Annotated in this window: 46 protein-coding genes and 1 tRNA gene (2 of these 47 running past the window's edge); 12 read left to right on the top strand and 35 right to left on the bottom strand. The window is 39.7% G+C overall.

What is annotated here, in order from left to right; genetic code table 11:
* Positions 1-5303, top strand: the 3' portion of a protein-coding gene (locus CAL6303_RS22390; protein ID WP_041740860.1) for an ATP-binding sensor histidine kinase. The gene continues 160 nt to the left of window position 1, outside the view; the window shows 5303 of its 5463 coding nt (coding positions 161-5463); its start codon lies off the left edge, out of view; the stop codon is at positions 5301-5303.
* 289 nt (positions 5304-5592) lie between these two features.
* Here the strand turns inward: CAL6303_RS22390 and CAL6303_RS22385 are convergent, their stop codons facing one another.
* The 3 genes from CAL6303_RS22385 to cysS form a co-directional block, all read right to left on the bottom strand.
* The gene (locus CAL6303_RS22385) at positions 5593-6939 is read right to left on the bottom strand and encodes a TldD/PmbA family protein (RefSeq protein WP_015200111.1); all 1347 of its coding nucleotides are present in this window, start codon (positions 6937-6939) and stop codon (positions 5593-5595) included.
* A 107-nt stretch (positions 6940-7046) separates the two neighbouring features.
* Entirely contained in the window at positions 7047-8489 is a 1443-nt protein-coding gene (locus CAL6303_RS22380; protein ID WP_015200110.1) for a TldD/PmbA family protein, read from the bottom strand.
* Between the two features lie 181 nt (positions 8490-8670).
* Positions 8671-10137: a cysteine--tRNA ligase gene (gene cysS / locus CAL6303_RS22375; protein WP_015200109.1), complete on the bottom strand. Its 1467-nt coding sequence runs from the start codon at positions 10135-10137 to the stop codon at positions 8671-8673.
* 150 nt (positions 10138-10287) lie between these two features.
* Here cysS and CAL6303_RS22370 point away from each other — a divergent pair, with 150 nt between their 5' ends.
* Entirely contained in the window at positions 10288-11346 is a 1059-nt protein-coding gene (locus CAL6303_RS22370) for a CobW family GTP-binding protein (RefSeq protein ID WP_041740859.1), read from the top strand.
* A gap of 65 nt (positions 11347-11411) precedes the next feature.
* Here CAL6303_RS22370 and CAL6303_RS22365 read toward each other — a convergent pair whose 3' ends face one another.
* The 8 genes from CAL6303_RS22365 to CAL6303_RS22330 form a co-directional block, all read right to left on the bottom strand.
* Positions 11412-11957: a GNAT family N-acetyltransferase gene (locus tag CAL6303_RS22365; RefSeq protein ID WP_015200107.1), complete on the bottom strand. Its 546-nt coding sequence runs from the start codon at positions 11955-11957 to the stop codon at positions 11412-11414.
* 274 nt (positions 11958-12231) lie between these two features.
* Positions 12232-12645: a hypothetical protein gene (locus CAL6303_RS22360; protein WP_015200106.1), complete on the bottom strand. Its 414-nt coding sequence runs from the start codon at positions 12643-12645 to the stop codon at positions 12232-12234.
* 104 nt (positions 12646-12749) lie between these two features.
* Positions 12750-13604, bottom strand: a complete 855-nt coding sequence (locus CAL6303_RS22355) for a metal ABC transporter permease (protein WP_015200105.1) — start codon at positions 13602-13604, stop codon at positions 12750-12752.
* Positions 13591-14352 (bottom strand): metal ABC transporter ATP-binding protein, encoded by a 762-nt coding sequence (locus tag CAL6303_RS22350; RefSeq protein WP_015200104.1) that lies wholly within the window; start codon positions 14350-14352, stop codon positions 13591-13593. The genes CAL6303_RS22355 and CAL6303_RS22350 overlap by 14 nt, the downstream gene beginning before the upstream one ends.
* Positions 14353-14426: 74 nt before the next feature.
* Positions 14427-15485, bottom strand: a complete 1059-nt coding sequence (locus CAL6303_RS22345) for a metal ABC transporter substrate-binding protein (protein ID WP_015200103.1) — start codon at positions 15483-15485, stop codon at positions 14427-14429.
* A gap of 126 nt (positions 15486-15611) precedes the next feature.
* Positions 15612-15983, bottom strand: coding sequence for a Spx/MgsR family RNA polymerase-binding regulatory protein (locus CAL6303_RS22340; RefSeq protein WP_015200102.1), 372 nt, complete (start codon positions 15981-15983; stop codon positions 15612-15614).
* A 197-nt stretch (positions 15984-16180) separates the two neighbouring features.
* A complete protein-coding gene (locus CAL6303_RS22335) occupies positions 16181-17494 on the bottom strand; it encodes a TldD/PmbA family protein (protein WP_041740856.1) in 1314 nt (437 codons plus the stop codon).
* A 110-nt stretch (positions 17495-17604) separates the two neighbouring features.
* Positions 17605-18468 (bottom strand): Tab2/Atab2 family RNA-binding protein, encoded by an 864-nt coding sequence (locus tag CAL6303_RS22330; RefSeq protein WP_015200099.1) that lies wholly within the window; start codon positions 18466-18468, stop codon positions 17605-17607.
* A gap of 325 nt (positions 18469-18793) precedes the next feature.
* Between CAL6303_RS22330 and CAL6303_RS22325 the strand changes: the two genes are divergently transcribed.
* Positions 18794-19762 (top strand): hypothetical protein, encoded by a 969-nt coding sequence (locus CAL6303_RS22325; protein WP_015200098.1) that lies wholly within the window; start codon positions 18794-18796, stop codon positions 19760-19762.
* An 84-nt stretch (positions 19763-19846) separates the two neighbouring features.
* On the opposite strand, the gene fabD is transcribed toward CAL6303_RS22325, so the two are convergent.
* The 3 genes from fabD to plsX form a co-directional block, all read right to left on the bottom strand.
* On the bottom strand, positions 19847-20737 hold the full coding sequence (gene fabD, locus CAL6303_RS22320) for an ACP S-malonyltransferase (RefSeq protein WP_015200097.1): 891 nt from the start codon (positions 20735-20737) through the stop codon (positions 19847-19849).
* 201 nt (positions 20738-20938) lie between these two features.
* Positions 20939-21931 carry a beta-ketoacyl-ACP synthase 3 gene (locus CAL6303_RS22315; RefSeq protein WP_015200096.1) on the bottom strand — a complete coding sequence of 331 codons (993 nt, stop codon included), beginning with the start codon at positions 21929-21931 and terminating at the stop codon, positions 20939-20941.
* 96 nt (positions 21932-22027) lie between these two features.
* The gene (gene plsX / locus CAL6303_RS22310; RefSeq protein WP_015200095.1) at positions 22028-23053 is read right to left on the bottom strand and encodes a phosphate acyltransferase PlsX; all 1026 of its coding nucleotides are present in this window, start codon (positions 23051-23053) and stop codon (positions 22028-22030) included.
* Between the two features lie 134 nt (positions 23054-23187).
* On the opposite strand from plsX, the gene CAL6303_RS22305 reads away from it, so the two are divergent.
* Together CAL6303_RS22305 and CAL6303_RS22300 are read left to right on the top strand one after the other, a co-directional pair.
* Complete coding sequence (locus CAL6303_RS22305; RefSeq protein ID WP_015200094.1) at positions 23188-23463, top strand: hypothetical protein; 276 nt, start codon at positions 23188-23190, stop codon at positions 23461-23463.
* Between the two features lie 10 nt (positions 23464-23473).
* Positions 23474-29287, top strand: a complete 5814-nt coding sequence (locus tag CAL6303_RS22300) for an ATP-binding sensor histidine kinase (protein WP_015200093.1) — start codon at positions 23474-23476, stop codon at positions 29285-29287.
* A gap of 57 nt (positions 29288-29344) precedes the next feature.
* Here the strand turns inward: CAL6303_RS22300 and CAL6303_RS22295 are convergent, their stop codons facing one another.
* From CAL6303_RS22295 to CAL6303_RS22260, 8 genes are all read right to left on the bottom strand, one after another.
* Positions 29345-29638 (bottom strand): hypothetical protein, encoded by a 294-nt coding sequence (locus tag CAL6303_RS22295; RefSeq protein WP_015200092.1) that lies wholly within the window; start codon positions 29636-29638, stop codon positions 29345-29347.
* Positions 29639-30012: 374 nt separating this feature from the next.
* Positions 30013-31098 carry a WD40 repeat domain-containing protein gene (locus CAL6303_RS22290; protein ID WP_015200091.1) on the bottom strand — a complete coding sequence of 362 codons (1086 nt, stop codon included), beginning with the start codon at positions 31096-31098 and terminating at the stop codon, positions 30013-30015.
* An 87-nt stretch (positions 31099-31185) separates the two neighbouring features.
* Entirely contained in the window at positions 31186-32166 is a 981-nt protein-coding gene (locus tag CAL6303_RS22285) for a CobW family GTP-binding protein (protein ID WP_015200090.1), read from the bottom strand.
* Positions 32167-32271: 105 nt separating this feature from the next.
* Positions 32272-33156 carry an alpha/beta hydrolase gene (locus tag CAL6303_RS22280; RefSeq protein ID WP_015200089.1) on the bottom strand — a complete coding sequence of 295 codons (885 nt, stop codon included), beginning with the start codon at positions 33154-33156 and terminating at the stop codon, positions 32272-32274.
* Between the two features lie 111 nt (positions 33157-33267).
* A complete protein-coding gene (locus tag CAL6303_RS22275) occupies positions 33268-33672 on the bottom strand; it encodes a hypothetical protein (RefSeq protein WP_015200088.1) in 405 nt (134 codons plus the stop codon).
* Between the two features lie 142 nt (positions 33673-33814).
* Complete coding sequence (locus tag CAL6303_RS22270) at positions 33815-34258, bottom strand: SufE family protein (RefSeq protein WP_015200087.1); 444 nt, start codon at positions 34256-34258, stop codon at positions 33815-33817.
* A 119-nt stretch (positions 34259-34377) separates the two neighbouring features.
* Positions 34378-36171, bottom strand: a complete 1794-nt coding sequence (locus tag CAL6303_RS22265) for an ATP-binding protein (protein ID WP_015200086.1) — start codon at positions 36169-36171, stop codon at positions 34378-34380.
* Positions 36172-36370: 199 nt separating this feature from the next.
* Complete coding sequence (locus CAL6303_RS22260; RefSeq protein ID WP_015200085.1) at positions 36371-36607, bottom strand: hypothetical protein; 237 nt, start codon at positions 36605-36607, stop codon at positions 36371-36373.
* Positions 36608-37060: 453 nt separating this feature from the next.
* On the opposite strand from CAL6303_RS22260, the gene lepA reads away from it, so the two are divergent.
* From lepA to CAL6303_RS22235, 5 genes are all read left to right on the top strand, one after another.
* On the top strand, positions 37061-38869 hold the full coding sequence (gene lepA / locus CAL6303_RS22255; RefSeq protein WP_015200084.1) for a translation elongation factor 4: 1809 nt from the start codon (positions 37061-37063) through the stop codon (positions 38867-38869).
* Positions 38870-39142: 273 nt separating this feature from the next.
* A complete protein-coding gene (psbA, locus tag CAL6303_RS22250) occupies positions 39143-40225 on the top strand; it encodes a photosystem II q(b) protein (RefSeq protein ID WP_015196354.1) in 1083 nt (360 codons plus the stop codon).
* Positions 40226-40810: 585 nt separating this feature from the next.
* Positions 40811-41890, top strand: coding sequence for a photosystem II q(b) protein (psbA, locus tag CAL6303_RS22245; RefSeq protein ID WP_015200083.1), 1080 nt, complete (start codon positions 40811-40813; stop codon positions 41888-41890).
* 192 nt (positions 41891-42082) lie between these two features.
* On the top strand, positions 42083-43645 hold the full coding sequence (locus CAL6303_RS22240) for a tetratricopeptide repeat protein (protein ID WP_015200082.1): 1563 nt from the start codon (positions 42083-42085) through the stop codon (positions 43643-43645).
* Positions 43646-43888: 243 nt separating this feature from the next.
* On the top strand, positions 43889-44281 hold the full coding sequence (locus CAL6303_RS22235; RefSeq protein ID WP_015200081.1) for a lecithin retinol acyltransferase family protein: 393 nt from the start codon (positions 43889-43891) through the stop codon (positions 44279-44281).
* Positions 44282-44320: 39 nt separating this feature from the next.
* Here CAL6303_RS22235 and CAL6303_RS22230 read toward each other — a convergent pair whose 3' ends face one another.
* The 8 genes from CAL6303_RS22230 to glmM all read right to left on the bottom strand — a co-directional run bounded on the left by CAL6303_RS22230 (position 44321) and on the right by glmM (position 53814).
* Positions 44321-46525 carry a transketolase gene (locus tag CAL6303_RS22230; protein WP_015200080.1) on the bottom strand — a complete coding sequence of 735 codons (2205 nt, stop codon included), beginning with the start codon at positions 46523-46525 and terminating at the stop codon, positions 44321-44323.
* A gap of 727 nt (positions 46526-47252) precedes the next feature.
* Entirely contained in the window at positions 47253-48269 is a 1017-nt protein-coding gene (dusB, locus tag CAL6303_RS22225; RefSeq protein WP_015200079.1) for a tRNA dihydrouridine synthase DusB, read from the bottom strand.
* A gap of 94 nt (positions 48270-48363) precedes the next feature.
* Complete coding sequence (locus CAL6303_RS22220; RefSeq protein ID WP_015200078.1) at positions 48364-49350, bottom strand: ADP-ribosylglycohydrolase family protein; 987 nt, start codon at positions 49348-49350, stop codon at positions 48364-48366.
* A gap of 258 nt (positions 49351-49608) precedes the next feature.
* Positions 49609-50094: a Dps family protein gene (locus tag CAL6303_RS22215; RefSeq protein ID WP_015200077.1), complete on the bottom strand. Its 486-nt coding sequence runs from the start codon at positions 50092-50094 to the stop codon at positions 49609-49611.
* A 75-nt stretch (positions 50095-50169) separates the two neighbouring features.
* A complete protein-coding gene (locus tag CAL6303_RS22210; RefSeq protein ID WP_015200076.1) occupies positions 50170-50604 on the bottom strand; it encodes a TMEM165/GDT1 family protein in 435 nt (144 codons plus the stop codon).
* An 86-nt stretch (positions 50605-50690) separates the two neighbouring features.
* Positions 50691-51128 (bottom strand): 8-oxo-dGTP diphosphatase MutT, encoded by a 438-nt coding sequence (gene mutT / locus CAL6303_RS22205; protein ID WP_015200075.1) that lies wholly within the window; start codon positions 51126-51128, stop codon positions 50691-50693.
* Between the two features lie 104 nt (positions 51129-51232).
* Positions 51233-51580 carry a DUF760 domain-containing protein gene (locus tag CAL6303_RS22200; RefSeq protein ID WP_015200074.1) on the bottom strand — a complete coding sequence of 116 codons (348 nt, stop codon included), beginning with the start codon at positions 51578-51580 and terminating at the stop codon, positions 51233-51235.
* 782 nt (positions 51581-52362) lie between these two features.
* Positions 52363-53814 carry a phosphoglucosamine mutase gene (gene glmM, locus CAL6303_RS22195; protein ID WP_015200073.1) on the bottom strand — a complete coding sequence of 484 codons (1452 nt, stop codon included), beginning with the start codon at positions 53812-53814 and terminating at the stop codon, positions 52363-52365.
* 597 nt (positions 53815-54411) lie between these two features.
* On the opposite strand from glmM, the gene CAL6303_RS22190 reads away from it, so the two are divergent.
* A complete protein-coding gene (locus CAL6303_RS22190) occupies positions 54412-55128 on the top strand; it encodes a heme oxygenase (biliverdin-producing) (RefSeq protein ID WP_015200072.1) in 717 nt (238 codons plus the stop codon).
* A gap of 134 nt (positions 55129-55262) precedes the next feature.
* On the opposite strand, the gene CAL6303_RS22185 is transcribed toward CAL6303_RS22190, so the two are convergent.
* The 4 genes from CAL6303_RS22185 to moaC form a co-directional block, all read right to left on the bottom strand.
* Positions 55263-55481 (bottom strand): hypothetical protein, encoded by a 219-nt coding sequence (locus CAL6303_RS22185; RefSeq protein WP_015200071.1) that lies wholly within the window; start codon positions 55479-55481, stop codon positions 55263-55265.
* 622 nt (positions 55482-56103) lie between these two features.
* Positions 56104-56415 carry a DUF3181 family protein gene (locus CAL6303_RS22180; RefSeq protein WP_015200070.1) on the bottom strand — a complete coding sequence of 104 codons (312 nt, stop codon included), beginning with the start codon at positions 56413-56415 and terminating at the stop codon, positions 56104-56106.
* 110 nt (positions 56416-56525) lie between these two features.
* Positions 56526-56780: a 2TM domain-containing protein gene (locus tag CAL6303_RS22175; RefSeq protein WP_015200069.1), complete on the bottom strand. Its 255-nt coding sequence runs from the start codon at positions 56778-56780 to the stop codon at positions 56526-56528.
* Between the two features lie 44 nt (positions 56781-56824).
* Positions 56825-57331 carry a cyclic pyranopterin monophosphate synthase MoaC gene (gene moaC, locus CAL6303_RS22170; RefSeq protein ID WP_015200068.1) on the bottom strand — a complete coding sequence of 169 codons (507 nt, stop codon included), beginning with the start codon at positions 57329-57331 and terminating at the stop codon, positions 56825-56827.
* Positions 57332-57368: 37 nt separating this feature from the next.
* On the opposite strand from moaC, the gene CAL6303_RS22165 reads away from it, so the two are divergent.
* A tRNA-Arg gene (locus tag CAL6303_RS22165) sits at positions 57369-57442 on the top strand.
* A gap of 92 nt (positions 57443-57534) precedes the next feature.
* Here CAL6303_RS22165 and CAL6303_RS22160 read toward each other — a convergent pair.
* A protein-coding gene (locus CAL6303_RS22160; protein ID WP_015200067.1) for an MFS transporter crosses the window boundary here: on the bottom strand, positions 57535-57671 show its 3' portion. The gene runs 1093 nt beyond the window's last position; the window shows 137 of its 1230 coding nt (coding positions 1094-1230); its start codon lies off the right edge, out of view — the gene reads right to left on this strand; it ends in the stop codon at positions 57535-57537.

Raw genomic sequence — 57671 nt, 5'->3', positions numbered from 1 at the left:
ATCAATTTATCATTTCCAAAAATTTAGATATTGATGGAGTTGTGCGTCCCTTATCGTTGGAGACCTACAATACCTTTTATGCTTTAGTCATGGAAGACTTTGGCGGAATCTCATTAGATGAGTATTTTCATGAATCTAAGCCTAAAGAACTCCATGAGTTTTTTGATGTTGCCATTCAAGTAGTTGTCGCATTAGATGCTTTACATCGCTGCCGCATTATTCATAAAGATATTAAACCCGCAAACATCTTAATTAACCCCGATACCAAGCAGGTTAAATTAATTGACTTCAGTATCGCTTCAGTACTTCCACGAGAGACGCAACAGTTAAAAAATCCCAACACTTTAGAAGGGACGCTTGCGTATATTTCCCCAGAACAAACGGGAAGAATGAATCGCGGAATTGATTACCGCACAGATTTTTACTCCTTGGGTGTGACTTTTTATCGGCTGTTGACACAGCAGTTGCCCTTCATCACTAAAGATCCAATGGAGTTGCTGCACTGCCATATTGCCCAAAAAGCAGAAAATGTAACTAGTATTAATCCTGATATTCCTAAGCAACTTGCAGCTATTGTCAGTAAATTGATGGCAAAAAATGCTGAAGAACGCTATCAAAGTGCATTAGGCTTAAAATATGATTTAGAGCGATGTCAAAAATATTGGCATCAACAGCGGGATATACCGGCTTTTTTATTAGGGCAGCGGGATTTATGCGATCGCTTTATTATCCCAGAGAAGCTTTACGGTCGGGAAGATGAAATCAAACAACTACTAACAGCTTTTGAACGTGTTAGCCATGGTGACACCGAAGTCATGTTATTGGCTGGGTTGTCGGGAATTGGTAAAACCGCAGTTGTTAATGAAGTTCATAAACCAATTGTCCGTCAACGCGGGTACTTTATTAGGGGTAAATATGACCAATTCCAGCGTCATATCCCATTTTCGGCATTTGTACAGTCATTTCGTGATTTGATGGGTCAGCTATTAAGCGAAAGTGACACTCTTCTTCAATATTGGCGAAGTACAATCATAGAGGTATTAGGTGAAAATGCTGAAGTTATCATTGATGTCATACCTGAATTGGAAGGTATTATTGGTAAACAACCTGCCGTCGTAGAGTTGGAAGGAACCGCATCCCAAAACCGCTTTAATTTACTATTTAAAAACTTTATTAAGATCTTTGCCACATCAGAACACCCCCTAGTTATTTTCTTAGATGATTTACAGTGGGCTGATTCTGCATCATTAAAGTTGATGCAAATGTTGGCATCAGAAACCGATAGCGGACATATATTAATTATTGGTGCTTATCGTGACAATGAAGTTTCCGCTACTCACCCGCTACTCTTAACACTTAAACAAATTCGTTTGTCTGGTACGGTCGTTAACGAAGTAGCGATCGCACCCTTAGAGATCGAACATATTAATAACTTAGTTGCAGATACCCTCAATTGCTCCGAAATAGTTGCATTGCCACTGGCACAATTAATTTATCAAAAAACTAAGGGAAATCCATTTTTCTGTACGCAATTCATGAAAGTTTTGTATGAAGAAGGATTATTGATTTTTGACTTAGATTCTCGTTCTTGGGAATGTAATATTTCTGCAGTTCGAGAACGGGCATTAACTAATGATGTAGTTGAATTAATCACCCAAATTTTACAAAAATTACCTGCATCAACACAAAAAGTATTGCAGTTTGCAGCTTGTATCGGTAACGAATTCGATTTAAATAGTTTATCAATAGTTTTAGAGAAAAATTATACAGATACAGCTACAGACTTGTGGAAGGCATTACAGGAAGAATTGATCCTGCCAAAAAATGAAACATATAAATTCTTCCACTCAGATTCTAAAAATATTTCTAGTCAATCTGAGCCGATCAAAATTGATGAAACCCAAATCAAAATCAGATACAAGTTTTTGCATGACCGAGTACAACAAGCTGCCTATGCTTTAATCCCTGAAACGCAAAAACAGGAAACACATTTAAAAATTGGTAGATTGCTATTAGAAAAATCATCGGAAACAGAACGAGAAGAAAATATTTTTGATATTGTTAATCATTTAAATACAGGTATTAAACTCATTGAAATTTTAGCGGAGCGTCAAGTTATTTGTGAACTTAATTTATTTGCCGCTAAAAAAGCAAAAGCTGCAACTGCCTATATGGCTGCACAACAGTATTTAGATATGGGCATAAATTTACTCAGATCAAATTGCTGGGAAGAACAGTATGAGTTTACATATTCATTGTACAGAGAAAAAATAGAAATTGAATATTTAAATGGCAACTTTGATAACAGCGAAGAACTTACTTATCAAATTTTAAAGAAAGTAAGATCCAATGCGGAAAAATGCGATATTTTAAATACTTTAATCATTCAATATACCCTCAATTATAAATTCATTGAAAGTATTAAAATTGGCAGAGATGCATTGAAGCTTTTAGATATAAACTTACCAGAAGATAACTTCTATGAAGAATTGCAAGCAGAATATACAGAAGTTAATCAATTAACTTCACAGCGAAAAGTTTCCAGTTTGATTAATTTACCCGTGATGGAATCACAGGAAAAAATTATTGCTGCCAGATTACTGATGAATCTAGATTCTGTTGCTTATATTGGGATGCCGCAACTTTTCCCAATTGTTGCTCTGAAACTAGTAAAATTATCACTACAGTATGGAAATACTCCTGAATCTGCCCGTGGTTACTCTGATTATGGAGTTTTACTAGGTTCAATTTTCCAAAACTATCAAGCCGGTTATGAATTTGGCACACTGGCAATTAATTTAAGTAACTTTTTTAATACTCCAGCGTTGAAATGTCGAACCTATTTCGTATTTGCTAGTTTCATCAATCATTGGTATAAACACGTCCGCTTTTCTAACCCGATTAATGATGATGCTTACCGCTACGGCTTAGAATCTGGAGAATTTCAAAATTCTGGCTACTCACTTTGGGGTAAAACATTAAACCTCTTTTGTCAGGGTGCCAATTTAAATGATATGTTACAGGATTTTTCGGGATTCGTTGATTTTTCAGAAAAAACTCATAATGTTTCCACAACTGATGCTATAGAATCTATCGAATTGGTAGTCAGAAATTTAGCTGGTTTGACAGGTAGTTATGGTGAATTTTCTACGAGTTACAATAGCGAATTAGAGTATATAAATAGGTGTGAATCACGCAAAAGTTTTCTGGGACTTTGTTCCTATAAAGTAATGAAATGTCAGGTGTTATACATATATGGTGATTGGGAAGCTGCATACGAATATGCTATTGCAGCTAAAGAGATCATCCAATATGTACTAGGATTTTACTGCACCGCAGTCCACAATTTTTATTACTCTCTGACTTTAGTTAATAAGTATGAAAATACCAGTGATGTTAAATTAAAATCTGAGTATTTTGAACAGTTGCAGACAAATCAATTGCAAATGAAGAAATGGGCAGATAGTTGCCCAGAGAATTTCTTACACAAGTATTTGCTAATTGAGGCAGAGATATTTAGGGTTGATGGAAATCATACACAGGCAATGGAAGCATATGATAATGCAATTAATTTAGCCAGAGAAAATCAATATGTAAATGAAGAAGCTTTAGCTGGTGAATTAGCAGCTAAGTTTTATCTGGGATGGCAAAAATCAAAGATTGCTCAAGTTTATTTAACTGATGCTTATTATGCTTATGCACGTTGGGGTGCTAAAGCAAAAGTCAAACATTTGGAACAAAGCTATCCAAAGTTGCTGATATTTGTGAATCAGACCCATGAAGTCACAACAACTGAAACTTTAGTATTAAGTGCAACGCAAACAGGTTCTTCTAGTAGCAGTTTGATGACTTCAGTGTTTGATTTAGCAACTGTGCTTAAAGCATCACAAGCTGTTTCTAGTGAGATTGATCTCAAACGTCTGCTAATGGTACTGATGGAAGTTGCCCTAGAAAATGCTGGTGCTAGTAAGGCAGCATTAGTATTAATCAAGAATGGACAAATGTTTGTTGAAGCTGTATCCCAGAGTATAAAAAGTAACAATACAGTTCACTCTGATTCTTTACCATTAGAAGAAAGCATGGAGGTACCTATTTCGGTACTAAACTATGTCAAGAATTCTAGCAAGTATTTACTGATTGATAATACTACTAAGCATGTGAATTGGCTAAGTGATAATTATATCCAACAGTACCAACCCCAGAGTTTGTTGTGTTTACCGATACGTCGTCAAAGCCAACTAGTGGGATTTTTGTATCTAGAAAACAGAAATACTGCGGGCGTGTTCACAAGCGATCGCATAGAATTATTACAGCTGATTTGTTCACAAGCGGCAATTTCCATCGAAAATGCTCAACTGTATGAACGTTCTCAAGATTACGCAAAGGAATTAGAATCTTCTCTTGCTAATTTGCAAATAACTAAGGAACAGTTAGAAATCTCATTAGAAGATGTTAAGCAAATCCAAATCCAGCTTGTGCAAAGCGAAAAAATGTCTGCTTTAGGTGGTTTAGTAGCTGGTATTGCCCACGAAATTAATAACCCAATTGGTTGTATTAGCGGCAATATTGAACCTGCGGAACAATATATTGAAGATTTGTTTGAAATCATCAATTTATATCAAAGTGAACATCCTGAACCAAGTCAAAAACTGCGCCGTAAAATTGACAAAGCTGATTTAGAATACATTAATGAAGATTTACCGAAATTGCTTGCTTCGATGAAGCAGAGTATCGATAGAATTTATAATATTAGCGTCAGTTTACGAACTTTTTCGAGGTCTGATACTCATAAACCGATTGTTTGTGATATTCATGAGTGTATTGATAGTACTCTACTCATATTAAGGCATCGTCTGAAAGCTTCAGAACTTAGACCCGAAATTGAAGTGATCAAAAATTACGGAGATATAAATCCTTTTGCCTGCTACCCAGGACAAATGAATCAAGTCTTCATGAATTTATTAGCTAATGCTATTGATGCATTGGATGAATCCAGTACCGGGATTAGTTTCGAGCAAATTAAAGCGAATCCTAACGAAATTACTATTACTACTAGCCTTGATAATGATAAAACATCGGTTTTAATTAGTCTTCGAGATAATGGTGCAGGAATACCTGAAGATGTCAAAAACAAAATCTTCGATCACTTATTTACAACTAAAACCATCGGTAAAGGTACAGGTTTAGGTTTAGCAATTGCCCGTCAGATTGTTATCGATAAACATGGAGGTAGCATTCACGTTAATTCTTCAGTTAATCAAGGTGCTGAGTTCGTGATTAGACTGCCATTTATTCGTAATTAGGGATCTGCTGTATAGCCCTTTCGGGCATCCAAGAAACGTGTAGCGCAGCGTTAGCTGAAAAACTGCACAAAGGGAATCTATATGCCACACAGCTTGAATAATACTGGTTTTGGAGGTCAAATCCAAAATTCACCCCACGATTTTCTAGCAAACTACATGGATTTTGAGCCTTTAAATCTCATAACCTTGCAATTGGGGAGAGTCTTACCTCTGGACTAGACAGTACAAGGTATCTGGTTTCAGTAGTGTCAGTGAAGCAAGAATTCTCGTGCATTTATGCCAAGGGCTATCAAAATGTGTATGTAAAATCATCCACCAACATTCCCGGAACCATATTACCACCAAGTTGCCTAGCTTCATAGGTTCCCACTTCGGGAATAAATTCCTGAAATTTGGTAAAATCGACTAATTGATCTCCCCAAAAGTTGTATAAGGTTTCATCAAACCGGAGATTTTCGATTGGTGCGACTATTTGCCCATTTTCTACCCAAAAACATGCATATCGAGTCATTCCGGTGATTCTACCACTTGGTAAATCACTCCAATTTAGATAATGCAAATTAGATACATATAATCCGGTTTCCAGTGTTGTGAGAATTTGCTCAAATTCAAGATTGCCACTGGTAATTTCTAAAGCACGCAATGACTCCCTACTATTTGCACCATTGGCTGTTTTTTGGTACTCTTTGGCTGTGCGTGAATTGATTAGTGTGTTAACTAGAATGCCTTGATCAATTACTGGAAAGTGGGGTACAGCAATTTCCCCTAACTCATTAAATCTAGGAACAAAACCCCGTTGAAAGTTTTCTAATATATTTAGCTTAGAAGAAAGTTGTTTTTCCTGACGTTGTAGCGCTGCTAAAGAACTGTTTCCTTGTTGAATATCAGCTTCACTAACACCTCCCCATGACAGCATTAATGATAAGTCAGAGACTGCTGCCGGAGCAAAGTAAGTTCTATATTGCCCTTTCGATAATTGTTTGGGAGTTTTTTCCAGTAGTTGTAATTGATTTTTGGCATCTCGGATTTTAGACACATAAGCTTCTTGATTCCATTCACTTCCCGCAAAACAGCCTTTTACAGCTTGAGCATCAGGATTAAAAATCGAATAATCTAGGGTAAATGTGTTAGTTGCAAACCAATGTTTTTGTCCGCATGAATCAGCATAAGCTTGAATTACCAAACCCCCGGCATAAATTCCTGTAAAATCAATTTTGGCTGCTGCTTCTAAAATGGCTGCGACGATTAATTCTGAATCTGGTAATTTCCCCTCATTGACTTCATAACTACTGCTATTTCCTGATGGTAAAACTAGGTATGGATCAATTGGTAAAGTTGGTAGTTCATTGCGAAGTTCCTGTAGTGCTAAATATAATTCTTGCCAGTCTCTTTCCCAATGTCCCGTAAATGGTATTTGACGGTAACTACTGCGCTGATTCTGCATTAATGTCAGTTGAATTGAACCATCTGCGACATAACCACTTTGTCGAACTCTTGCGTGATTGAAGCGAGTAAACAAGCTACGTTCACTATTAAGTTTGAGTGTGAATTCTTCAGATGGTGCTTTTTTCATTAAGAGGGTTTCAACAAGTTTATTAAAGCTGGTTTCTAAGGTGTCTAATTCTTCAGTTTTCATGTTGAGTATTTTAAATAAATAAATTAATTAATTAAAGCGCTAGATCCCCGACTTTTCTAAGAAGTCGGGGATCTGGTTTTTTAGAACCATAACAATTATTCCCTGAACTAAGTTCCACCTCCAAAAACTTCTACATCTGCAAATACACAAACTGGTGAACCATGTCCCACCCAAATCGCTTGGTTCGGTTCGCCCTTACCACAAAAAGGTGTGCCATACATCTCCCAAGTAGAGGAGTTGCCTAATTTAACTAAACTTCCCCAAAATTCTGGGGTGGTAGCGCGGTAATTTGGATTACGCAGGGTTTTAGTTAGCTTGCCATTTTCGATTAATTTGGCATATTCACAACCGAATTGGAACTTGTAACGACGATCGTCAATTGACCAAGAACGGTTAGATTCCATATAGATACCGTCTTCAATATCACCGATGATATCTGTAAATGTATCTTCACCTGGTTCCAAGTTTAAGTTAGCCATGCGGTCAATTGCTGGACGGTTCCATGAGCAAGCACGGGCGCAAGCCACACCGGGAATAGCGGCGCGGGCTTGACTTTCTAAGCTACCTAAACCACGCTTTAATACTCCCCCCTTAATTAAATATTCTCTGGTGGCTGTGGCTCCTGTATCATCGAAGTTGTAACTGGCGATTTCACCGGAGACGGTGGGGTCAAAGGTGATATTCATTAATGAAGACCCGTAAACTAGGTTGCCAAAATCACCTGCTTTGATGAAACTACCGCCTGCATAGTTGCGCTCATCACCGAGAATCCGATCTACTTCCAAGGGATGTCCCACACTTTCATGTATTTGTAGCATCATTTGATCTGGTGCTAATACTAGATTAGTACGGGTATTGGGACATTCATCTGCTGCCAGTAATTCTACTGCTTGCTCACCGATGGTTTGCGCCCGTTGCCACAAGTTAGCATCGTTAAATAGTTCCATCCCTCCTTGATAGGTATGTGCTTGCCAACCATTGCTACTACGTTGTTGTACTACATTACCATCTTGGGCGGTAGCGCCGTAGTAGGTGCTGATAAAGAGGAATTTTTGGTAAACTTGGGAACCATTGCTGCTAACAAACCAAACTTCTCTGTCGGTAGTGACGAGTTCAGCAGATGTTTGAACGATTTTGTCGTTAACTTTGAGGGTTTTGCAAATACGAATGAGAATATCGTTGATTTCTGCTGGTGTGAGGGTATCTAATGATTTAACGTGGGGGGAGATGTATTCACCAATAACTTGGGGACGGGAGGTGGTGACATCAAACTTAAATACAGACCATTCGCTAGATGCGATCGCATGATGGTATGCTGCCTCAACTGCCGTTTGCAAGTCATCGGGTGTGACGGAATTGGTAGCAGCGTAGGCAATACATCCGTTTACCATTACCTCCACCATTGCCCCTAAGGTAAAGGATTTACCATTGATTTGGGGAATAGCATCCCGCACAAACCGGGTTGATAAAGTTTCTTTAACGGCTCTGATGCCAACCCAATCAGCGGCTATATTGATTTGTGATAAAGCTTTATTTAAATCAGCGAACATAAAATATTTAGTTCAACTTTCAGATATTATTTCAGCAAATGCTCTTGAATACTAACAGAATTTGAGGACTTTCTGTGGGGTGGATATTCAAAAACCTTTAACTGTAGTTTTAATCTGGATGAAATACTGGAATCTATAGATAGAGGTTCTTTTGACTTACACCAGAACCTCTAGATTCCCCTTACCGATGCCAGCGGGTACCTTCTTTGCTATCGATGAGTGTAACGCCTTGGGCTTGGAGTTGATTGCGAATGCGATCGCTTTCGGCAAAATCTTTACTTTTTCTGGCTGCGTTACGTTGTTCAATTAAGGTTTCGATGTCAGCATCACTGAAACCTGCTGAAGAGTTATCCTCAACAGCTTCTAGCTTCGCTTCTAATCCCAAAACCTGAGCTAAAGTTACTAATGTATACCAAGCTTGCTGTAATTCTGCGGTATTAGTTTTGGTTTTACCTTCGTGAACTAGGATATTCCCTTCTCGACGTAGTTCTTTTGCCAGTTCAAATAATACCGCTAAACTACCGGAGAAATTAAAGTCATCATCTCCAAAAGATTCAAAGCGTTCAATTAGATTTTTATCAAGTTGGTTGCCATCTTCAGTAAAACCGAGTTTTTCTCCAAATTGTTCGCCAAAAACCAAACCTTCTTGGAGAGTTTTCCAACTATTCACCGAGGATGCGATCGCGTCTTCGGTAAAATCTAATGGTTTGCGATAGTGTGCTTGCAATACAAATAAGCGTACTGCCATTGGGTGAACTGGTTCGGGGTATTTTTCCCATTTTCCATCCAACAATTCCCGAATTGTGATGAAGTTCCCCAGAGATTTGGACATTTTCTGTCCATCCACCATCACCATCCCGTTATGTGTCCAGTATCGCGCCAAAGGTTTATTAATTGCACCTTCAGATTGGGCAATTTCGTTTTCGTGGTGGGGAAATACTAAGTCTCCTCCACCACCATGGATGTCAATTGTCTCACCCAAGCGGCTACGAATCATCGCCGAGCATTCAATGTGCCATCCTGGACGACCTTGACCCCAGGGCGAATCCCATGCTGGTTCCCCTGGTTTTGCCCCTTTCCACAGCGCAAAGTCGAGGGGGTATTGTTTTTTGGTATTTTCGCTAGTTTCTGCCTCTACACGCCCGCTAGCCCCCGCTTGCATATCGGATAAATTTCGACCTGAGAGTTTACCGTAAGTCGGGAATTTTTCCACGCGGTAGTAAACATCACCACCAGCGCTGTAAGCTAAATCTTTATCTACTAGAATCTGAATTAAATCTTGGATATCCTGGATATGCTCAGTTGCACGGGGATAATCATCAGCATCCGTAACATTCAAGCGACGAATATCGGTAAAATATTCATCAATGAAGCGGTTAGAAACGACTTCCATAGTCGAGCCTTGTTCTTTGGCACGGTTGAGAATTTTATCGTCAATATCCGTAAAATTCTGGATATATTCTACCCGATAGCCACGCCAAGCCAAATACCGCCGTACCGTATCCCAATTAATATATGAGCGTGCATGACCCAAATGGCAGTAGTCATATACTGTCACACCGCAGCAATACATTTTTACTTTTCCAGGCTCGACGGTTTCAAATGCTTCCAAGTGACGAGTGAGTGTATTGTAAACGGTTAGGGTCATGTCAGAAAAATTTAGCCTCTAATTTTAACTTTCAACTGGATCTAATTTACCAAAGATAATTGGTATTTGTGTCTAAACTAATTTTCCTGACTCTAGATGGTCTACGCTAAATTATCAGAAAGGCTATTTATCCAATTAGGCGATCGCATGATGCAGTCAGCAGTAAGTCCCAACCAATCCCCGGTAATGAATTCCACTAAACAAGGAATACCAGTAACAATTATTACTGGCTTTCTAGGTAGCGGCAAAACTACTTTACTCAACCATATCCTCAGCAATCAGCAAGGTTTGAAAACGGCAGTTTTAGTTAACGAATTTGGTGAAATTGGTATTGATAATGAGTTAATTGTCAGCACTGATGAGAATATGGTGGAGTTAAGTAACGGTTGTATTTGCTGTACTATTAACACCGATTTGGTTGATGCTGTTTATAAGATTTTAGAACGTAGAGATAATATTGACTATTTGGTGGTAGAAACAACAGGACTTGCCGATCCTTTGCCTGTAGCTTTAACGTTTCTTGGTACCGAATTACGGGATTTAACCCGTTTAGATTCTATTGTCACCGTTGTTGATGCAGCTAATTATAGCTTAGACCTTTTTAATTCTGAAGCTGCACATAGTCAAATTGCCTACGGTGATGTCATTCTGTTGAATAAAACTGATTTAGTTACTGAAAGCGAATTAAACAACTTAGAAACCAAAATTAATCAGGTTAAAGAAGGTGCAAGAATTATTCGGACGAAAAATTCCCAAGTTCCTTTAGCTTTGATTCTGAGTGTGGGTTTATTTGCATCAGAGAAGTATTTTGATTTAGATGAACATCATGAACATGATCATCATCATGAACATGATCATCATGAACATGATCACGAAAATTGTGAACATGATCACGAACACCATCATCATTCTGCTCATTTAGAAAATGATGGTTTTACCTCCATTTCATTTCAAAGTGATAAACCATTTGGTATCCGTCAGTTTCAATATTTTCTAGATAATCAACTACCGACTAATATATTCCGTGCTAAGGGAATCATGTGGTTTGAAGAAAGTCCCAAACGCCATATTTTTCACCTTTGTGGCAAACGTTTTACGATGGACGATGATGAGTGGAAAGGGGAGAAGAAAAACCAACTTGTGTTAATTGGTCAAAACCTTGATCAAGAAGCTTTGCTTGAGCAAATTAAAGCTTGTGTTGTAGAATAGAAAAGTTAAATATTAATTACATCACCGACTTGTTGAATAAGTCGGTGATCTGAACATCAAGAATATCATTCTACTAAGATGATTGGGCGAGCATTTACCGTGCAATTATCAACCTTGAAAAATAGTATAGGCTTATCATCCACACTCTTCTCTTCTACTTCCCTCATCCCAATTCTTTCCGCTACATTCTTAGACTCAAGATTAGGTTTATCGCAACTCGCTATCAAATATTTATATCCAAGTTCATCAAAAGAATATTTCACTATTTTAGCTGCGGCTTCAGTAGCATAACCTTTTTTAGTTGCTTCAGGTAACAAAGCATAAACCAACTGGGGTTGTTCTTCATCAAAGAAATACCACAAAGCAACTAACCCAATAATTTCCTGATCATCTTTGGTATTAATCAACCAAATACCAAATTTCTTTTCTTCAAATAGCTTTTGACTCTCCACTATCATTTCTTCAACCTGTGGCAATGACCAAATATTGTCATCGCACAAATATTTTTTAACATAGGGATTAATAAAAATAGAGTGTAGTGTACTCAAGTCACTTTCTAAGGTGGGTTTTAATACCAATCTGTCAGTTTTTAATACTAAATTTTTTAACATGTTTATAGGTTCCAAGTTTCAATCTTTTTAACACCGACTTAGTTACATCAAACCAGTAACGTCAAAAATCTATTCAATCAAGGATGGGAGTGTGATCAATATTTGAGGTAAACTACCGAAAGTACGCTTAACGCGATCGCTTCCACTCACTAAGGCACTAAATAGGTAAGTGTGGGAATTTACAACTACTATATCAACCTACTGAATCTAAAAAATGAGTAGTGGCAAATATCATTATTTTCCACTACTCGCTTGAAATCAACATGTATCAAATTTAGCGTTTTGCATCCAACATCTTAGCGATTTGAATGTGCATCAACGCAATATCTGGATCTCGCTGAATCGCGTGGAAATACCTCTGTTCTGGGGTTGTACCATCATTATTTGGCTGAAGTAATGTTTTTGCTTGTTCCAAAATTACATTAGCTTGCTCAAACTCCACTGGTTTTTTAGAATACAAAACCTCATCCATCTGAACGATAAACTGGGAAATTCTATGTAACCAGTTAAACCACTCATGTCCAATCACTAATTGTAAAAATTGGGCATTTGTTTGAATCTGTCCATATAATTGTTCGTACTGCGTGCGTTCAGAATCTAGTAGTGCTTTGTGTAAACGCAGAAGTACAGGTCGCAGTTCCCGCAGACGCTGAAGTGTCAAATCGAGAGATTGATTAGTTGAAGACATCAGGTGACAGCTGTAAACACTTTTCTTATCTTGTCACATTCGGATTTATAAAAAAGGTGAGGAATCACGTACCTAAGCGTTAACAGAATATCTGGAAAATTGATTTAAGAAGTAGCTTTTTGTTTTTTTAGTTTCGCCATTATACCATGCTTGGGTGCAAATATCATAGCTGCTAAAAATAGTAAGGTTTGAAACACCACAATACAACCACCAGTTGCACCATCAATATAGTAACTAATATAAGTTCCCATAACACTGGAAAAGACCCCAGAAGCCATAGCAATAGGGATCATGTGGTCGAATTTGTCAGTTAATAAATATGCAGTTGCACCAGGAGTGATTAACATCGCTACAACAAGAATTATTCCCACTGTTTGTAGTCCAGCAACCGCAGTCAAGGAAAGTAAAGATAGTAGAATGTAGTAAAGCAGCCCTGTATTTAAACCAATTGACTTTGCGTGGGTAGCGTCAAAACAAAATAGCAGCAAATCTTTGCGAAGAATGGCTATAGTTACTAAAGTCACGACACTAATTAAAACTGTTTGGATAATGTCCTGATTAGAAATGCCCAAAACATTTCCAAAAAGAATATGAGTTAAATCTACAGTACTTTTTGTCTTAGAAACTAAGACTAATCCAAATGCAAAAAAACCTGTAAATACCAGTCCAATTACAGTATCTTCCTTAATCCTGGTTTGAGCTTTGATATAACCTATCGCAATTACCGAACCAACTCCAAAAACAAAAGCACCTATAGCAAAGGGAATATTTAATATATAGGCAATTACAACTCCAGGCATAACTGCATGTGACACCGCATCACCCATTAATGCCCAGCCTTTAAGAGTTAGATAACATGATAATAGTGAACAAACAACTCCCACTAAAGCACTTATAGCGATTGCCTTCACCATAAAGCTATTTTGTAGTGGGACGGTAAACCATTCAATTATTTGCATTTTTTTTAAAGGGTAAATCACCTAAAGAATCACCAAAAGTCCGCGACAGATTTTCTTCTGTAAATACTTCTGAAGTATCTCCATAAGCTAAAATTGTTCGATTAATGAGAACTACTTGATTACAAAAAGTTGTAATTGAAGCTAAATCATGTGTAGAAATCAAAATAGTATGACCTAATTCTCGTAATTTCATCAACAAATCAATCATTGTCTTTTCTGTTTTGACATCTACTCCTGTAAATGGTTCATCTAATAGTAAAACCTGTGCTTCCTGTGCTAGGGCACGGGCAAAAAAAGCGCGTTTCTTCTGTCCACCAGAAAGTTCGCCAATTTGCCGATGCCGCATGTCCCACATTTTGACTCTTTCTAAACTCTCTTGTACTATTTTTTGATCTTTTTTAGAGGGAATTCTCAGGATATTCATATATCCATAGCGTCCCATCATCACCACATCATAGACATTTACCGGAAAATTCCAATCTACATCTTCAGATTGTGGAACGTAAGCAACTAAGCTTTTCTTTTGTGCGATTTTGATGGGTAAGCTATTAATTAAAACTCTTCCTGTTGTGGGCTTGACAAAGCCCATCACAGCTTTAAATAATGTTGATTTTCCGCTCCCGTTAATACCAACTAAACCGCAAATTGAACCCGCTTTAAGCTGCATAGATGCACTATGTAAGGCAATTTTGCCGTTATAGGCGACAGTGACATTTTCGATATCAATGCTGATTGATTCATTGATCATTGACATTAGTCCTTTAAAGATAGCAATTTGGAATATTAGCTACGAGAATAAGTAGCTGAAAGTTAAGATAAATTCTAATTTTTTTGTAAACCTTGAATCAATATATTCAGATTATATTCAATTAATTTTAGATAAGTTGGTGCTGCACCATTATCTGTTGATAGAGAATCTACATAGAAAACTCCCCCAAATTTTGCCCCCGTGGCATTAGCAACTTCTCTTTGTGCTTTGTCGTTAACTGTACTTTCACAAAATACGGCAGGTATTTTATTTATTTTCACAGTTTGGATTACCTTTTCCATCTGTCTAGGAGTAGCTTGTTGCTCAGAATTAACTGCCCATAGATAGACTTCTTTTAAACCATAATCACGGGTGACATAAGAAAATGCTCCTTCGCAACTAACCATATAACGTTTTTCCACTGGAATTATTGACACAGATGTTTTTAGTCGCTGGTCAATTGCTTGAATTTTTTGGCTATAATTAGCCGCATTTGTGTTATATGTATTGGCATTTATAGGATCTAAATTTACTAGAGCTTTGCGAATATTCTCTACATATATCAAAGCATTTTTTGGCGACATCCACGCATGGGGATTGGGTTTGCCTTTGTAGGCATCCTCACCGATTTCTACAGGCTCTATACCTGTACTTAAAGTTACACGGGGAACCTTGGGAATATTGTTATAGAATCTTTCTGCCCAACGTTCTAAATTTAGCCCATTGTCAAGAATCAGATCGGCTTTTTTACCTCTGACTAAATCGCTAGGTGTGGGTTCGTATCCGTGGATTTCGGCTCCTGGCTTAACTATTGATTCTACAATTGCTTTGTCACCAGCGACATTTTTTGTCATGTCAGCGAGGACTGTGAAGGTAGTTAAAATTACTTTTTTATCTTTTTTTGCGGTATCTGTGACTTTCGTTGTTTCTGGTTCGGTTTTGGGTGTGGAATTGCACCCGGCTAGCCCAGATACCAGCAGTATAATTCCGATGATTAATGAGGACTTTGCGGTTACAAGCGTGGAAGTACGGAAATATTTGAAAATGTTCTTTAAAATATTGTCAGAATTAGCGGATGCTGAGGATACATATTTTTGTACCCGCACCTCTGAGGTATTGATATTCGTTTTCATTTAATACTTGTCATTATTTTATCATTTTTCTCCAACTCTAACATAGAATATCGAGATAATGAGATAAAAATGATAATAGATAATTTGATTTCAGTTATTAAAGAAAGCCGGATAATTAAGCTAAATTTAGTTTAAATTGGGAGAAATTGCTAGTTTCTGGCGGATAACATCATCTGGATCTCGAAAACCTACCATCACCGCAGTTTCATCTTTCACAAATAATGGACGCTTCAGTAGCATTGCGTCTTCAGCAAAAGCTTTAATCCATTGTTCATCCTGCCACTGCTTTTTTTCTTCACCTAATGTCCGATAGGATTGTCCAGAAGTGTTTCGCATGGGTTGAAAACCTAAAGTTTTGACCCATTCTCGAATTGTACTTTCGTTTGGTGGATGTTCTTTGGTATTGATAAATTTATATTTGACATGATTCTTGTCTAGCCATTGCATAGCTTTTTTGCAAGTGCCACAGGTAGGAATTCCATAAACTTGAATGGACATAAGTAGTGAAAAGCGCTATGGGATATACTTTAGATGATAGATGAATAAACTTTTTCAACACAGGCACAAATAATGAAAGACCCCAACAATAAAGGTATCAATATCGATCCAGCCACTGTCTTATTGATTATTTCAATTCTGATTTTGGCACCTTTGTTGTTAACTGGTTTTTTTTCCCAATAAAAAAGTTAACTGGTTTAAGATTTTTTACTAGTAATTGAAAGTCCTTCAACAATTAAAGAAGGAGTATAACAAGAACCGTTCCAATCGGCATCGCTGCCAATTGCCACAAGTTGTTTTAGGGCATTGTAGACATTGCCTGAGACCATTGTATCTTTAATTCGTCCTGTGACTTTGCCTTTTTGAACGCGATAACCTAAGTCAACATTAATGGAAAAATCACCAGAAAGCCCACTACCATCACCTAACATTTGGTCAATAATTAAGCCATCATCAAGTTGGTGAATCAATTCTGGTAAAGATGTGTGGCTAGGAACAATCAGAAAATTAAATAATCCGGGTATGGGATAACTAGTTAGACAGGGACGAAAACCATTCCCTGTACTATTTATACCAAGTCTTCTTCCGGTTGTGCGATCGCAATAAAAATTCTGTAAGATTCCATCCTCAATTAATATCAGGGGTTGAGTGGGGGTACCTTCATCATCAAAGGGGCAACTGTAGGGTCCTGCTAGGGGGTCTTGGTATAAAGTGAGTTGACTAGAGGTAACTAATTTTCCCCTCTTTTCTGCCCAAGGAGAGGCTCGTTCTAGTATATGTTTGCCATTGAGGGCTGCTTGAATTGTTCCCCACAGCATATCTGCGGCTTTGGAAGTGAACAAAATTGGTACACCACTGCTGGGAGGTGTGACATTTTCCTTTGCCCAATCCAACCTTTGGATAATTTGCTGTGCTACTTGTTCGGGGTATAAATCACCACGTTTTGTTTGTCCATCAGAAACGCATAAAAAATCTTCATCTCTTACCCACTCAGCGGAAAGATAGCAATTGAGAGTTGTATCTGTGTAGGAACAATTTAAACCATGAGTGTTAACTAAGCGCGTAGTTTCTACATCACATTCCCAATCACCGTGACAAATCACATCTGGATGGGCTTCGTGAATTAATGCGATCGCTTCTTTGCCCCAACCCACTAATGTTTCAACAGAGACATTCTCTCCCAAATCAGGATAAGCAGGCTGTGAATTACGCACCAGTTCTATGGGTTCCGGTTGGTTTAGTTGGCTTAAAGCTAAGGCTCTTTCCACCAAAACTTGGGGTTCAACCTCCCCATAAGCCACCGTTAATCCAGGACTTCCTCCACACCAAAGACGCAAAGCTGTACCTTCAGCTTGGCTTGTTTCTAACTTCTTGAGACGGTTAGCTTCAAAAAATATTGGTTTAGAAAGTGAGTGCGACTGATATACTTCAGCCGCATCTGCTCCCGATTTTAGCGCTAGTTCCAACAGCTGTTCGGCTAGCGTATCCTGTTGTGAGTTTTGAGACTCCATGATGATTTTTAGCAGTGGAACTAGGAAATTGGGCATTCAGTTCCAGATATTGTCACAAGACATGAGACATGGAACTGAAAAATTGATATACCCATTACCCCCTTACAAATTTACGGCAAAGTGACCTCTTGCAATAGCCAAAATCCTGCAAAAGATTCCGATTGGGGATTTGCCTGGACTCCGATAAAATGCACACCATTTGCTGATTGTTTGGCAACTTCAAAATTTTTCGCCTCATTTATCACTTGTGAGTTACGAATATTCGCCACAATCCAGCTTTCGGTAGCACCTGTTTCTAACAACAATCTTCCACCTTCACTCTGATCAAATTTCAAGTAACCCAACTCCAAACCTGACATCCAAGCTGCTAAAGGTAGTGAGCGGGAAGAAAAAATTAATACTCCAGAAATGGGTGTATCATCGGAAATTTGCGCTAATTCCAGCGGAAAACCTTCACCAAAACCAATTTCCCACTCTGGCATATCGAGGAAATCCTTAGCTGTTAGCCTCACAAAAGCCCAATTTTCCAACTCCAAAGCATCCGGTAAGCGTTGAGGAACAGGTGCATCTAAGCGTACCGAAGGGTTACTTCCTCCCTGGTACCCAGGTTCTTGGGGATATACCTCATCCATTCGCTGCTGTAACCATTGATGAAGTACCAAAATTCTACGGCTTGATTGTGCGGGAATCCCAGAATCTTGACAAGCCTTAGTAATCATATTATTCATTTGGCGACGAAAAAAGCGGATCCGCGTTGGTGCTTCCCCTGCTTTGCTTATTGCCTCTTGAATTGCGGTTCGCAACCACGCTGAGTTTACCTCGGTACTAGGGCAATACTGAGCGTAGCGGAACAACGAATCAACTTTGGTACGGGAATCTTTCGGACTTTCGCACAGTAGCAATTCCCATACTTTTTTTTGGTTTTCGTCCAAAATTGGACGCGAGTAAAAATCAAGTTCCCAAGTTGTTCCCATGTTATACCGTGATTGCGTAGCTGTTTTCTAATATTTCTTATGATACGAGGAATGGGTTTTTGAGAGTGGTTTTTAAGTGCGATCGCTAAAAATATCCTTTTTTGAAGTGCGGTATGTGAACTTTAGCTGATTGGTAAGGGAGTGGGGAGTGGGGAGTGGGGAGTAGGGAGTAGTGAGTGGTAAAAAAGATACTTACATGTATGCTGGTAAATTTTTTCATCTAGACTGCCTCTTGCCTGCTGCTCCTGCCTTCTGTCTCTAGGTGATGACTAATACCTGTAATGAGGCTACGATCAAATTATTTATTCTTTTCCCAGTAAGTAATATGCCAAATCACCGTTACCCTCCTGCTTCTATACGCTATCTCAAAGCTAAATTATGGAATTTGACCCGTCCTGCTGTTTGGGGAACGGCAATCTTTTTATCTGTAGCTGGATTGGTAGCAAGGGAATATTTTGTCAATCCAAATTTTTTAAGTCGTCAATCTGAAGAACCAAAAGCGGATGTTATAGAAAAACCAAGTAATGATATATCCTCAGAGGATAAAGCGATCGCAGCTGACATAGACAACTTACCAGTTCTCATTTCTGATGCCGAAAAGGCAGCTTTAGCTACAGCGAATTCTCCTGTACTTAAAGGTAATTCCACTGAAAAACGCAAAAATCCTTTAGACGAGGCAATCAAAAATCAGAAGACAAGTTCAAGTACACCTCAAAATCTAGAAACTACAGTTACCAGTGAGCCGGAAAACCAATTTATTACCGAAGCAAACGATTTATTGAAATTCAGTAATCCCACATCTCAAACCAAACAAACTAATAGTTTAAATCAACCTGATAAAAACTTTAATAATCAATCTCCAAACCAAACTTCAACTACTCCAGATGCTTTGAAGACAGCAATTGAAAAATCTAATTCTCCTGCTGTAACATCAAATCCAACGAATAATTTAGGGCAAAATTCATCAACGAGTTCTTTACCTAATCAATCTTTGCCGAATAATGGTGTTAATTCAACGCCTCAAAATAATTCTTACCAATCAAATACAGTACCTCAAACACAAACCTACTCCACTTATCCCAATAGTAATATCAGTAATAATTTCAGCAATTCCACATCTTCAGCAGCAGTAACATCAACCTCTAATTCTCCAGTACCAACACAATCATCAGGTTTTGCTGCACCAAATGGTTCTACAAATACTAGTGGTTATGGAAACTCAACCTTGCCACAACAAAGTCAACCACAACAGTATAATGCTTACCCAAATTCCCAGCGATTACCTGGTCAATAGTTAGTTAGAGGTACCAAAATACTCAATTTTTGTGCGATACCCCTGTGGAGTATCGCTGTGCTTTTACCAAAACAAAAACTCTGATTAAACTGACACAAACTTCTTGAAATCATCCATGTTCCGGATATTAATCAAACTTAAATCTGGACAAGTTCGTTTGATTAACCCTGTCAACACATTCCCTGGACCAATTTCCACGACACGGCTAATATTATTTTCAGGTAAAGCGAGGCTAATTTCTCGCCAGCGAACACTACCCGTCATTTGTTGAATCAGACGTTGCTTTAAAATCTCGGAATCTATTGATGGTGTTGGATCAACATTGGATGCAACTGGAATATTTGCAGGTAAAAATGCTACCGAGGAAAGGACTTCTTCAAATTCTGTAGCGGCAGGTGACATGAGGGGGGAATGGAATGCTCCAGAGACGTTTAAGGGAATTGCTCGTTTGGCTTTAACTTGGGAAATTACTGATTTTACAGCTTCCGGGGTGCCAGATATGACAACTTGAGCAGCACTATTATCATTAGCTAATACCACATCGTTGGTTTGTGCGATCGCTTGATCCAATTGTTGCCGATCAAAACCAATAAATGCCGCCATCATTCCCCCTGCGGCAGCGTCCATTAATTCCGCACGACGTTTTACTAAACGTAGTCCTGCTGACCATTCAAATACACCAGCTACATACAAGGCAATATATTCACCTAAGCTATGTCCAGCTACTAAATCGGGCTGCTCTTTTTGACGCAAAGCATCTACCAACAAACTTTCCACCACATATAAGCAGGGTTGGGTGTATAGTGTGCGCGATAATTTTTCTTCCTGATTCTGGCAGATATCAATCACTGACCAGCCGAGAATTTCTGCGGCTTGTTCAAATTTGGCTTTAGCTTGAGGTAGTTCAAGCAAATCAATTCCCATTCCCAAAGCTTGGGAACCTTGTCCGGGAAATACCCATGCGGTTTTAGTCATTAGTCAACGATCAATAGTCAAATGTTCAAATAGTCGGTAGTTGAGGAGATGAAAAACGTCAAGAGTCAAACGGGATCATTTCAACCAAAGCTAACATAGTACAAGCCTCCCCTTTTAAGGGGAAAAGTTTTTGGTGGAGTTCAAGCTTCCTCCAAAAACCCGTTTCCTGCCTTCTGCCTGCATTGACCCTTGACATTTTTCTTATCTTCCCCATCTAAAAATTGCTGCACCCCAAGTTAAGCCAGCCCCGAATCCGGAGGCAGCGATGATGTCATTATTCTGGATTTTGCCAGCCCGTACAGCCTCATCTAATGCCAAGGGGATGGAGGCTGCGGAGGTGTTGCCATATTGGGCAAGATTGCTAATTACCTTGTGTTTGGGAATATCCAACCGCTGGGCAACAGCATCAAGGATGCGTTGATTTGCTTGATGTAATAACAGCCAATCGACTTGCTCGGTGCTGATTTGGGCATTAAATAATGCTTTGTCGATCACTTCTGGGACAGATTGAACAGCAAAGCGGTAAACTTCCTTGCCATTCATGGTGATTGCTTGATAAGCGCCCTTACTAACTGTCACACCTGGGGTTAATTCCTGGCTGTCAGCGGCATAGCTCAAATTCAGGTAATGATTTTGGCTACCATCACTTTTGAGCTTAAAACCCAATAAGCGATCGCTTGAATTTGCCTGCATCACCACAGCGCCCGCACCATCACCAAACAGTACACAAGTACCCCGATCTTGCCAATCTACCCAGCGAGAGAGTACATCTGCACCAATTAACAAAACATTTTGGAAAACTCCAGTTTTGATATATTGGGCAGCTGTCACCAACCCAAATAGAAAACCAGAGCAAGCTGCTGTTAAGTCGAAGGCAACAGCTTTATCTGCTCCCAAAGCAGCTTGAATTTGGCAGGCACTCCCGAATAAATCATCGGGGGTGGAAGTTGTCAATAAAATTAAATCAATGTCGCTAGCCGAGATTCCCGCCATAGCGATCGCATTCCGGCTGGCATCGGTAGCCAGGGCGCTTAAGGTGGCACCCGCTGCTGCTATATGCCTTTGGCTGATACCTGTGCGTGTTTTAATCCACTCATCTGATGTATCAACCAAATCCATCATTGCCTGGTTACTTAAACAAGCAGTGGGTACTGCTGAACCACTGCCAATGATTGCTATTCCTGTATTTTGCACTCCTACTCCTTCTAGCTATTAGTTATTCGCCGCTAGTCATTCATCAAGAGTCTAGGTCAAAAAATTGACTTTCGATTTTTGATTGTCAACCAATAACTAACTGCTTTCCCGTTGTAGGCTTTGATATTGCGATTGAATTCGTTGCAATACCTGGTTATCCACTGCTTCTTTTGCCATGCGAATCGCGTTAAAAATCGAAGGAGCTTGGGAACTCCCATGACTAATAACACAAATGCCATCAACACCTAGAAGTAGTGCCCCTCCATGTTCGGCATGATCCATACGTTGTTTTATTCGCTTCAAATTGGGTTTTAAAATTGCCGCGCCGACTTTACCCCGGACACCTTGGGGTAATTCTTCACGAATAATTTGCAACATTACACTTCCAACAGCTTCGGCGAACTTCAACAGTACATTGCCCACAAAGCCATCGCAGACAATGACATCAAAGTCACCGGAAAGTACATCCCGTCCCTCAGCGTTTCCAGCAAAGGAAATTTGGGAATTTTCCCGTAACAGTTGATGAGTGCGAACCGCTGCATCATTACCTTTACAGTCTTCTTCACCAATATTGAGCAAACCTACCTTTGGTTGGGGAATACCCAGGACAAATTCACTATATACTGACCCCATGATGGCGAATTGCTCCAAAAATTTGGGTCGGCAATCGACATTGGCACCCACATCAAGTATGAGAACTTGCTTGCTAGCAACCAGTGTCGGAAAAACAGCCCCAATTGCCGGACGATCAATTCCCGGCAATCTACCCAAACGTAGTAGTGCCGCTGCCATTGCTGCGCCAGAGTGACCAGCAGAAATGACTGCATCAGCTTTACCTTGTTTTACCAAACTCATTGACACATTGATGGAAGCTTTGGGTTTACGCCTAATGGCGTGTAAAGGCTCCTCATCCATTGCGATCGCATCCTCTGCTGGAACGATCTCAACTTGAGTCAAATTTGTCTTAGGCGGCAAAACAGCTTCAATTTGTTGAGGATCACCCACCAACAAAATATCGACACCCAATTCTTCCCGTGCCCGCAGAGCGCCAGCCACGATTTCACCGGGTGCGCGATCTCCTCCCATTGCATCTATTGCGATCCGTACACCAGTCGATCCCATTGCTTGTCAGCTTCTAGAAACCTTACAAATTTTACCAGATGCCCTTAACCAAAGCACCAGACATCTTCTTTTCTATTATCTGTGACTACGTTAACAATTACTGATGTTACCCACAAGGAAAATTGAAAATAGGTATGTTTGTTCAAAGATGCGAACCGACAGTTCGGCGCTTCGCTATCGCGTTAGCAAAGCGTTCTGGTTCCCACAACGTCGCTGTCTCTGGAACAGTAGTGGCTTGTCCCCAACGTCAAGCAAGCTCAGTAATTAAGAAATCCTGGCTTGACGACGGCTTGATAACTTGGATATATTTCGGGATTTTTGTGACCTGGTGTAACCCAGGTAATCAGGAAAAAATAGACAGTTGTGTCGCTCATTTGGGAATACTAAATTCAGAAAATTTCCAGATTTAGCGGTATTGTCATGACTACAGTGAGTATTGCCGGATATCACCTCAGTGAACAACTTTACAACGGTTCCAGAATTCTAGTTTATCGAGGGATTAGACAGGCTGATTTATTACCTGTGGTTATTAAACTACTGAAAAATTCTTGTCCCAGCTTTACCGAACTGGTGCAGTTTCGCAATCAATATACCATTACCAAAAACCTCAACTCACCTCTAATCGTCCAAACCTACAGCCTAGAAACTTATCAAAATGGCTATATGTTGGTGATGGAAGACTTTGGGGGGATTTCTCTCGACAATTTTGCCCAGTTAAAGACTGCACAAACAATCTGTTTACAGGAATTTTTAGAGATTGCGATCGCACTCTGCGACGCGTTGGATATTCTCTATAAAGAGGGCATTATTCATAAAGATATTAAACCCAGCAATATTTTAATTAACCCCGAAACTAAAGAGGTTAAATTAATTGACTTTAGTATTGCATCTCTCCTCCCACGGGAAACTCAAACCCTAACCAATCCTAATGTACTAGAAGGGACGTTAAGCTATATATCTCCTGAGCAAACTGGACGGATGAACCGGGGGATTGACTATCGTACAGATTTCTATTCTTTGGGGGTGACTTTTTACGAATTATTGACTGGAAAATTACCATTTCGGTCAAAAAATGCGATGGAATTAATACATTGCCACATTGCCAAAAAGCCGCCATTAGTGCATGAGATTAACTCACAAGTTCCATCTGTAATCTCAAAACTTGTCAGCAAATTGATGGAAAAAAATGCTGAAGACCGCTATCAAAGCGCCTTGAGTTTAAAATTTGACTTAAATAATTGTTTAGTTCAACTAAAGGAAACTGGCAAAATTAAGAGCTTTGAAATTGCCCAGAATGATGTATGCGATCGGCTGATTATTTCTGATAAGCTTTATGGACGAGAAGCCGAAATAGAAAACCTACTCCAAGCATCTGAAAGAGTTAGTCTTGGTGCAACTGAAATGATGTTGGTAGCTGGGTTTTCTGGGATTGGTAAAACTGCGGTCGTTAATGAAGTTTATAAACCTATTTTGCGGCAACAAGGTTATTTTATTAAAGGCAAATATGACCAATTTAATCGAAACATTCCCTTTTCCGGATTTGTTCAAGCTTTCCGTGATTTAATCAAGCAACTGCTGACAGAAAATGATGCCCGAATTTATGCGTGGAAAACGAAAATATTAGATGCTGTTGGTGAAAATGGTCAGTTAATAATTGAAATCGTCCCGGAGTTAGAAATAATTATTGGCAAGCAACCATCTGTTATAGAACTACCCGGAACTGCCGCCCAAAACCGATTTCATTTATTACTTCAAAAGTTCACCCAAGTCTTTACAAGTAAAGAACATCCATTAGTGATATTTTTAGATGATTTGCAATGGGCAGATTCTGCATCATTAAATTTAATGCAATTATTAATGGCTCATACAACACATCTATTTTTAATTGGTGCATATCGTGATAATGAAGTCACCCCGACACATCCATTAATGTTGAGCTTGAATGAAATTGCCAAAACAAAAGCAATTATTAATACCATTGCTTTATCACCCCTAAATCAAACACAAATAAATAAACTAGTTGCTGATACACTTAATTTTTCAGAAGAATTAGCATGGGATCTTTCTCAACTCATATCTCAAAAAACTCAAGGCAATCCATTTTTTGCTACCCAGTGTCTCAAAGCATTGTATCAAGATAAGCTAATTCAATTTAACTTTGAGATAGGGTGTTGGGAATGTGACGTTACACAGATAACTCAGCAATCAGCTACAGATGATGTGGTTGACTTTATGGCATTTCAATTACGCAGATTACCCTCGTCAACTCAAGAGGTTTTGCAATTAGCTGCTTGTATTGGTAATCAGTTTGATTTAGCTACTTTAGCAATTATTTCTAAACAATCACAAACAGAAACCGCAGCTTGTTTATGGAAAGCCTTACAAGAAGGTCTGATTTTGCCAACTGGTGATATTTATAAATTTTATATAGGGCAAGAAAGTCAATTAGTTAATCAAGAGATTTCTCAAAATGTGACATACAAATTTCTACATGATCGCATTCAACAAGCTGCTTATTCTTTGATTCCAGAGGAACACAAACAACTGACTCATCTCAGCATTGGACAACTTCTGTTGGCAAATACTCATCAAACACGACAAGATGAGCAAATTTTTGAAATCGTTAATCAGTTAAATCATGGTATTTCGTCGATTGATTTACTCCCTCAGCATCAACAATATGCTCAATTAAACCTCAGAGCGGCTCGTAAAGCAAAAGAATCAACTGCCTATATTACGGCACTACATTACCTTAATTATGGAATGGAATGGCTAACAACTAATGGTTGGGATATTGATGCTGATTTAATGCATAGATTACACGAAGAAGCCGCAGAAGTTGCATTACTCAATTGTGATTTTGAACAGATGGAATCTTTAAGTCAGAAGGTATTGCAGCGTACCAACAGCTTACTTCAACAAGTAAAAATATATGAGATTAAACTCCAAGCATATCAGGTACAAAACAGACAGCTACAGGCAATTACAACCGGAAGGGAGATTCTTGAGAAATTAGGAGTGACTTTACCTGAGTCTGTTACCCCTTTAGAAAGTCAGCAACAAGTAGAAAGCACATTAGCATCTTTATCTGATCAAGCGATCGCTAACCTGGCAAACTTACCAAAAATGCAGGATCTAAATGCTGTAGCCGCTTTACGGATTATGATTAGACTTGTCCCATCCATCCACCAAGCTGCTCCCCAACTCTTTCCTAGCATTGCTTGTCAACAAGTTAATTTGTCACTGAAATATGGTAACTCACCCTTCTCTGCACCCGGTTATGCAGATTTTGGCATTGTTGTCGGTACCGTCCTAAATCAGTTGGAGACAGCCTATCAATTTGGGCAGTTAGCACTTCACATCATGGACGAATTTTCGGAAAAATCTGTCCAAAGTATGGTTCAGTTTAAAGTCGCTGCATTCAACCAATCAAATAGACAAAATATCCGACAGGCTATAGATTTGTTGAAAAAGTCCTATCAGGTGGCATTAGAAACAGGTGACTCAGTTCATGCTCTTGTTTCCACTTCATTTAGACTATTCTACACATATTTAAGCGGCACAGATGATTTAGAGAACTTATCCAAAGAAGTAGAAATTTACCAATCAAAATTTTTAACAAGCCAGCATTTTTTATCTTGGGCACATATTATTAGTTGGTCGATTAAAAATTTCACATTAGCTGAAAATTCAAGTTGTCTTGGCAGTGATCTCAATGACGAAAAACACCACTTGTCGATACTTATCCAAGAAAATGACGAACTGGCACTTCATCTATTTTTTCTGAGTAAGTTAATACTTAGCTACTCATTTGGAGATATTTCTCTTGCAATTCAGGATGCAGATCAAGGAGCAAAATATATTAAAGCAGGTATTGGGATGCCTTCTGCACCTGTCTACTATTATTATGACTCATTAACTCGTCTCAGTCTTTATACTCAAGTGGATTTTTTACAACAAGAAAAACTGCTTTCCCAAGTTGAAGAAAATCAGAAAAAACTCAGTATCTACGCTGAGGCTGCACCAATGAATTATCAACACAAATACTATCTGGTAGAGGCAGTTAGATATCAGATTTTAGATAATAAGTTAGCCACAATCGAATACTACGATCTCACTATTAAACTTGCCCACGAAAATGGCTTTATTCAGGATGAAGCTTTAGGAAACGAACTGGCTTGCAAATTTTATCTCAATTGGGGCAAAGAAAAAGTCGCCGCAGGCTATATACAAGAGGCTTACTATTGCTATCTAAAATGGGGGGCAAAAGCCAAAATTAATAACTTAGAAAAATCCTATCCTCAACTACTTAAAGCCATCTTAGAGCAGCCACGAATTAACCTCAATCCTTGGGAAACAATTTCTAGCTTTGTCTTTGGTCAGACACCCACATCTACTGATAGATTAAGTACTAGTAGCAGCAGTATTTCTGGTATTTTAGATTTTGCTTCCATCCTCAAAGCCGCTCAAACAATTTCTGGCAGTATTGAATTAGATGAACTCGTCACCAATCTCACCAAAATTATCTTAGAAAACTCTGGAGCAAAAAAATCTATAGTAATTCTTCCCCAAAATAACAACTGGGAAGTTAAAGCTATTACCTTGCTTGATAACGAATCAAATTCTCAAGAACTAGTCAAAACTATCCTTTCATCACAATCAATAGATACTTGTCAAGAAATTCCTCAGCAAATCATCAATTACGTTAAAAATACTCAACAAATATTAGTTATTGATAATTGCCAAACAGATATTTCTGGGTTAATGGGAGAATATATGCTCCAACATCAACCCAAGAGTGTACTGTGTATACCTATTATGAACCAGGGACATCTAGTAGGAATTATATACTTAGAAAATAAAATCACCTCTGGAGTGTTTACTCAGGAACGTCAGCAAATTATTAGCCTACTTTCATCTCAAATTGCCATTTCCCTAGAAAATGCCCAGCTATATAGTAATTTACAGTCAAGTGAAGCCCGCTTTCTACACCTTGCAGAAAATGCTCCTGGGATGATTTACCAGTTCCAACTTTCTCCGGATGGTATCCCTAAATTTAACTATGTCAGTTCTGGATGCTATGAAATTTATGAAATTTTACCGGAACAAGCAGTTAGAGACGCAAATAAACTAATATTATTGACTCATCCTGAAGACATAGCATATTTTCAAGAGTCTGTAGCCATTTCTGCTCAAACCTTACAACCTTGGCAATACCAAGGACGTATTACTACCCCTTCGGGTCAATTAAAATGGATTCAAGCTGTATCTCGTCCCATCAAACAAAGTGATGGCACAATCATCTGGGATGGACTGTTATTAGATATTACAGAACGCAAACAAGCAGAGGCAGCAATTCAAGAAAAATCTCAAGAATTAGAAAATGCATTGCAGGATTTACAACAGGCACAATTACAAATTATTCAAAGTGAAAAAATGTCTGCACTCGGTAATTTAGTTGCCGGGATAGCACATGAAATGAATAATCCCCTGGGGTTTATATCTGCAACCCTTAAACAAGCTAAACCTACTATTGCTGATGTAGTAGAGCATTTAAAACTATATCAAGAGAATTTGCCAAATCCTAATGTAGAAATTATTCAACATGCTGAAGAAATCGACTTGGATTATAGCTTAGAGGACTTGCCGAAAATGATTAATACAATGCTAACGGCATGTGAAAGATTAAAAAATATCAGTACTAGTTTAAGAACTTTCTCCCGCGCCGATCAAGATTACAAAGTACCATTTAATATCCACGAAGGTATTGATAGTACAATTTTAATTCTCAAACATCGCCTAAAAGCTAACGAACAACGTCCAGCTATCGAAGTAACAACAGTTTATGGTGATTTACCTCAAATTCAATGCTTTCCTGGACAATTAAACCAGGTATTCATGAATATTTTAGCCAATGCTGTTGATGCTTTGGATGAAGTAAATATAGGACGTAGGTTTGAGGAAATAAAAGAAAATCCTAACAGGATTACAATTAAGACATTTGTAGAAAATAATTATGTCAAAATTTCAATTGATGATAATGGTAAAGGAATGAGTGAATCTGTTATACAGAAAATTTTCGACCACTTATTTACTACGAAAGCAGTTGGTAAAGGTACTGGATTGGGATTAGCGATCGCACGACAAATTATTGAAACAAACCACGGTGGTAATTTGATTTGTAATTCTGTTTTAGGAAATGGTACTGAATTTCTAATTGAGATTCCACTGTAGTATCAAATACATGTTATGGGCGAACAAACGTTCGCCCTGGTTTATTCCCCATGATTTTTAAAGAAAGTTCACCAGTGGTAACTTGCCTTGTAGTTCTAATTTTAGTGGGACTAGTTTTGCTTGCATACAACTAGCACAGCTACAACCCATCTGATCGACGATGGGGTTAGAAGTTTGAGAATGGGAAAGAATCGCAGAAGCGATCGCATAAACTGGTTGTGGGGTAATTAGTTCAATTTTGGCTGTGATAACTGCTGAATTTACGCTGGATGCAGATGCTGGATTGATAAATGACAGCAATGAGACGAAGAGGATGGGGAAAATCAGTATAATTTGCTTGATGACCTTCATGATTTATGCCTATAGAAGCTATTTATTGATACAGCATAGCTAATTTGCAGTAATTATTCATTAACTGGCTGTTAAGCTACTTTTAACTTTCGATTTTGGTTCCTCAGATTCTACAGCAGTAGTGTATAAACCTCGTCCATGATGAAACCCGGAGTTTTTTGAGCGATTCAAATGCGTCATTGCGTAGACGCGTAGCGGCTTCCCGGAGGATCGTAAGGTAGACGGGTAGCATAGCATGTCGTCTTACGACATAGGGGCTTGTCGCAGACTAGATAAGCCCGTAGGGCTGGCTACGCCTACTCAAGTTCCCAAGATAGACGAGGTTTATCTAAGCATTAAGACAATTATTATGTGTCATTGAGTTCCCAACTAAATTATTTTTTACTAAATCCTTGGGTACGTTGTATTTTTGACCAAATCAGAATTTCACCTTGATCGCCACCTGCGGCTAGTAGTTTACCTTGGGGATGCCAAGCAAGGCAAGAGAAACCTCCAGTACTACCTGTAAGGACTTGGGAGACTCTTTTTGCGCTTTTCCACAAACATAACCAACCATCGCTAGCGACGGAGGCAAGAAGTAAGCTGTTGGGGGCAAAGCTAATATCTTGAATAATATCTACGTGGTTTGTTAAGACTGTTGCTTCCCAACCTAACGACTCATCTTTGGATTTTTCCCACACTACCATCCCTTCTACGCTGGATGTGGCAAGGAGAGGGACGTTACTAGAATTCCTAAGATTAGACCAGGCGATTTGACGAAGTTTACCGGGGAAACCTCTCATGATCCATGGTTGTGGGTCTTCGCTAGGGATGTATGATGACTCATAGACGCTGAGGGTAAAGTCCATATTTCCGGATGCGAAAAACTTACCATCTGGCGACCATGCGATCGCTAAACTGACTGTAGGCATATTTAGGAAGTAAGGTTCTGCGTCCCAATCTTCACAATCCCAAATTTTTACACCCTGGTTGCCACCAACTGCTAAATATTTACCATCATTACGCCAAGCTATACTCAAAACTGAAGAATTCTCAAAGTTGAGGGTGACAATTACGCTTTGGCTTTCGGTGTCCCAAATTTGCAGATACTGTCCCAAGTTATAAGCTAGTTGGTTCTTTGTAGGGTTCCAAACCATCTTATCTACCCATTTTGGGGCATTTTCTAGGGTTGTAATCAGTTCTATTTGTTCCCAGCTTTGAATTTGCCAAATTTTTACCTGCCCATTTTGTCCACCAACTGCTAAAAACTCTCCATCATGGGAAAAAACTGCACAATCAACAGATGCATCGCTAGCTGTGGCTAAATTTTTGATTTCTCCATCGTTCCACAAAACTACCTCTCCAGCAGCGGAAGTTGCAGCGAGAATATTGCCTTGGTTTGACCAGGCGATCGCAGTAGTATAGTCGTTAAGATGACCAAGATATTTTTGTTCAAATTCTTTGTTAGTCGTTACAGCCATGGTGGAAAATATGGGTCAAGAAGGGGAAAAGGGGCAGGGTATTGGGGGAAGATTGATCGCTTTTTGAGTTAGGCTAACAGCTAATAGCTAATTTTTACAAGCCAGAAAATTAGCCTTGAGTTCAGCTGCATCCAAATTGCGTCCAATGAATACTAGTTCATTTTTAGGGGTTTCATTGGCTTTCCAGGGACGATCTGGTTTACCTTCAAACAGCATATGTACCCCTTGGAAGACAAAGCGATCGCTCTCTCCGGCTATGTTTAAAATACCCTTCATCCGGAAGATGTCGGGACCTTTGGTTTGTAACAACCCTGATAACCAGGTATTAAGTTTTTCCCCATCTACAGATCCAGGTTCCACAATGGCGACCGAAGTCACGCTATCATCATGATCGTGGTCATGATCGTGATGGTGTTCTAAGAATTCCGGTTCAATTTCCAAAGCACGCTCCAAATCAAAAGCCTTCACACCCAGTAAAGCCTCCATTTCTAGTTCAGCATTTTGGGTACGATAGATTTTAGCGATCGCATTCATGCTGCGGATACGTTTTTCTAGTTCCTCCAAATCTGCCAATTCCACCAAATCAGTCTTATTCAACAACACCACATCTGCAAAAGCAATTTGTTCCACTGCTTCATCAGCATCCCAATGTTGGGAAATATGCTTTGCATCCACCACTGTCACCACTGCATCTAGTTCCAGTTTCTCCTTCATGTCTTCATCCACAAAGAAAGTTTGGATCACAGGACCGGGATCTGCAAGTCCAGTAGTTTCAATGACTAGGTGGTCAAATTTGTGACGGCGTTTCATCAAATTGCCAATAATTCTGATCAAATCTCCGCGAACTGTACAGCAAATACAGCCGTTATTCATTTCAAAAATTTCTTCATCAGCATCAATTACCAATTGATTATCAATACCGATTTCGCCAAACTCATTCACAATTACAGCGATTTTCTTCCCATGTTCGTGGGTGAGAATCCGATTTAGGAGTGTGGTTTTACCTGCACCTAAATAACCAGTCAAAACAGTTACAGGTACGCTGTTAGAAATTTCCGCAGTTACCATAAAAAAATTAATCCAGAATCTAAAATTATTTGAGTATAGTGAGTCAACTTACTGGGAGAATTATTCTTCCGGTAAAGTGGCGAAGCAGATTCTTCCTAATCAAACTTATGATATCGTTCTCAAGAACGGCATGATTGCTTCGACAACATTATGTGAATATTCTTCATGCATTCCCAAGGTACCCGGAAGAATCTGACTTCGGACATTAGGCAGTAATGCAAGTGCATCCATTTCTAAACGGGATTTTGGTGGTGATGATTCACCAATTATCTCCATTAATGGTATCGATAAACCCCCCGCCAGTTCCAAAAATTCCCCTTGACTACTTACTGCATCCAACTTTCCGGTCACAAATGCTGCCGGGGCAAATCTGGCTCCTGGCTTTTGAGTATTATTCCACTTATATTGCACAAATTCATCTGTCAACTGACTCATATCAGTATAGACATGACGACTATACATCCACTTCAAAAACGATGGTGCGGTATTTAGTTTGTAGAGGAATTGACCTAAAAGTGGTAAACAAATTAAATCTTTAGTAAAATCCGCAATATTGACATTTGCTCCCATTGTTGGTAATGGACCTCGCCAAGTTGGGGCAATTAGGGCAATACGGGAAAATAAATTGGGTAATTTTTGAGCTAATTGTAAAATATATGCAGCACTATGACCAGCCGCCACAACCATTACTGGAACTTGGAAAATAGAAGTAATGAAATCTTCGATAAATTGACGGTAAAGTGCAGGTTGATAATCGAAAGGTAAACGGGAAGAATCACCAAAACCAGGAAAATCCACCGCAAAAACCTGGAAATGTGGCGCTAATAATTGGGCAATTTCTGCCATTTCCGAACGCATGGAAACCGTACTAAAAGCAGGTAATAGGAGAACTGGGGAACCATTCCCCAGGGTTTCATAGACAATCGATACCTCTTGATTTTGCCAATTCCAACTAAATTTACAAATATTTCCACCAATATCTGTATTCATGATTTTCAAAACTCTGAGTTTTCTAAGAAATTACTACCTTCTCCAGCATAGAAGCGATATCCCTTAAAATCATAACCAGCCCTCCTATTCTTGATATGCTTCTGGTGAAACCTATTTTATTGGGGTTCCGTTCCAAGAGAATGTTGGTTCAGCTTCGCAGTAACTCCATTTTGCTTCCCAAGGCATGGGAAAATTAGGAACCGTGAACCGAATCGAAAACCGTCCCCATCTGTTGTTCAACTTACCAGAGCCATCTTCCCGCGATGTATCACACTTAACATTCGATTTACCTACCCAATAACCATGGTACTGTCCTCGATTACTAAGTACACCAGCTAGTCCTTCAAGGAAGATACTTCCTTCTGGATAAGTCCAGATAGCGGTTTTATTCCTATCGCTTTGATAAACAACTCTGCCATAGGTACTATTCCAGACTTCATCAGCTTGAGCTTTAGGAATTGCCACAGATGTCAAAACAAATACCGCACTTCCAATTACTAACTGTTGAATTTTCATTGCACTTCTCACTTACTAAGCTGTATAGCAGCTTACCATTGGTTGCTGAAATGCCAATATGATTCATTTTAGTAGGCTTGAGAAGAGACGCGATGCCTACGGCGGGCGGAGCCATCGCATCTCTTCTGAAACCCTTTAGAAGCTAGGTACTAATTATCTCGTTTCCACATTCCCAAGCTTTCTTTTGCATCATCTTAAAAATATTTAAAAAACCATTCGCACGGGAAGGGGTCAAACTGACATTTAAACCTGTTTCTTGGATAAAATCTGGTGTGAGCGCAGTAATCTCATCTGGAGTCAGCCCATTTAAACCCTCAGCCAAAAGCCCCACCAATCCTTTGGTAAGTTGGGAATCGGAATCTCCTTGGAATGACACTTTACCATCATCAAGAGTCGCAATTACAAAAACCTGCGATACACACCCAGAAACCTTATTTTCAGCGACTTTCCCAGCTTCAGGAAACTCCTTCAACTTCGTACCGTACCAAATTAATTGTTCATATCGTCGCTTTTGATCGGTTGCACGTTGAAAGCGCTGAACTATTTTGCCTAATGACGGAGGTAAAGAATCGATAATTGAGGACATAAATGAGGAAGTGGAAACAATCTACATCATCTTGAGTGTAGATTATCTCGAAGGTATTGGGAATTTGTCTTAAATAATAAATCCGTGGAGGATATATCGCGTCTCTGTTTGTATTTTCCCTATTCTTGAATATTTTCTCCAGGTATTAACACTGGCTGCTGATATAACGGTACTGTAAATGTCACCGTCGAACCCAGTCCTTCCCCCAAACTATAGAAATGAACTTCCCCACCCATCGCTTCCACGAGTTTTTGGGAAATCACTAATCCCAACCCAGTACCACCATATTGTCGGGTACGGGAACCATCTACTTGGGAAAATGATTGAAATAATTTATCTTGCTTGTCGAGGGAAACACCAATTCCGGTATCTGCAACACGTACCCGTACCATACCGGGAAATTCTTGGTCTTGAAAGCGGTTTTTCTTTTTTACCACATCTGCACTAATGGTGACACCACCTTCGTGTGTAAACTTAATTGCGTTACTCAGTAGATTCAGCATTACTTGTTTGAGACGTTGGTAGTCACCATACACCATAATTTCATCGGAGGTTTCTGGCTGAACTAGCTGAAAACTAAGATTTCTCTGTTCAGTTTGCAGGCTAATAAAACTACCAACATCAGTAAATAGTTCATTTAGATTAACAAAACTACATTCGAGTTTCATTTTTCCGGCTTCGATTTTCGCAAAATCCAGAAGATCGTTAATTATATTTAGTAGATGTAGGGAAGAGCGGTGAGCTTCTTCGATAAAATTATTCCGTTCCTCTTCGTCATCCACCATCCCATCGAGAATAAGTTTGAGAAAACCCATCATTCCGTTGAGTGGTGTGCGAATTTCGTGGGAGACATTAGCTAAAAATTCGCTTTTGAGTCGGGAAGCTTCTTCAGCCTGTTGACGGGCGGCAGAGAGTTCCTTATATAAAGTAGCATGTGCGATCGCTGTTCCCAATTGATCCGCTACTTCCTTGATTGATTCTAATTCGTCAATAGTTAGGGAGGAACGTTCCTCACACAACGTCAATACTATTAACCCATTGGGTTGCTCCTGATGACAGGTAGCTGCCACTAATATTTTTTGCTTGTGTAATTCTGGATGAACAGGATGTTCGATAATAAAAGGCTTGAGGGTTTCTAAAGCCTGCGTGAAACCTATTTCTGATGCCAAATTTATTTCTAAACCCAGCATTGAATTTATCCCCACTTGATGGTACTCGGCAATGACAGTGATATCTGTATCACCGGGTTTATAAGGGAAAATAATGCAACGTTCTAAACCTAGTCCCTCACCGACATCAGTAACTGTTTGCTGCCAAATATCATCTAAATCCAGGGTGCGACGAATATTTCTGGTGATCCTATTAATTAACTTTTGATGATTATTTCGGGATAGTGTAAGCGTTGTTTCCTGGGTTACGGGAGAAATTTTATCAATTCGCACAGATGGCTCAGTAGCTAGTAATCTTGATGATGGTGTTTTAAGATCCTCTCGATTGCTGTTAAGTTGTAACAACCGTCCCATCACTAACACCGTCGTAGCTGGATGACCCAAACTAGTCATAACTGGGCTAATTACCAATTCCAACTCCATCAATTGTTGCCGACATCGAAACCAACACTGGTAACGTTCGGGTACCAAAGTCGCTAAAATTCGGTGTAACCGCTGCAAATAGGCAACTTTATCAACTGGTACGAATAATTCTTCCTGATTCAACTTCGCCAGATTTTGATTAATATCTAAATCCAAACATTGACATTTTTGCCAATTAAAGCTTAGGTACATACCTTCACGACTCTGTATGTATACCAATTCAGCACCAGCATCTAACCATGAGCCATCAGCGCTAGTGACAATTGATTCCAAATTATGTGAAGTTACATCCGGCAGTTGGGAGTTGACAACAATGCTCATGGCTCAAGATTGTTTGTATATTATTGACGGCAACCAAAAAATATCGGGTGCTACTTATGCTTAAAGTTTGGCACAAGTTTTCACGTATTTGGTATAATTGGTCGCCGGTTCTTTCACGACTAGTAATTGGGGCTTAACAAAATTGATATTTCTTAATGACCCCACATAACTCGATGAAAATGATGTTATCCTCAATTCCTCAGTCATTCCACTCCCCACGAGGAGGTACTGGTTTACGAATAGGAGAACGTGTAAGTTCATCGTCACGAGGTACATCACCCCTTAACCACTGACGAATTGCTACCTCAATCACTTTGCTAGGATCATTAGTCAAGTGTTGAATTTGTTCCACAAGTTCTGAATCAAGACGTACAGCAATTTCAATTTTGTCAATTAGTCGCTGTTCTGCATCGGTGGCTTTATCTTTCATATTCATTGGTTGATGTACCTTAAATTAATTTTCTTAGAAACTATATCCAGAAAGTTGGTTGAGTCTTCTATCAACGATGTTCTGCAAAAATCGCTACGGAACAGCATAATACTTTGGTGATCGGAAAATATGCTGATGCCAATGTTATTTACATCTTGTAGCGATTCGTCATGTTTATTGTACGCTTCTAGTTGTTGAATACCAGAATCCACAAGCAGACTTTATAAAATTTTGTCAAGGGTGCCCCAAAAAGAGGCAGGGGAGAAGGGGGATTGTGACTCTTAATCCTACTTACTGACACTTTGTTAGGCACCATAAGCATTCTCCCTACTCCTTTTTCTCCTGCTTCTTCATATTCCCTCATTTCTAATTATCACCGTTCGGACGAATAACCATTAAAATACGTTAAGTATCTTCCTCTTTCTTTCCTTTGGTTGCTAAAGACAGCAAATTAAGTATATGACTGACGTTCCCGCTGATCGCATTCGTAATTTTTGTATTATTGCTCACATTGACCACGGGAAATCTACTCTAGCCGATCGCTTGCTCCAAGTGACTGGAACTGTAGAGCAACGGCAAATGAAGGAGCAATTTCTCGACAATATGGATTTGGAACGGGAGCGTGGCATTACAATCAAGTTGCAAGCTGCCCGTATGAACTATAAAGCTAAAGACGGGCAAGAATATGTTCTAAATTTAATTGATACTCCAGGACACGTAGACTTTTCCTATGAAGTTTCCCGTAGTCTCGCTGCTTGTGAGGGTGCATTATTAGTTGTAGATGCATCCCAAGGGGTTGAGGCACAAACTTTGGCGAATGTTTATTTAGCCCTAGAACATAATCTGGAAATTATTCCCGTACTCAATAAAATCGATTTACCAGGGGCAGAACCAGATCGAGTAGCTGGGGAAATTGAAGAAATTATTGGCTTAGATTGTAGTAATGCGATCCTTGCCTCAGCAAAAGAAGGTATCGGTATTGATGAGATTCTGGAAACTGTAGTAGAAAAGGTTCCACACCCTAAAAATACAATAGACCAACCTTTGCGAGCGCTCATATTTGATAGCTATTACGATAGCTACCGGGGTGTAATCGTTTACTTCCGAGTTATGGATGGTACGGTTAAAAAAGGTGATAAAGTCTATTTGATGGCATCGGGTAAGGAATTCCAAATAGACGAACTGGGTGTGTTATCACCAACTCAGAAGCCTGTTGATGAACTTCATGCTGGGGAAGTTGGTTATTTCGCTGCTGCAATTAAAGCTGTGACTGATGCGCGGGTTGGAGACACCATCACGTTGGTAAATAAAAAAGCCCCCACAGCTTTACCTGGTTATACCGAAGCCAATCCCATGGTATTTTGTGGGATGTTTCCCATTGATGCGGATCAGTTTGAAGATTTAAGGGAAGCCTTAGATAAACTGAAGCTAAATGACGCAGCACTACATTTTGAACCAGAAACTTCCAGCGCGATGGGTTTTGGTTTCCGTTGCGGGTTCCTAGGTTTGTTGCACATGGAAATCGTGCAAGAGCGCTTGGAACGAGAATATAATCTGGATTTGATTATCACTGCGCCTTCTGTAGTTTACAAGGTGATTACGCTCAAAGGTGAAGAGTTATATATAGATAATCCCAGCCATTTGCCATCTCCTAACGAACGCGATCGCATTGAAGAACCGTACGTTAAAGTTGAGATGATTACCCCGGAAACCTACGTGGGTAGTTTGATGGAGTTATCCCAAAACCGTCGCGGGATTTTCAAAGATATGAAGTATCTCACCCAAGGACGGACAACCTTAACTTATGAGTTGCCCTTAGCTGAAGTTGTCACCGATTTCTTCGATCAAATGAAGTCGCGATCGCGTGGTTATGCCAGCATGGAATATAACTTAATTGGCTATCGGGAAAACCCCCTAGTTAAGTTAGATATCATGATTAATGGCGATCCTGTTGACTCTTTAGCCATGATTGTCCACCGCGATAAGGCTTACAACGTTGGACGTGGAATGGCTGAAAAACTTAAGGAGTTAATCCCCCGTCACCAATTTAAAGTTCCCATCCAAGCCACAATTGGCAGCAAAGTCATAGCTAGCGAACATATTCCTGCCCTCAGGAAAGATGTACTTGCCAAATGCTATGGTGGCGACATTAGTCGAAAAAAGAAACTTTTGCAAAAACAAGCCAAGGGTAAAAAGCGGATGAAGGCTGTAGGTACTGTTGATGTTCCTCAAGAAGCTTTTATGGCTGTATTGAAGCTAGAACAATAATGATTTAACCGCCAAAAACTATAAATTTCTCTTGAAGAGGGGTGCAAGACTTTGCGCTCCTCTTTATTTTAGTTTTTAGTGTTTTTTCACAAGATAATTTTTGGAATGGTGTGAGCTAGTCGCTCTCATCTTGATTAATATAAGTAAAGTTAATTTAAGACATAATATAATATGATAGTGAGTATTCACTACTATTTATGTAAAGTAGTGTAAATTAATATCAGGTGAGGAAAACCGCACCGAATCATACAAAAATAAAGCAATTATAAAACAATGACCACAACCTTACAAAGACGCGAAAGCGCCAACGTATGGGAACAATTCTGTAACTGGATTGCCAGCACAGAAAACCGTCTATACATCGGCTGGTTCGGCGTATTGATGATCCCAACCCTACTTGCAGCAACAACCTGCTTCATCGTAGCCTTCATCGCAGCACCCCCAGTAGACATCGACGGAATCCGTGAACCAGTAGCAGGTTCCTTGATGTACGGAAACAACATCATTTCCGGTGCAGTTGTTCCTTCATCCAACGCAATTGGACTTCACTTCTACCCAATTTGGGAAGCAGCATCCCTAGATGAGTGGTTGTACAATGGTGGTCCTTACCAACTAGTAGTATTCCACTTCCTCATCGGCGTATTCTGCTACATGGGACGTGAGTGGGAATTATCCTACCGCTTAGGAATGCGTCCTTGGATCTGCGTAGCATACTCAGCACCAGTAGCAGCAGCAACCGCAGTATTCTTAATCTACCCAATCGGACAAGGTTCATTCTCAGATGGTATGCCCTTAGGCATCTCAGGAACATTCAACTTCATGTTGGTATTCCAAGCAGAACATAACATCTTGATGCACCCCTTCCACCAGTTAGGAGTAGCAGGGGTATTCGGTGGTTCATTGTTCAGTGCAATGCACGGTTCACTAGTAACCTCCTCCTTAGTACGTGAAACAACCGAAACCGAAAGCCAAAACTACGGTTACAAATTCGGTCAAGAAGAAGAGACCTACAACATCGTTGCAGCACACGGCTACTTCGGTCGTCTAATCTTCCAATACGCATCCTTCAACAACAGCCGCAGCTTACACTTCTTGTTAGCAGCATGGCCAGTAGTAGGAATCTGGTTCACCAGCTTGGGAATCAGCACCATGGCATTCAACCTGAACGGATTCAACTTCAACCAATCAGTAATTGACACCCAAGGTCGCGTCATCAACACATGGGCAGACGTAATCAACCGGGCTAACCTAGGTATGGAAGTAATGCACGAGCGTAACGCTCACAACTTCCCCTTAGACTTGGCTGCTGGTGATGCTTCACCTGTTGCATTATCTGCACCTGCTATCAACGGTTAATATTCCGCTGGTATAGTCTAGATAAATTAAGCTAAGTTAATTAGCTAACGAAGAGCGCCTTCTCGTGTGAGAAGGCGCTTTTTACGTGGTTACGACTCTCTAAAACTTGTAACAAAGAGAAACAATATAATTTTGTGTTAGTAAAAATTAATTATATTTCCCTTAATAGTGGCTAAGTTTACATTAGTTAATAAAGCTGATATTTTTTATTGGTAAATTATTTCTAAATCGTAACAATTGCAATTTGATCAATGTAAGAAATTAATGTAATAAATATATGTATGAGCAATCACAAAATATCCATGTGCTAATTTATTTTTTTAATAAGATCATGTGGAAGTGAATCTCATTCATCATTAACTTGCCTATATAGACAAGTTGGCAATTATAACTTGAATTGCTTTTACCTGGAAATCCAAAAGTCTTATAGACTTTAAATTTTCTCATCTCCTATGGACAGACTAAGCCAAGGGAGACGATACGTGAACAGTTAATTTCTTCATAGAAGAGTTGCTGAGAAAACCACACTGACCCTGAAAAAGACAGTGTGTTGAGTATGTCAGAAAATTTATAATCCATACAATCATGACCACAACAATAAGAAGACGCGAAAGCAGTCGATGGGATAATTTCTGCGAGTGGATTACTAGCACCGAAAACCGCATATATGTAGGTTGGTTCGGTGTATTGATGATCCCTACCCTTCTTTCAGCTGTAATCTGCTTCATCATTGGTTTTATCGCTGCACCACCTGTAGATATTGATGGTATCCGCGAGCCTGTTGCTGGATCTTTAATCTACGGTAACAACATTATTTCTGGTGCAGTTGTACCCTCATCCAACGCCATCGGCTTGCACTTTTACCCAATTTGGGAAGCCGCTTCGATGGATGAATGGCTCTACAATGGTGGTCCTTACCAGCTTGTTTGTTTCCACTTCCTCATCGGTATTTTTTGCTGGATGGGTCGTCAGTGGGAACTTAGCTACCGCTTAGGAATGCGTCCTTGGATTTGCGTAGCTTACTCTGCACCTGTAGCGGCTGCAACCTCTGTGTTCTTAATTTACCCCATCGGTCAAGGTTCATTCTCTGATGGTATGCCTTTGGGTATCGCTGGAACCTTCAACTTCATGTTGGTATTCCAAGCAGAACACAACATCTTGATGCACCCCTTCCACATGTTAGGTGTGGCTGGTGTGTTCGGTGGTTCGTTGTTCAGTGCAATGCATGGTTCACTAGTGACCTCCAGCTTGGTACGTGAAACAACTGAAACCGAATCATTGAACTACGGTTACGTATTCGGTCAAGAAGAAGAAACCTACAACATTGTTGCAGCACACGGTTACTTCGGTCGTTTGATTTTCCAATACGCATCATTTAACAACAGCCGTAGCTTACACTTCTTGTTAGGTGCTTGGCCCGTAATTGGTATCTGGTTTACTGCTTTAGGTATCAGCACCATGGCATTCAACCTGAATGGTTTCAACTTCAACCAATCAGTACTTGATACACAAGGTCATGTAATCAATACTTGGGCTGATGTAATCAACCGCGCTAACTTGGGTATGGAAGTAATGCACGAGCGTAATGCTCACAACTTCCCACTGGATTTGGCTGCTGGTTTAGAAGTTCCTGTAGCAGTTAGCGCTCCAGCAATCAATGGTTAAGTTTAATAGTTAGTTTGAAGACTGGCAAATAAAGTCTTTGAATGTTCAAGAAAGCGTCCCCTATTGGGGACGCTTTTTTGTTGTTAGCGAATTATTATCTAGATTATTAAAGAATCAATAAAGGATATTTTACTGTGTTTCATTTTTAAGTAAAATGACTTAACTATATAGGCTTGCAGAAGTATCAACGGAATGGACTGGATTACCCTACTGCGATCGCTGCAATCAGATTTTTTAAGTCGGTTGTTATCAGGTTCGTTGCTGCACTGTCAAATTGAGGGACAGCATAGTGAATTAACCGTCATCTCTGGTGAGAGATTGAGGGGTTTACGGGATTTCTGCTGGCAAATGGCGGAAAAATATAAACGGGTTTCTCCGGTAAGAGATGTCTTTATTAGCTTTTTGAAGGGGAAGTTGGGAGAAGAGGTTGTTCGGGAAAGATTAGCAGGTTTAATTACTGAAGTTGACTATGAGAAGCGGATTGGTGGTGATGGAAATGTTGATTTTACCCTGAGTGGGAATCCCTTGGTGGGTGTGGAGGTAAAATCAAGATATGGAAGCATTGATCGAGTAACATGGTCGGTAAGTGCAGAGGAAGTAGCTAAAAATGCGGTGATTGTGTGTGTCTTAATTCAGGAAAATGTTCATGAAGCGCAATCACAGTACCACATGATTTTAGCGGGTTTTTTACCAACAGCAATGATTAAGTTGCGAACTGGAAGAATTTCTTTTGGAATTGAACAGTTGCTTTATGGTGGTGGTTTGAGTTGTTATTTACAAGAGTTTTCTAGCAATTCTCAAGGTTTACTGAATCGGAAAAAATATCCAGGAGATGAGTTTGTTAGAAATTCGCAAAAGATAGCTGTTTCTGAGGAGGATAAAAATCCTAGTCAGAGTTTAGCAGAGTTAATTAATTCATATCTGAAAACAGGGGACGATCATTTTGCTAGGGGTAACTACGAAGTGGCAGTTTCTAGATATCAGGAAGCTTTAAAGTTAGATATAGATAATTCAGAAATTTACTATAAAATTGGTTTATCTAAATATCATCTAAAAGATTATGATGAAGCAATTAGGGATTTAGTAAAGGTAGTTAGTCTGAATCCTCATCATCTCCAGGCATTACACAAACTAGGTTTAGCACGATATCAAGGAGGTGAATTGGAGAATGCGATCGCACTATTCACCCAAGCGTTGCAAATTAACCCCCACGATGCACGAATTTACGTTCACCGTGCAGAAGTGCGATCGCGCTTGGGAGATAATCAAGGTGCTATCGAGGATTATCATCAAGCAATGAAGCTAAATCCCATCATAGCTGAGAATCAGGAGTATTTACAGCCTATTGGTATTCATCCTGAAGATGTTGAAGGTTTTCGCAATCGTGGCAACTCTCGCTATGATATTGGCGATTTTACTGGTGCAATTCAAGATTACACAAGCGCTTTACAAATTAATCCCCATGATGCAGATATTTACTACAATCGTGCGAATGTTAAGTACGACATGGCTGATATTAAAGGCGCTTTGGATGATTATAACCAAGTAATTAAGATTAATCCCTATGATGCTGAAGCTTATTTTAGTCGTGGGAATTTGCGTCGGGAATCAGGAGATAAGCAAGGTGCTATTGAAGACTTTGAAAAAGCGACAGAATTATATCGTCAGGAAGGAAAATTAGCTGAACATAAAAGTGCAAAGGAACAAATTTTAGATTTAGAAATCGAAGAATCTTTAGATATTTTAGATTTTTAATATTTGGCTTTTAGATAAGCTCAAAATATATTGGTTTCAATACGACTTTTACAGTTAATGTTGCGCTACGTGAACAGCAAGCCCTATTTATTCACACGGGCAAAGGTTGCCTCCGCAGCCTGGAATAACTTAAACAACTAATATTTATCTAAATTTAATAGGTTTTTCCGTATTTACGTCATGTCAAAAATATTGTTTTACATTTACAACAGAATAATCGGGGATAATTAAAATGTAACTCAAATGGAAAAAGGCGACCACATATATATTTATTTGCGCGAAAAAGTCACAGGTAAAAAGTTTACTCATCATGGTATTTACATTGGCGATAATCGAGTAATTCATTATTGGGATGGAAAAATAAGACGCGGCAAGATATATAAGGATAAATGGCTACGCAGAAGTATTAAGATCCAAGAATATGAAAAATGTTATTGCTCAGAACGTGTAGTTAAAAGAGCAAAGAAAAGGTTAGGAGAACGTAAATATAATCTAATTTTAAATAATTGTGAGCATTTTACATATTGGTGTAAGACTGGTAAACATAAAAGTAGACAGGTGAAGGATATGATTAAAATCCCTAAAATTAAAATCCCTACAATTAAACTACGTAAAATTAAACTAAGATTCTTCTAACCCCACTCAGGATGAACCTAAATGGGGTATGGAATATCTCTACCCTACCAAACTAATTCCCCGCTTCACTAATGCATCCGCAGTAATACCATTAAACGCCATCAATTCACCTGCACTGGCGGTAGTTTCCCCACGCTTCCAGGCAAAGGTATCCCGTGGAGAAGTACTTCGCAACATGATAGGTTCCAGCATTGCCGCTGCACCACCTGTGACACCAATTAAGGCATCTCCACCAAAGATTTGATTGAATTTAGCATCATCCAAAAAGCCTCCGTCAGCTTCCGAACAGGTACTCCAAGCCACATCATCAGCACGATACAAACGGCGAGGATTAATAATAGAAACTATCCGACTTCCAACACCTTGTTCTTGCAGTTTTTTAGCAGCTTCGTAGGCTGGTAATAATGTGATGTCTCCAATAACTGCAAAAACTACCATTTTATTTCCAGGTGTTTCTTGCAATACCACCGCACCATTTTCTAAGCCTTCTTTTGTCTGAGCAAAGGTAGTTCTAATTGCCAAAGGTGACTTACTAGCAGTAATCACAATTCCTTTATTCTTAGTTGTTAATGCCCAATCGTAACAAACTTGAATACTGTTAGCATCGCAAGGAAATAGGGGGAAAACATTCCCGTTTCGCATCATTGCGGCAAAGTAAGCTTCGATTTCTGGACGTTGGTGTGTCCAGCCGTTGCGTCCTTGCTCTAAGGCTCCCGCTGTGTATAGAGTAATAGTTGAAGGGGTTTGGCGGCGTAATTCTGCCATGGCTTGGATGACGGTTTGCCATATTGGTAGCCCATTAATAGCAAAGGACTCGTAGGAACACCATAATGTTCTGGCACCCATCAACGCCAAACCTGCTGCTAGTCCGGCACAGGCATCTTCACTCAGGGGTTCGTAAACTTGCCCACCTGGTGCTTGGTTATACAAATCATCTTTAACAGGGTGATTAATTTTCAACGCCTGGTTAATGTTGGCAATTCCCGATGCTTCATTTCCATCTGCGTTGGTGACGATGAATTGCTTATCTTTTTGCCCTACTATACCAACTAATCTTCCCATAGCGGTGGTGGCAACTTTGGCTTCTCCTCCCACTGCGTATTCCTCTAGGGGTAAAGTACCAATGTCTGCTATTGCTAATTCAAATTCGGTAACGGCAGTTTTGGATGCAGAACCTCCACCAGCTTTTTCCAAGTTGCTGCGTACCAATTGCCAAGCTTCTGGTGAAAGTGCGATCGCTTTCAGTGTATCAGCTATATGGGGAGCATCTAAGGTATCTTTGGGATACAAGTTATGGGATTTTGCACCTCTGGCGTGGACTCCGGCTCCCTTGAGTTGTTTAATGATAAATACGGTGAGTTTGCCACCTAATGCAGATTTTGCCGCTCGATCTACTTCTGTTAAAATGGCTTTGGTAAATTCCATTCTCTTGGTAAAGGAGAAGGCAGTACCATCAACGTAGTCACCAGGTTGATTTTGATCATCAAAGTCTTTGGCATCTACCAAAATCACTTCATCAAAACCATTACCTTGCCAATATTGAATCATCTCCGCGTTAGTTTTGGTGGAAACCATACTGTGATGTTCTTGACTAAATCCATTCCACACCAAAACAGGGAGAAAATTGGTAACTTCTGGGTAAGCTGTATGGAAATGTCCCATGGAACTCATGATGTAGGGTTCACCCAAACCACCATCCCCGACTGTGAAGGGAAACAACTTGTCACGATGGAGAAGTGCTGCTGACATGGCAAAATGTTGTCCTTGTCCTAGAGGTCCAGCAGGTGCAAGAATACCAGGAATATAACCGGAAAGATGCCCTAATAAGCCATGTTGTTCGCGGAAGCGATCGCGTAATTGTTGTACGTTAGTAATACCCATGTCTTCTAGGGAGCGATCTAAGAACATGGCACTATAAAATCCGGGGGCATGGTGTCCTACTTCGGTGATAATATTTTTGTAGCCCAGCATGACCAAAGCTGCATAAGCTTCTGCTTGACTAGCAAAGCCGCCGGGGTGTCCTGACGCTTTACTTCCGGTAACTTGCAAAGTTAAATAGCGCAGTGCATCAGCATAGAGAATTGTTTGGTAGACTGCGGCATCATCACTACTGTTGACGGCAACACCAGATATTGCACTCTCTTTTCCATATTTAGCAAATTCCGGTAGCGATTCCCCAAAATATTGGATACCTTCGCAGAAATCCGGATATGCTGAAGTTGGTTTTGGGGTTGTTGCTGTCATACTGATTACCTTAAGGGTGTGGAGAGGAATAAAAGAGTTTTGCTTCAATTTAACGAAGTCAGAGGAGGTTCCTCGGCGTTAAACGGCTAGGTCTCTCTGACCAAAATTTTACAACCTTCCGGTAATCAGTACTTATCAGTTTTTTAGAAGATTAGTATAAGGTGAAGTACCCCATCTTGCCTTTGGCTGAAAATGGGGCTTCCAATTTCAACTAGCACAAGGACGGTTTTATTCGTCTACGGAGTTTCCCGTCTCATTCGCAATTGCCTCCACCAGCCGTCTAGCTTTTGGTCTTACACCGCGTCCACAGGCAGCAATCCCCCTTCCTGAGATTGTTTGATTATTTTGTCGGCAGACTTACCTTGGAATTACAGCAATATCTGACCAGCTGGGTTTATGTCTCTTCCCCAATCTTAGCCGAGTACCGTAGCCTCTTAGTCTTCTGGGTGGGTCGCAACCACTCTAATCTTACCATTTTTCTACAATCAAATCAAATCAAATATTTTAGATCCTGGATGGAGCATCTGTTGCTATCCATCCGCAGGCTATACCTCTATTTTTCACAAGTTTTGGGATGGGTTTGGCAAAGTCTTTATTAGACTTTATTTTAGAGGTTTTGACTTCTAGCTATAGTACAGAGGAAAATCTAAGAATTTAGATTTTGTAAGGCTTTGAAAATGTTGTGAGAAATCCGGGTATAGAGCCGTGGGGAATTCCGCAAGTTTGGTTAAAACGCAATTCCAGTTTCTAACTTCTCAATTACTAAATCAATCATTTCTACACCCTGCTGTACATTTTCAACTTTACTCAAATCTCCCCGCAACTCAGCAGCACCCACAAAACCCTTAGCATACCAAGCCATGTGTTTACGGGCTTGTTGAATTCCTCTGTCACCCTTATATTCGTACAAAGCCTGTAAATGTTCCTTTGCACATGTCAATCTTTCGATTGCAGTTGGTGGTGGCAAATATTCCCCATGCTTGAGGAAATAATCAATCTCACCTACTAAAAACGGATATCCCAGGGTTCCCCGTGAACACATCACCCCATCTGCACCCGTTACTTCCAAACAGTCCACCGCCGACTCTACCGAAAAAATATCCCCATTGGCAATAACTGGAATTTCTAATATTTTCTTCACTTTCCCAATCCATTCCCACCGAGCAGAGCCATTATATCCTTGGGCGCGAGTCCTGGCATGAACAGTAATCATTTTTGCCCCTGCATCCTCCATTCTCTTCGCAAAATCGAGAATTGTAATTTCCTCATCATCCCAACCAATCCTGGTTTTGATGGTGACAGGAACATCTACAGCTTTCACAACTTCCCTCACAATTGTTTCTGCTAATTCTGGTTGTCTAAGTAAAGAGGAACCACCACCTTTTTTGGTAATTTTATTTACCGGACATCCCATATTAATATCAACCGTATCGGCACCTTCTTCTACTGCCTTTTGGGCTGCTTCTGCCAGAAAATGGGGACGACAATCGAATAGTTGAATACTGATAGGGCGTTCATTTGGATCTACCTCCATAATTTTGGGTATTTCCTTGACATATTGTAAATTTGATGCATGTACCATTTCGGTATACAGCATTGATTCCGGTGCATAGCGACGAACTAAGCGACGAAATACTAAATCTGTAACACCTGAAAGTGGCGATTGAAAAACTCGACTTTTGAGTTGGAGGGTTCCGATTTTGAGAGGTGTGGAAAGTCTAGTTTGGAGAGTGGGAGATAGCATAAGGGGAAGTGGGGAATTTTACAGCAATTTTCAGGTAAAGAAACCACACGTAGAGACGTTCCGGTGGAACGTCTAGACAAGGTTTTGCTTTGGTTTAATCCCAAAATTTACTTAATCTTTCTAATCTATCCCGGTATTCAATTTTACTTATCCAATCTTCTGACCATACAGACATACCCAAATAAGTACCAGCGAAAGCCCCTGTCAAACAGGCAATAGAGTCAGAATCTCCGGAAGTAACCGCTGCTCTTTGCAAGGCTTTTACTGGCTCTTCTGGATACAATAAAAAGCATAAAAGCCCAGTCCCGAAAGCTTCTTCTGCAATCCAACCTGCACCAGTAGCTAAACAAGGATCTGTGTCATAATCGGGGTTAATTAAGGCTGCATCAAGGCGATCTAAAATGCCTAAACACTCATCCCAGCCTCTACTAATAAACTCTTCAGGTGTTTTAGTATAGGGACGTTCCCACAAATTTCCTAACCAATCGTGATGGTAAACTGTACGTTGTTCGTAAGCATAGTTGCGAAGTTGAGCAGGTAATTCCTTGATTTGGCAACCTTGAATGAGGAAATGTATAGCTCTTGCGGTCAAATCGGATCCTACTAATGCGGTAGGATGACCATGGGTCAATGCTGCTTGGAATTGGGCAATTGCCCCCTGTTGTTCCACTCCTAAAAAGGCTACTGGTGCTACCCGCATATTCGCACCGCAACCCTTAGATTCTGCCACAGTCGCTTCATACCAAGGTATACCTGTTTCCAATTTTTCACAGGCACTTAAGCAAGTCATCCCTGGTGCGCGGTTATTATCTGGACTATTGCACCAATCAACAAAAGCTTTCCTCAAAACTGGTTCCAGAGTATTAGCTGTATATTCCCCAGATGCTACAGCAATCAAAGCCTCACCGACAGCTAAAGTCATCTGTGTATCATCTGTAACTAAAGCAGGATTATCTTCTAATTCTTTTGGACCTTGGGGTGGGAAACGACGGATAATTTCCTCTACTGACAAAAATTCTGTCTTAGCACCTAAAGCATCCCCGAAAGCTAATCCAAATAAACATCCAGAAGCACGACGCATAAATAATTAAATAATTTAAATAAATATCGAAAATTTAGATAATGTCGCAATAAATTGTTGGTGCGTGACATTATAAACCCTGATTTATCCCACATAATTTATCAAGGTGTCACACACCCTAAGCGGGTAGTGAAGATTCAGTTGTAGGTTGCGTTATGGCTAATTCCGATCCTCTCAAATCATTAGATAGCCATAACGTACCCAATATCTACTTTATAAATTACTTCCAGAGATAGTAGCTTTGAAAAAAGCAAGATGTTATTCTTCCAGTAAACTCCGCAACATCCAAGCTGTTTTTTCGTGAACTTGCATTCTTTGGGTCAATAGATCAGCTGTCGGTTCGTCGTTAACTTCTTCTAAAATGGGGAAAATGGATCTCGCAGTCCGCACAACTGCTTCTTGTCCTTCCACCAAAAGACGAATCATTTCTTTTGCTTTGGGAACTCCGGCTGTTTCGGGGATAGAACTAAGTTTTGCATACTCGCTGTAAGTTCCTGGTGCTGGATAACCTAAAGAACGGATTCTTTCAGCGATTAAGTCCACAGCTAATGCTAATTCATTATATTGTGTTTCAAACATCAAGTGCAAAGTTTGAAACATTGGTCCTGTTACATTCCAGTGAAAATTGTGCGTTTTCAAGTACAAGGTATAGGTGTCCGCTAACATCCGCGAAAGCCCTTCGGCAATTTTAGCTCTGTTAGCATCATCAATGCCGATGTTTACATTAGAAGCTTGGGTTTGCATGAGATTCTCCTAATTTCCACTACCACTATATATATAATTAAGCGTTGATTTCGTGGTTAAGGTTAAAAAGATACTTTAATTGTTGATCACATCCCAAAATAGCATTATGGAAATTAGCAACAGCATGACACCTGCTGATTTTTCTACTGTTTTCGGTGATAGCTTGGTAGAAACCCAACTACCCAACACTACCCCTAGAAAACTAGTAGTAATTAAAGCTGCTGCTGAACCGAGAAATACTACCCAAGGATTATGAGATTGAGCGCTCATCAGAAGCGTTGATAGTTGGGTTTTATCGCCAATTTCTGCTAAAAATATAGTTACAAATGTAGTGCCAAAAGTCACAAATATTGACTCTGATTTCCGAGAGACTCCACTGACTACAGAAGATGAATGTTCCTGAGTCGCAACTACTGAAGAAGTTAAATTTACTGCTTGTGGATTCAATTCTGAGTGGCTTTGTGATTGAGGTAAGCCAATAAAGTCATTTGGTACAGAGTCAAGTTTCACGGGTTATCTGTTATTTGTGAGTATTTTCATATTCTTATCATTTTCTCAGGTAATTGTGATCAATTGCAACTAAATCGAGAAAATTTTCAATTTTTTTCATAAGTTCCACGAAATTCCCCATCCCTCAATGCTTTGATAATTTCTTGGTTAGCGGCTGGAAATTCAAAGTTATCTAAATCTTCTAAATCTACCCATCGTACTTCCTCGCACTCAATGGTTTGGGGGATACCTGCAAGATGGCAGCAGTGATGTACTGTTAATGTGATTCTAAAATTAGGATAGGTATGGTCGATAGTAACAAGATGCTTGCGGACTTCAATTTCAATGCCTAGTTCTTCTTTAATTTCTCGCTGTATACAATCTTTGATTGTTTCTCCCGCTTCAATTTTTCCACCAGGAAATTCCCATAAACCAGCCATATCACCTTTGGGTAGCCGACGATCGATTAATACTTGCTTTTGATCATTCCAAATGACCGCGACGCCAATAATTTTATGGGGAATATTATCTATATTTTGATTCATGTTGACTAATGATAACAAAACTCGGTAGATTTGACATATCCACCGAGCTTGTATTTTATCTGGTTAACGGAGCAATTTTTGTTTTATTTTCAGACGGGGATTAGTTATAATTCTTGAGTATCTTCTTCAGATTCAGATCCTTGCAAAGCTACTTCAAAATCCATTCGTTGTTCGGCATTACGGAGAAAGTAACCGCTAATCATTGCGGAAGCAAGCAAACGACCAAGATTTTCACGATTTGTAGTAATCGTGACACCAAAATGCTCGGAAGGCAAGTGACCTAGTAAACCAACTATATTACGTTCCATCACTTGGAAAACTTCGTTTGAGGTTGGTTTTGACAGTTGAGTAACCGTTTCTGGACTCAAGGATTTTACGTACTGCCACAATAAGTTACCTGTTTCTGAGTCGCTGTTGAAAAATTCGGAAACTCGGTTTGGGTGGTTACTCATGTTGTTCTCCTTAATCTACCAAAAATAAGCTGTTGTCTAGAAATCTAAATGCGAGTAGCTGTATTTGAGTTAACTAAAATTTTTCTGTAGGACTGGTTAGAACATAGGGGTTGTCAGGAAGATGACTATATATAGTGAGGTTACAGGTACTCAGTTCCATGAAATCCTACAGAATATTTTGCCCATACTTTAACGTTCACTAGCCCTCTAAAAGTTTGTTTATTCCTGTAAACTAATGTAACAGTTGGCTTTTTAATTGGAAGTAGTTGTAACCGTACCAAAGACTGAGTGTTTTCTCACCTGATGGGAGTTTCTACTTACTTGGTTTGCCTGTGGGAATAGAAAGCAGATTTGATTTAGTTGTTTTATGGTGATACTTTCAGCTTTTGTCGGTGTTTTTGTGGGGAAATTCTGGAATATCTAGCAATTATAGAAGTATACATGAGAAAATGGGAAATTATGTTCTGTGAGTCAATCTTATTTTGAATGCGATCGCTTCCTTGACCGAACATAATGGGATACAAGCCCCTAACTTCTATTTAGGTTTTGAGGTTAGTATCACATATAAAAGATGGTGTGCGTGACGCGACAAGTCTCATTGCTAGGTTGAAATATTCTCATAGCATCACACACCCCACTAGAAAAAATGTGCCAGTTGCGTAAGTCCTACTGAAAATATTCTCTGAAAACACCCGTCGGGACACAATAAAATCATTGTGTCCCGACGGGTGAAAATTATTTATTCAATATTTTGATTGAATTTGCTTTTAAAAGGATGTTGACTAAGCTAAGTGTTTTTGAACAACTGCAACTAATGTATTAGTCCATTCGTTCACCATATCTATTTCCTCTGCTTCCACCATGACACGAATCACTGGTTCTGTTCCAGATGCCCGTACAAGGATTCTACCAGCTTCACCCATGGCTTTTTCCGCCAATGCGATCGCATTCATCACTGGTTCACATTTTTCCCATGCCAATCGTCGGTTACGATCTTCAACACGGACGTTTTTCAGGATTTGGGGATAGGTTTGAAAGCTGCTATCTATCAACTCACCCAAACTCACACCAGATTCCTTCACAAGTGCTGCAATATGTAAAGCTGTTAATAGACCATCACCAGTAATTCCGTAGTGACTACATAGGATATGACCAGATTGTTCACCTCCTAACGTCGCCCCGGTTTTCATCATTTCAGCTTGGACGTATTGGTCGCCCACTGCGGTACGGGTCAAATTTCCCCCAATTTGCTTCCAAGCCCGCTCAAAGCCCAAATTAGCCATGACTGTGGAGATAATTAGATCTTCAGGCAACTGTTGTTTTGCCTTGAGGTCACTTCCCCAAAGATAAAGAATGTAATCTCCATCTACCTTCCTTCCCAAATTATCCACTGCCAAGACGCGATCAGCATCACCATCAAAGCCAAAACCGAAATCTGCGTCGTTTTCAAGTACTGTAGTTTGCAGTAATTCCAAATGTGTAGAACCGCAATTTACATTTATGCGATCGCCATTTGCTTTATTATGCAGACAGATGACTTCAGCACCCATTGATTTAAACACTGATGGTGCTAAACCCACTGCTGCACCCCATGCCAAATCTAACACCACCTTCATCCCTTGAAGATTGAGGCGATTTTGCAAAGGCTTTTTCAAACTGTCGGCATAATCAGCTACTAATTCGGGACGTGTGTAATGTCTTCCTGGATTAGCTTGTATGATTCCTAAAGGTGAAATACCCCGTAACCCAGCTTCAATTTCTAGCTGTAAAGCTTGAGGTAATTTATTTCCGTTGGCACCAAACACTTTAATTCCGTTATCTTCGGGGGGGTTATGACTTGCGGAAATCATCACTCCACCCACAGCTTGGGAAATACTTGTTAAATGGGCAACGCAGGGAGTGGGACACAAACCCAAATACCAAACTTCAACCCCTGCGGCTGTTAATCCTGCACTCAAAGCCATCGCCAGCATATCACTGGAGTTGCGAGAGTCTTGTCCCAAGATTACGGGACCTAAATTAGTGGCATGATTAGTTAAAACAATTCCCGTCCAAAAACCAATTTGTAAGGCTAAAGGGGCTGTAAGAATTTCCCCTACCTTCCCCCGAATTCCATCAGTTCCAAACAAAGCTGTTGCTGGTAGAGAGACACCACCCACCATCAATTCTGTTGCTTTCTCAATTGTCGAAACCCCAGAAATACCGTTTTGAGTTCGAGTTGCAAACGACACCATAAGCTAAAACACTCCACACAGTCACACTGGAGAATAACACTTTATACTTGAATTCAACAATTCTTTTCAAATACATAAAATAATTTTAATCAGAATTATTATTTTGATTTACTTCAATATCTAGACTACTTATTATTGACCCCAATTGCCCGTAAATACTGAGAAGTTTCACCAAATAACCGTAAAGATTCAGTAAAATCTTCTCCAAATGCGGAAAATTTTGGGCTATTTTCCCTGTTTGATGTCAATGGTGTTCGTAAAAATACATAAATATAATGTATGTAATGTATTCGTCATGTTCATCCAGGAAGGGTGTGGTAAACCTGCGTGAGTCATATAGAAATGCTTGTTTTAATCAACATTGCACTGGAAGCCCTAAATCAAGTCCAAAGATCTCATCCTTGGGCTGTTGAGGGTCTGATGCAAAATAGTGTCAAAAGTTACAATTTATTGCAATTTAAATCAAACTAATCGAAATTCCTATCAAATGGTTTTAATGTAACGTTTTAGTATTTTTGAGGAATAGGGTGTTTACTAGTTCGATAGTCTTGCTACCCTAGCCTGCAAGTTAACCTTTTTAAGTTGAGAAATTTTAGTATGAGCAGCAATTTAGCATCCAAACTACGCATTGGTACTAAAAAAGCCCACACAATGGCAGAGAATGTGGGTTTTGTCAAGTGCTTTTTAAAAGGTGTTGTCGAGAAAACTTCATATCGGAAATTGGTTGCAAACTTCTATTTTGTGTACTCAGCAATGGAAGAAGAGATGGATAAACACAAAAACCATCCAATTGTTGGCAAAATTAATTTCCCTCAACTTAACCGCAAACAATCTTTGGAAGAAGATTTAACATACTACTATGGTGCTAATTGGCGAGATCAAATCAAGGTTTCTCCAGCGGGTGCAGCTTATGTAGAGAGAATTCGCAAGATTTCTGCTACCGCACCGGAGTTATTAATTTCCCATTCCTATACCCGTTATATGGGAGATTTATCGGGTGGGCAAATTCTCAAAGGGATTGCCCAAAATGCGATGAATTTGTCAGATGGTGATGGGACTGCTTTCTATGAGTTTCCCGAAATCAGCGATGAGAAGGCTTTCAAAGCAAATTATCGCGCAGCACTAGACGAAATGCCCCTAGATGAGGCAACATGCGATCGCATAGTTGAAGAAGCGAATGATGCTTTTGGTGTCAATATGAAGATGTTCCAAGAGTTGGAAGGTAATTTGGTTAAGGCAATTGGACAAATGCTGTTCAATACCCTTACCCGTCGTCGCACTCGTGGTTCAACTGAATTGGCAACTGCTGAGTAGAAGCATAGTACAAGAATTGGGTGACGCAAGGATGGGAAGGATGAATATTGGTAGAGTTAGATTTTGAGATTTAAATCTGCAAATATTGTTTTATCTTATCCTTGCGTCACCCTAGCTATTAGAGTCAAAAGCTGTTAGTTAACTTCAGTATCCCGATAGTTAGCATCTACCCAACAACGTGGTAGAGTTTCCCCAGAAGGGAAAACTAGATTTTTTTTATGATAAGCTGCTACGTCTTGCTCTTCTTCTCCGGCTTGTTCTCTGCCATGTATCTCTTCAACGGTTGGGTCTATTAGTTGTACAACTTCTGATATCTTAACTAAATGACCTGTTTCTTTAACTTGTAGTAGCATTTTATTTTCCTCTAAAATTTTCCAAAAAAAAGTGCTTGGGTAGGCTGTTGACTCTGTGCCTTTTTTGGGATTTCGTTCATCCAAAAAACGTGGATAGTTATGATGGCTGAAACGTTGGTTTTGGTAGGGTTTTAACGAGGGATTGAACCCACGAACAAAAGTACCAAAAATCGCCCAATTTTTAACAAAGTCAACAGCTTAGTGCTTGGGATGTGGTGCAAATTTGCAGTTGCACGCTGGGGGGGTTTTTCATGCTAATTTGGAATTAGCTTTGAAATGTGATTGGCTGTGGTTTTAGGTGGTTCTTGCAGCGCTTTGGTTTTAAGTGGAGATTGTGACATTGCTTCCTTTCGTTGCAATGACAAAACTCTGGTTTTAGTAGAGATCGTGAGATTGGTAGTCTGGGACAAGGCGCTTTGCGTCTACCTTTCGTTGCAATGACAAAACTGTATTTTTGACGACAAACTAATTAGATCAATTAACGGTACTTTCCTAGGAGTGGGTTCAAATGCCCTATTCCCAATAATAAGCAGCATGAAATTGTACTTATGGAAATAGCTGAAATACTGTTTTACGGCAGTTCAGGTATTACTTAAGCAGGAGTCAAATATGTTTTTTAATACTACATATCTCTTTGAAACTTTTCTAATATATCCACAATACTGACTTGGCATTGTAGAGGTAGTAAATCGATGAGTGAAATTTCGTTTCTTCCCCCACCGATTTTAACTGTCACTGACTTAATTATCTTGGTGACATCATCCTCATTGATAGTTTTGTTGGATGCAATCAGAGGATAAAGTTGTTGGGCAACAGAGGTATGGATTTTAGCATCTCTCAGGTAGAGATGCCATTTAGCAATATCGATGTAGATATTGTCACCAATTTCTGCTGCTAAAGCTTCGATTGTTTCGGTAGTATTGGTCGCAGCCATGAATTAACCTCAATTAAGTGGGTAAACTCTAGACTATCTAATTCTATCGTGCGATCGCATCCCCAATCACTGCCGTAAGTTACAATGTTTTCGCTTTACTTGATCTGACTTTAGGTGGATTTAGGGGTTTCTGAGTAATCAGCGATCGCGCTAATGTAAATTAAGTGTGATACCAATATCCCCAACCAGCTTAAAGTTACCCAAGGTAGCCATTGCCAATCGGTTTTGAGAAATATGTGGAAAAACCACATGCCAGAGTTGACGGCAGCAAATCCGGCTACATGTACAGCAAAAGTCATCCGATCATCAAGTTTACGGTATTCAGGATCTTCGCGGGTAGGTATGCGTGACCAACGTGGAGGCATAATAAATTAATAACTAATGTGTATACAGAGTAATAATCCTTATTTTACGATTTCCCCAGTAAATAATCTCCAGATTTTCCACCAGTTTTACTCACTAAGTGAATTGACTCGATTTGAATCGATTTTTCCAAGGCTTTCGCCATATCATACAGCGTTAGAGCCGCAACAGATACCGCTGTCAAAGCCTCCATTTCCACCCCGGTTTCCGCTTTGATTTTCACAGTAGCCTCAATTTGATAACCTGGTAATTCTGGTTGGGGAATGATTTGAACTTCTACCTTCTGCAATGGTAAAGGGTGACACAGGGGAATCAGATTTGCAGTTTGTTTAGCTGCCATGATTCCGGCAATTCTCGCTGTCCCCAAAACATCACCCTTGGGGGCATTTCCCGCTTCAATGGTGGTAAAGGTTTCCTGGGACATTCTGACATTAGCGACAGCCACAGCGGTTCTAATTGATGTTGCTTTTTGAGAGACATCCACCATCTGTGCTTGCCCTTGAATATCGAGATGGGTAAGGCTTTGAGAACTTTGCGAAAAATTATCTTGCATTCTTAGGTAGACCTGTGATAGTATTTATTTCTGTTGAGGGTGTGTAGCTCAGTGGACTAGAGCACGTGGCTACGGACCACGGTGTCGGGGGTTCGAATCCCTCCTCGCCCGTTGATGTAGGTTTGAAAAAAGAGTTGAGAGTTTATCTCTTAACTCTTTTTTCGTTGTAACCAAGAAGGAAAAAAGTATTTTATTTTTAGTGGCTACTCTGTAATTGCATAGACATCTTTACCTCTACCAAGGGCAAAATTGAAGGAAGTGCGGATACTCTTACTTGATTGAGTCATAAAGATGAAAATAGCGACAAATGTTAGGAAAGAAGCAAAACCAAACATGTCTC

Origin of the sequence: Calothrix sp. PCC 6303 (genome assembly GCF_000317435.1) — a bacterium.
Lineage (GTDB): Bacteria > Cyanobacteriota > Cyanobacteriia > Cyanobacteriales > Nostocaceae > PCC-6303.
Note: the sequence above shows the minus strand (reverse complement) of the source record. Positions and strands in the feature narration are given on the sequence as shown.

What these genes read in the sequence shown, in the direction of transcription:
- CAL6303_RS22385 (WP_015200111.1), bottom strand. Translation starts at nt 6,939, where the DNA reads ATGAAAACTGAAGAATTAGACACCTTAGAAACCAGCTTTAATAAACTT.
- CAL6303_RS22380 (WP_015200110.1), bottom strand. Translation starts at nt 8,489, where the DNA reads ATGTTCGCTGATTTAAATAAAGCTTTATCACAAATCAATATAGCCGCT.
- cysS (WP_015200109.1), bottom strand. Translation starts at nt 10,137, where the DNA reads ATGACCCTAACCGTTTACAATACACTCACTCGTCACTTGGAAGCATTT.
- CAL6303_RS22370 (WP_041740859.1), top strand. Translation starts at nt 10,288, where the DNA reads ATGCAGTCAGCAGTAAGTCCCAACCAATCCCCGGTAATGAATTCCACT.
- CAL6303_RS22365 (WP_015200107.1), bottom strand. Translation starts at nt 11,957, where the DNA reads ATGTTAAAAAATTTAGTATTAAAAACTGACAGATTGGTATTAAAACCC.
- CAL6303_RS22360 (WP_015200106.1), bottom strand. Translation starts at nt 12,645, where the DNA reads ATGTCTTCAACTAATCAATCTCTCGATTTGACACTTCAGCGTCTGCGG.
- CAL6303_RS22355 (WP_015200105.1), bottom strand. Translation starts at nt 13,604, where the DNA reads ATGCAAATAATTGAATGGTTTACCGTCCCACTACAAAATAGCTTTATG.
- CAL6303_RS22350 (WP_015200104.1), bottom strand. Translation starts at nt 14,352, where the DNA reads ATGATCAATGAATCAATCAGCATTGATATCGAAAATGTCACTGTCGCC.
- CAL6303_RS22345 (WP_015200103.1), bottom strand. Translation starts at nt 15,485, where the DNA reads ATGAAAACGAATATCAATACCTCAGAGGTGCGGGTACAAAAATATGTA.
- CAL6303_RS22340 (WP_015200102.1), bottom strand. Translation starts at nt 15,983, where the DNA reads ATGTCCATTCAAGTTTATGGAATTCCTACCTGTGGCACTTGCAAAAAA.
- CAL6303_RS22335 (WP_041740856.1), bottom strand. Translation starts at nt 17,494, where the DNA reads ATGGAGTCTCAAAACTCACAACAGGATACGCTAGCCGAACAGCTGTTG.
- CAL6303_RS22330 (WP_015200099.1), bottom strand. Translation starts at nt 18,468, where the DNA reads ATGGGAACAACTTGGGAACTTGATTTTTACTCGCGTCCAATTTTGGAC.
- CAL6303_RS22325 (WP_015200098.1), top strand. Translation starts at nt 18,794, where the DNA reads ATGCCAAATCACCGTTACCCTCCTGCTTCTATACGCTATCTCAAAGCT.
- fabD (WP_015200097.1), bottom strand. Translation starts at nt 20,737, where the DNA reads ATGACTAAAACCGCATGGGTATTTCCCGGACAAGGTTCCCAAGCTTTG.
- plsX (WP_015200095.1), bottom strand. Translation starts at nt 23,053, where the DNA reads ATGGGATCGACTGGTGTACGGATCGCAATAGATGCAATGGGAGGAGAT.
- CAL6303_RS22305 (WP_015200094.1), top strand. Translation starts at nt 23,188, where the DNA reads ATGTTTGTTCAAAGATGCGAACCGACAGTTCGGCGCTTCGCTATCGCG.
- CAL6303_RS22300 (WP_015200093.1), top strand. Translation starts at nt 23,474, where the DNA reads ATGACTACAGTGAGTATTGCCGGATATCACCTCAGTGAACAACTTTAC.
- CAL6303_RS22295 (WP_015200092.1), bottom strand. Translation starts at nt 29,638, where the DNA reads ATGAAGGTCATCAAGCAAATTATACTGATTTTCCCCATCCTCTTCGTC.
- CAL6303_RS22290 (WP_015200091.1), bottom strand. Translation starts at nt 31,098, where the DNA reads ATGGCTGTAACGACTAACAAAGAATTTGAACAAAAATATCTTGGTCAT.
- CAL6303_RS22285 (WP_015200090.1), bottom strand. Translation starts at nt 32,166, where the DNA reads ATGGTAACTGCGGAAATTTCTAACAGCGTACCTGTAACTGTTTTGACT.
- CAL6303_RS22280 (WP_015200089.1), bottom strand. Translation starts at nt 33,156, where the DNA reads ATGAATACAGATATTGGTGGAAATATTTGTAAATTTAGTTGGAATTGG.
- CAL6303_RS22275 (WP_015200088.1), bottom strand. Translation starts at nt 33,672, where the DNA reads ATGAAAATTCAACAGTTAGTAATTGGAAGTGCGGTATTTGTTTTGACA.
- CAL6303_RS22270 (WP_015200087.1), bottom strand. Translation starts at nt 34,258, where the DNA reads ATGTCCTCAATTATCGATTCTTTACCTCCGTCATTAGGCAAAATAGTT.
- CAL6303_RS22265 (WP_015200086.1), bottom strand. Translation starts at nt 36,171, where the DNA reads ATGAGCATTGTTGTCAACTCCCAACTGCCGGATGTAACTTCACATAAT.
- CAL6303_RS22260 (WP_015200085.1), bottom strand. Translation starts at nt 36,607, where the DNA reads ATGAATATGAAAGATAAAGCCACCGATGCAGAACAGCGACTAATTGAC.
- lepA (WP_015200084.1), top strand. Translation starts at nt 37,061, where the DNA reads ATGACTGACGTTCCCGCTGATCGCATTCGTAATTTTTGTATTATTGCT.
- psbA (WP_015196354.1), top strand. Translation starts at nt 39,143, where the DNA reads ATGACCACAACCTTACAAAGACGCGAAAGCGCCAACGTATGGGAACAA.
- psbA (WP_015200083.1), top strand. Translation starts at nt 40,811, where the DNA reads ATGACCACAACAATAAGAAGACGCGAAAGCAGTCGATGGGATAATTTC.
- CAL6303_RS22240 (WP_015200082.1), top strand. Translation starts at nt 42,083, where the DNA reads ATGGACTGGATTACCCTACTGCGATCGCTGCAATCAGATTTTTTAAGT.
- CAL6303_RS22235 (WP_015200081.1), top strand. Translation starts at nt 43,889, where the DNA reads ATGGAAAAAGGCGACCACATATATATTTATTTGCGCGAAAAAGTCACA.
- CAL6303_RS22230 (WP_015200080.1), bottom strand. Translation starts at nt 46,525, where the DNA reads ATGACAGCAACAACCCCAAAACCAACTTCAGCATATCCGGATTTCTGC.
- dusB (WP_015200079.1), bottom strand. Translation starts at nt 48,269, where the DNA reads ATGCTATCTCCCACTCTCCAAACTAGACTTTCCACACCTCTCAAAATC.
- CAL6303_RS22220 (WP_015200078.1), bottom strand. Translation starts at nt 49,350, where the DNA reads ATGCGTCGTGCTTCTGGATGTTTATTTGGATTAGCTTTCGGGGATGCT.
- CAL6303_RS22215 (WP_015200077.1), bottom strand. Translation starts at nt 50,094, where the DNA reads ATGCAAACCCAAGCTTCTAATGTAAACATCGGCATTGATGATGCTAAC.
- mutT (WP_015200075.1), bottom strand. Translation starts at nt 51,128, where the DNA reads ATGAATCAAAATATAGATAATATTCCCCATAAAATTATTGGCGTCGCG.
- CAL6303_RS22200 (WP_015200074.1), bottom strand. Translation starts at nt 51,580, where the DNA reads ATGAGTAACCACCCAAACCGAGTTTCCGAATTTTTCAACAGCGACTCA.
- glmM (WP_015200073.1), bottom strand. Translation starts at nt 53,814, where the DNA reads ATGGTGTCGTTTGCAACTCGAACTCAAAACGGTATTTCTGGGGTTTCG.
- CAL6303_RS22190 (WP_015200072.1), top strand. Translation starts at nt 54,412, where the DNA reads ATGAGCAGCAATTTAGCATCCAAACTACGCATTGGTACTAAAAAAGCC.
- CAL6303_RS22185 (WP_015200071.1), bottom strand. Translation starts at nt 55,481, where the DNA reads ATGCTACTACAAGTTAAAGAAACAGGTCATTTAGTTAAGATATCAGAA.
- CAL6303_RS22180 (WP_015200070.1), bottom strand. Translation starts at nt 56,415, where the DNA reads ATGGCTGCGACCAATACTACCGAAACAATCGAAGCTTTAGCAGCAGAA.
- CAL6303_RS22175 (WP_015200069.1), bottom strand. Translation starts at nt 56,780, where the DNA reads ATGCCTCCACGTTGGTCACGCATACCTACCCGCGAAGATCCTGAATAC.
- moaC (WP_015200068.1), bottom strand. Translation starts at nt 57,331, where the DNA reads ATGCAAGATAATTTTTCGCAAAGTTCTCAAAGCCTTACCCATCTCGAT.